Source organism: Streptomyces sp. NBRC 110035 (genome assembly GCF_000829695.1).
Classification (GTDB): Bacteria; Actinomycetota; Actinomycetes; order Streptomycetales; family Streptomycetaceae; genus Streptomyces.
On record NZ_BBNN01000052.1, the window covers coordinates 1 to 43,199 of the forward strand.

39 protein-coding genes, 1 tRNA gene and 2 pseudogenes are annotated in these 43,199 nt (G+C 72.0%); 17 read left to right on the plus strand and 25 right to left on the minus strand.

Features of this window, described 5'->3' with window-relative positions; genetic code table 11:
- Positions 1-31: 31 nt before the first annotated feature.
- Entirely contained in the window at positions 32-1,672 is a 1,641-nt protein-coding gene (locus tag TU30_RS30165) for an IS4 family transposase (protein WP_052479970.1), read from the minus strand.
- A gap of 162 nt (positions 1,673-1,834) precedes the next feature.
- Between TU30_RS30165 and TU30_RS30170 the strand changes: the two genes are divergently transcribed.
- Positions 1,835-3,652, plus strand: a complete 1,818-nt coding sequence (locus TU30_RS30170) for a hypothetical protein (protein WP_042176178.1) — start codon at positions 1,835-1,837, stop codon at positions 3,650-3,652.
- A gap of 230 nt (positions 3,653-3,882) precedes the next feature.
- Here the strand turns inward: TU30_RS30170 and TU30_RS30175 are convergent.
- From TU30_RS30175 to galU, 7 genes are all read right to left on the minus strand, one after another.
- A tRNA-Ala gene (locus TU30_RS30175) sits at positions 3,883-3,956 on the minus strand.
- 83 nt (positions 3,957-4,039) lie between these two features.
- Entirely contained in the window at positions 4,040-5,356 is a 1,317-nt protein-coding gene (glpR, locus tag TU30_RS30180) for a gephyrin-like molybdotransferase receptor GlpR (RefSeq protein ID WP_042176181.1), read from the minus strand.
- 180 nt (positions 5,357-5,536) lie between these two features.
- Positions 5,537-6,187 (minus strand): GNAT family N-acetyltransferase, encoded by a 651-nt coding sequence (locus tag TU30_RS30185; RefSeq protein WP_042176243.1) that lies wholly within the window; start codon positions 6,185-6,187, stop codon positions 5,537-5,539.
- A gap of 53 nt (positions 6,188-6,240) precedes the next feature.
- The gene (locus tag TU30_RS30190) at positions 6,241-6,816 is read right to left on the minus strand and encodes a molybdenum cofactor biosynthesis protein B (RefSeq protein ID WP_107068620.1); all 576 of its coding nucleotides are present in this window, start codon (positions 6,814-6,816) and stop codon (positions 6,241-6,243) included.
- Positions 6,813-7,379, minus strand: coding sequence for a cyclic pyranopterin monophosphate synthase MoaC (gene moaC, locus TU30_RS30195; protein WP_078878644.1), 567 nt, complete (start codon positions 7,377-7,379; stop codon positions 6,813-6,815). Before moaC ends, TU30_RS30190 begins: the two co-directional genes overlap by 4 nt.
- Positions 7,380-7,463: 84 nt before the next feature.
- Positions 7,464-8,786, minus strand: a complete 1,323-nt coding sequence (gene glp, locus TU30_RS30200) for a gephyrin-like molybdotransferase Glp (protein WP_042176183.1) — start codon at positions 8,784-8,786, stop codon at positions 7,464-7,466.
- Positions 8,783-9,694, minus strand: a complete 912-nt coding sequence (gene galU / locus TU30_RS30205; protein ID WP_042176248.1) for a UTP--glucose-1-phosphate uridylyltransferase GalU — start codon at positions 9,692-9,694, stop codon at positions 8,783-8,785. Before galU ends, glp begins: the two co-directional genes overlap by 4 nt.
- Positions 9,695-9,786: 92 nt before the next feature.
- On the opposite strand from galU, the gene TU30_RS30210 reads away from it, so the two are divergent.
- Positions 9,787-10,404, plus strand: a complete 618-nt coding sequence (locus tag TU30_RS30210; RefSeq protein ID WP_078878646.1) for a 5-formyltetrahydrofolate cyclo-ligase — start codon at positions 9,787-9,789, stop codon at positions 10,402-10,404.
- A 67-nt stretch (positions 10,405-10,471) separates the two neighbouring features.
- Here TU30_RS30210 and TU30_RS30215 read toward each other — a convergent pair whose 3' ends face one another.
- Positions 10,472-13,306 (minus strand): penicillin acylase family protein, encoded by a 2,835-nt coding sequence (locus TU30_RS30215; RefSeq protein WP_042176188.1) that lies wholly within the window; start codon positions 13,304-13,306, stop codon positions 10,472-10,474.
- 193 nt (positions 13,307-13,499) lie between these two features.
- On the opposite strand from TU30_RS30215, the gene TU30_RS30220 reads away from it, so the two are divergent.
- From TU30_RS30220 to mscL, 6 genes are all read left to right on the plus strand, one after another.
- Complete coding sequence (locus TU30_RS30220) at positions 13,500-15,077, plus strand: potassium/proton antiporter (RefSeq protein ID WP_176726306.1); 1,578 nt, start codon at positions 13,500-13,502, stop codon at positions 15,075-15,077.
- Between the two features lie 346 nt (positions 15,078-15,423).
- Entirely contained in the window at positions 15,424-16,716 is a 1,293-nt protein-coding gene (locus TU30_RS30225) for an MFS transporter (RefSeq protein ID WP_042176191.1), read from the plus strand.
- A 299-nt stretch (positions 16,717-17,015) separates the two neighbouring features.
- On the plus strand, positions 17,016-17,384 hold the full coding sequence (locus tag TU30_RS34910; RefSeq protein WP_042176193.1) for an FmdB family zinc ribbon protein: 369 nt from the start codon (positions 17,016-17,018) through the stop codon (positions 17,382-17,384).
- 105 nt (positions 17,385-17,489) lie between these two features.
- Complete coding sequence (locus TU30_RS30235; protein ID WP_042176194.1) at positions 17,490-18,332, plus strand: S-methyl-5'-thioadenosine phosphorylase; 843 nt, start codon at positions 17,490-17,492, stop codon at positions 18,330-18,332.
- 224 nt (positions 18,333-18,556) lie between these two features.
- Positions 18,557-19,195, plus strand: coding sequence for a hypothetical protein (locus tag TU30_RS30240; RefSeq protein WP_078878648.1), 639 nt, complete (start codon positions 18,557-18,559; stop codon positions 19,193-19,195).
- 141 nt (positions 19,196-19,336) lie between these two features.
- A complete protein-coding gene (gene mscL / locus TU30_RS30245; RefSeq protein WP_042176199.1) occupies positions 19,337-19,843 on the plus strand; it encodes a large conductance mechanosensitive channel protein MscL in 507 nt (168 codons plus the stop codon).
- A 51-nt stretch (positions 19,844-19,894) separates the two neighbouring features.
- On the opposite strand, the gene TU30_RS35805 is transcribed toward mscL, so the two are convergent.
- On the minus strand, positions 19,895-20,071 hold the full coding sequence (locus TU30_RS35805; RefSeq protein ID WP_107068621.1) for a hypothetical protein: 177 nt from the start codon (positions 20,069-20,071) through the stop codon (positions 19,895-19,897).
- 125 nt (positions 20,072-20,196) lie between these two features.
- On the opposite strand from TU30_RS35805, the gene TU30_RS30250 reads away from it, so the two are divergent.
- Positions 20,197-21,222, plus strand: coding sequence for a P1 family peptidase (locus TU30_RS30250; RefSeq protein WP_042176200.1), 1,026 nt, complete (start codon positions 20,197-20,199; stop codon positions 21,220-21,222).
- Positions 21,223-21,589: 367 nt separating this feature from the next.
- Positions 21,590-22,345, plus strand: coding sequence for a DUF6227 family protein (locus TU30_RS30255; RefSeq protein WP_042176202.1), 756 nt, complete (start codon positions 21,590-21,592; stop codon positions 22,343-22,345).
- Positions 22,346-22,433: 88 nt separating this feature from the next.
- Here TU30_RS30255 and TU30_RS30260 read toward each other — a convergent pair whose 3' ends face one another.
- The 6 genes from TU30_RS30260 to TU30_RS30285 all read right to left on the minus strand — a co-directional run bounded on the left by TU30_RS30260 (position 22,434) and on the right by TU30_RS30285 (position 29,489).
- Positions 22,434-22,775, minus strand: coding sequence for a hypothetical protein (locus TU30_RS30260; RefSeq protein ID WP_042176204.1), 342 nt, complete (start codon positions 22,773-22,775; stop codon positions 22,434-22,436).
- Positions 22,776-22,956: 181 nt separating this feature from the next.
- Complete coding sequence (locus TU30_RS30265) at positions 22,957-25,146, minus strand: fructose-specific PTS transporter subunit EIIC (RefSeq protein WP_042176207.1); 2,190 nt, start codon at positions 25,144-25,146, stop codon at positions 22,957-22,959.
- A 208-nt stretch (positions 25,147-25,354) separates the two neighbouring features.
- Positions 25,355-26,302: a 1-phosphofructokinase gene (gene pfkB / locus TU30_RS30270; RefSeq protein WP_042176209.1), complete on the minus strand. Its 948-nt coding sequence runs from the start codon at positions 26,300-26,302 to the stop codon at positions 25,355-25,357.
- Positions 26,299-27,060, minus strand: coding sequence for a DeoR/GlpR family DNA-binding transcription regulator (locus TU30_RS30275; protein WP_042176212.1), 762 nt, complete (start codon positions 27,058-27,060; stop codon positions 26,299-26,301). The genes pfkB and TU30_RS30275 overlap by 4 nt, the downstream gene beginning before the upstream one ends.
- A 341-nt stretch (positions 27,061-27,401) precedes the next feature.
- Entirely contained in the window at positions 27,402-28,112 is a 711-nt protein-coding gene (locus TU30_RS30280; protein WP_042176214.1) for a TetR/AcrR family transcriptional regulator, read from the minus strand.
- A gap of 378 nt (positions 28,113-28,490) precedes the next feature.
- On the minus strand, positions 28,491-29,489 hold the full coding sequence (locus TU30_RS30285; protein WP_042176216.1) for an RNA polymerase sigma factor RpoD/SigA: 999 nt from the start codon (positions 29,487-29,489) through the stop codon (positions 28,491-28,493).
- 204 nt (positions 29,490-29,693) lie between these two features.
- On the opposite strand from TU30_RS30285, the gene TU30_RS30290 reads away from it, so the two are divergent.
- Positions 29,694-30,260 (plus strand): GNAT family N-acetyltransferase, encoded by a 567-nt coding sequence (locus TU30_RS30290; protein ID WP_042176252.1) that lies wholly within the window; start codon positions 29,694-29,696, stop codon positions 30,258-30,260.
- A 55-nt stretch (positions 30,261-30,315) separates the two neighbouring features.
- Here TU30_RS30290 and TU30_RS30295 read toward each other — a convergent pair whose 3' ends face one another.
- Entirely contained in the window at positions 30,316-31,101 is a 786-nt protein-coding gene (locus tag TU30_RS30295) for a dioxygenase (RefSeq protein ID WP_199816920.1), read from the minus strand.
- Positions 31,102-31,240: 139 nt separating this feature from the next.
- Between TU30_RS30295 and TU30_RS30300 the strand changes: the two genes are divergently transcribed.
- Positions 31,241-31,786: a MarR family winged helix-turn-helix transcriptional regulator gene (locus TU30_RS30300; protein WP_042176219.1), complete on the plus strand. Its 546-nt coding sequence runs from the start codon at positions 31,241-31,243 to the stop codon at positions 31,784-31,786.
- Positions 31,787-31,876: 90 nt separating this feature from the next.
- On the opposite strand, the gene TU30_RS30305 is transcribed toward TU30_RS30300, so the two are convergent.
- Both TU30_RS30305 and TU30_RS30310 read right to left on the minus strand, forming a co-directional pair.
- On the minus strand, positions 31,877-33,442 hold the full coding sequence (locus tag TU30_RS30305) for an MFS transporter (protein WP_042176221.1): 1,566 nt from the start codon (positions 33,440-33,442) through the stop codon (positions 31,877-31,879).
- Between the two features lie 270 nt (positions 33,443-33,712).
- Positions 33,713-34,357: a TetR/AcrR family transcriptional regulator gene (locus TU30_RS30310; RefSeq protein WP_042176255.1), complete on the minus strand. Its 645-nt coding sequence runs from the start codon at positions 34,355-34,357 to the stop codon at positions 33,713-33,715.
- A gap of 318 nt (positions 34,358-34,675) precedes the next feature.
- Here TU30_RS30310 and TU30_RS30315 point away from each other — a divergent pair, with 318 nt between their 5' ends.
- Positions 34,676-36,034, plus strand: a complete 1,359-nt coding sequence (locus tag TU30_RS30315; protein WP_078878650.1) for a M6 family metalloprotease domain-containing protein — start codon at positions 34,676-34,678, stop codon at positions 36,032-36,034.
- 77 nt (positions 36,035-36,111) lie between these two features.
- Here the strand turns inward: TU30_RS30315 and TU30_RS30320 are convergent, their stop codons facing one another.
- The 3 genes from TU30_RS30320 to TU30_RS30325 form a co-directional block, all read right to left on the minus strand.
- Positions 36,112-37,026, minus strand: coding sequence for a universal stress protein (locus TU30_RS30320; RefSeq protein WP_042176224.1), 915 nt, complete (start codon positions 37,024-37,026; stop codon positions 36,112-36,114).
- A 5-nt stretch (positions 37,027-37,031) separates the two neighbouring features.
- Positions 37,032-37,157 (minus strand): hypothetical protein, encoded by a 126-nt coding sequence (locus TU30_RS38095; protein WP_256082803.1) that lies wholly within the window; start codon positions 37,155-37,157, stop codon positions 37,032-37,034.
- Between the two features lie 76 nt (positions 37,158-37,233).
- Positions 37,234-38,163 carry a universal stress protein gene (locus TU30_RS30325; protein WP_042176227.1) on the minus strand — a complete coding sequence of 310 codons (930 nt, stop codon included), beginning with the start codon at positions 38,161-38,163 and terminating at the stop codon, positions 37,234-37,236.
- 475 nt (positions 38,164-38,638) lie between these two features.
- On the opposite strand from TU30_RS30325, the pseudogene TU30_RS30330 reads away from it, so the two are divergent.
- Positions 38,639-39,321: pseudogene (locus TU30_RS30330) on the plus strand (CBS domain-containing protein).
- A 99-nt stretch (positions 39,322-39,420) separates the two neighbouring features.
- On the opposite strand, the gene TU30_RS30335 reads toward TU30_RS30330, so the two are convergent.
- Positions 39,421-39,786: a helix-turn-helix transcriptional regulator gene (locus TU30_RS30335; RefSeq protein WP_042176229.1), complete on the minus strand. Its 366-nt coding sequence runs from the start codon at positions 39,784-39,786 to the stop codon at positions 39,421-39,423.
- A 74-nt stretch (positions 39,787-39,860) separates the two neighbouring features.
- Here TU30_RS30335 and TU30_RS36650 point away from each other — a divergent pair, with 74 nt between their 5' ends.
- Entirely contained in the window at positions 39,861-40,031 is a 171-nt protein-coding gene (locus TU30_RS36650) for a hypothetical protein (protein WP_176726301.1), read from the plus strand.
- A gap of 31 nt (positions 40,032-40,062) precedes the next feature.
- A complete protein-coding gene (locus TU30_RS30340; protein ID WP_042176232.1) occupies positions 40,063-41,460 on the plus strand; it encodes an NAD(P)-binding domain-containing protein in 1,398 nt (465 codons plus the stop codon).
- 408 nt (positions 41,461-41,868) lie between these two features.
- Here the strand turns inward: TU30_RS30340 and TU30_RS30345 are convergent, their stop codons facing one another.
- A complete protein-coding gene (locus TU30_RS30345; RefSeq protein WP_052479971.1) occupies positions 41,869-42,150 on the minus strand; it encodes a hypothetical protein in 282 nt (93 codons plus the stop codon).
- A 119-nt stretch (positions 42,151-42,269) separates the two neighbouring features.
- Positions 42,270-42,647, minus strand: coding sequence for a hypothetical protein (locus TU30_RS30350; protein ID WP_234308036.1), 378 nt, complete (start codon positions 42,645-42,647; stop codon positions 42,270-42,272).
- A 183-nt stretch (positions 42,648-42,830) separates the two neighbouring features.
- Between TU30_RS30350 and TU30_RS30355 the strand changes: the two are divergent.
- Positions 42,831-43,199: pseudogene (locus TU30_RS30355) on the plus strand (IS5/IS1182 family transposase); the annotation flags it as partial.

Here is a 43,199-nt window from a genome sequence, read left to right on the forward strand (position 1 = left end):
CCCAAGGCCGGGTAGTTAACGTTTTCGCAGGTCATGCAAGGCTTGTTGGGGTCCAGGCAGTGGCGGCGTACAGGCCCGGGCCGAGTTTGTGGATGAGGCCACTCTCGGCCCATCTGGAGAGCTGTCGATACATGGTCTCCATGGTGATGTCGCCGAAGTGAGAAGCGATGTCACGGGGGCGCCAGAGGCGGGTGGGGTCTTCCTCGAGCAGGCCCAGGATCCGGTGACGGCGCCGGTCGGCGGGGGCGGTGTTCCGATCGTCGCGGGAGATGGCGGGGAGTTGAGGGTGCGGTTTGCGAGGCTCGAGGACGCTGATATCGAGACGGGTGATGGTGCGGCTGGTGTCGGGCCTGCCGTCGTCATGGCGAGTGCTGTAACGGGACATCGGTGACTTGACCTTGCGGGTGCTGACGCGCTGCCGCCGGGGCGGCAGGAGACGGGCCAGAATCCGGTGCCCGATCAGCCCGACGCGGCCGACATCGGCGGGGTCGGTGATGACGGCGGCGGCCTGGACGACCTGGTCGCGGGCGGTCTGGAGGGCGACGGTGAAACAGCAACGGTCCGGATCGGTGCCGGGCAGCGACTCGGCGGCCTCGACCATCATGGTTCGCAGAGCCTGGTAGAGGGTGAGCAGGGCCCACATCTCCTGTTCGACGCCGGCCGGGTCGCCCGAGCGCAGGACACGCCCGTTCATGATCGTGTGGCGGAGCGCGTAGTACGCAGATTCGTGTTCCCACCGCTGGTGGTAGAGGCCCACCAGTGCGGCCGCTGGGTAGCGGCCGGCGTCGGTCAAGGTGGTGACCAGCCGGTAGGAGCCGGTGAAGACGGTACCGTCCGCGCAGGTCACCGTGATGTTCGCGTCGATCACACGTACCTTCTCGGCGGCGGTCACCGACAGGTATGAGCCGTCGGCGAGACGTGTGAGAACGGGCGTACGCCGGTTGCTGCGGAGCCGGCCCAGGAACTGGGCGCGGGTCGCGGTGACGGAGGCGAGGAAGTCGTTGCCGTCGAAGCCCTTGTCCCACAGGACGAGCATGTCCGGCCGCAGCAGATGCAGCAGGCGCGAGGCATAGCTGGTCTCGCCCTCGGCGGTGGGCCCGAACACCGCGCCGAGCAGGGCCCGTGTGCCGGTCTCGACCAGCGTCATCAACTCCATTGTGGGATAGCCGTGATGGGAGGTTCGCCCCAGCCAGGCCCTGTTTCGCCCAGAGTCGGGGACCTTCTGGGAGCTGCAGCCGTCGAATGACACAGTCCGGTACGGCCCGAACCGCACTCCGGGTGTCGTCGGCCGGGCCACAGGCCCCGCGAGAACCTCGAATAACGCCCGCACCGGCGCGCTGCCCAGTCGTCGGCGCAGATCACGCAGGGCCTTCGGCGTCGGGGAGGCCACCGGCACTTCGGCCAGCCCGGCCGTCAGCTTGTCCCAGACCAGCCGGTAGCCGACTTCAGGGAACAGACACATCGCGAGCAGGAAGTAGATCCCCACCCGCGAAGGAAGATCACGCAGTCGTCTCTGTACCGAGCGGGTCTCCGCCAGGACCGCGTCGACCAACTCGAACGGCACGACGGCCGTCAGCTCGCCCAGATGCCCGGGCGCGAACCGGCCCGCAGCGACTGTGACCGTACGGGTGATGGCCATCACCGGGGCCGGCAGGACAGGATGAAACGGCAACGGAGCTCCTCAAGTACAAGCTGTCTTGGACGACTGCCTGTACCAACGAGCTCCGTTGTTCTGCGTCGGAAATCCTTCAACTGGCTTGCGTGACCTGCGAAAACGTTAACTACCCGGCCTTGGGGAAAGGCCCGTCATCCGGCTGCTGCACGGGCACCGCCGATGATGCCCCGCCCGGCGGCGGACGAAACAGCCGCACGAGCCCTGCGGCCCCGCATCCGCCCCGGCAAGATCACCAAGATCGAGGACTCCAAGGTCGGCCAGCTGCTCACCCTGCTCGATCATTCCGGTGTCCCTCAGCAGATGGAGGAACTCCTGGCGGGGCGGCCGGGCCCGGCAGGGGTGCGTCCGCGCACGGTGCTGGCCGGTCTGCTGCTGGCCGCCTACTTCACGGGCCGGGCCACCATCGCCGAAGCCTGGCGCATCCTCCACTTCCGCCTCGAACCCAGAGCCCGCACCTGGCTGGACATCCCGGCCGAAGCCCCGACAACGGCGCGGCAGTGCGTTGCCGCGAGCCGCCGCCTCTACCGGGGCTTCGACCGCATCACCACCGTCCTCGACCCCGCCCGCTGCGACCGCCGCTCCCGTCTGCCCCAGGACATCGCCGACGCCTACACGGACGCCTGGAACGTCCCCTCCGGCCGACAAGCCGCAGAACGGCTCCAACAGCTGGCCAACCAACTGGTCCGCTCCCCGGTCCGTCTCGCTCACAAGCGCGGTCACCTGCGCGGCTGGCGCGGAGACGTCGGCGTGGATGCCACCTCCATCCCCGTCCTGGCCCACCCTGCCAGCGACCGCACCCCGACCGCGCCGGTGGAGATCACCGCAGGCTGGCACTACAGCGGCGGCTCCGGAGAGGGCACCTTCGGCTACAGCGCCACCTTCGTCGTCGCGGCCCACCGCCGCCGCCCCGGCGAGAGCGCGGGCAAACCGACCGCCTACCCGCAAATGTGTGTCGGCCTGATCCTGGACACCCCCACCGTCCGCACCGGCCGCAACGCGGTCCTCGCCCTGGAAGAGCTGTCCGTACTCGGCGTGCCGGCGGGCACCTGCGCGGCCGACCGCGCCTACACCGGGTGTTCTCCCGAGAACTTCCAGATCCCCGTCCGCCGTCTCGGCTACCGACTCGCCCTCGACTACAAGGTCAACGACCGCGGTCAGCAGGGCAGCTGGCAGGGCGCCCTGCTCGTCGACGGCTCCCTCGCCTGCCCGCACATGCCTGCCGCACTCGTGCAGGTCACCCACGGGCTGGGCGACAAAGCCGTCCGCGAGATCCGCGACAACCAGCAGCTCACCGAACACATCACCGCCCGCGAGCCGCACTACCTCAAGACCAAGCAGGGGCCTGACGCACGCGGCGCCATCCGCCTCCAGTGCCCGGCCGCCGGACCGTCGCCGTCGGTGAACTGTGCGCGCCGCGACCGCCCCCGCACACCCCGCACGCCGGGCCCGCCCTCTGCAGTGGTCGACTTCAGCGACAGCCGCAAACGCGCTGCCCATCCCGCCGCCCGGCCCACCGTCCAACTCCCCCAGGACGAATGGCTCAGCCCACCGCCAGCGGACGAACTGCCCCGTGTCTGCAGCAAGTCCGACATCACCGTCCCCGCCGACGCCGCCGGCGACCTCAAGACCGCCAAGTTCCGACAGGACAGCCACTACCTGTCCGACGACTGGATCGCCGCCTACAAGCCCATCCGCTCCCACAACGAGGGCATCCACGGCCGCCTCAAGGGCGACGAGATCGACATCGGCAACCCGAAACACCGCCCGGCACCGGGCCAGGTCGCCCAGACGCTCCTCGTCGCCCTCATGGTCACCGCCGGAAACCTCGACATCCTCGAAACCTGGCTCTACCAGCGCACCGGCAGCCAACTCACCGACAGCGTCTTCGACAACACCGATCCCCAGCCGCCGACATGGCCCGAGACTGAACCACCCGCACAGGCCGGGCGGCCGCCGCCGCCCACCACAGGCCGCTGAACCACGAGAACCGAACACAACCACAGCCAGCCCCGGAACCCCGGGGCTGGCTGTGATGTCCGCGACACGGAATAGCGGGACAGCGACACAGTCACACTCGACGTCCGCCGCCATCCACCACCCCGAACAGGCTCGAACAGACCCCGGAAACGACGAAGATCCCGCCCGATCATGAAGATCAGCGGGATCTCGTCAACTACCCCTGAGCTAACTCAAGAACAGTCGTGCGGTGGACCTGTGGGGATTTGAACCCCAGACCCCCTCGATGCGAACGAGGTGCGCTACCAGACTGCGCCACAGGCCCTTGCAACGAGAGAAACCTTAGCACCCCGATCGGGGTGCTCGGAAATCCGTTGCCGGTGGGGGGTCACCTGCGGTTTCGGAAGGTCATTCGTTGGCGGCCCGGGGGCGGTCGCCGTCCTCGTACTGGTCGAACAGCGGAGTGCGGTCGCGCTCGCGGGCCCGGCGGGCCGAGGCCGCCGCGGGGGTCCCCTCGCGCGGGCGCCTCCGGGCGTGGGGGAGGGCGCCGGTGCGGCCGGGGTCGTCCGGGTGGCCGTCCTCGCCGGTCCCGGCACCCTCCGGGTCCGCGTCGTCGGACGCGGCGGTCTCCTCCGGGCCCGGGGCCATGGAGCTCGAGCGGGCCGAGCTCCAGGTGTCCGGGGCGCCGAGGTCCACGCCGCTGGTGGCGCGCGGGGCGACCGGGGCGGTCACGTACGTGGGCAGCGGAACCGGGACCGGGTCCCAGCTGTCGCCGCCCTGGCCGGGGCGCCGCCGGCGCTCGCGCTGCTGGTCGATCCACTCGGCGTGGTCGGTCTGCTCCACGAGGGCCCGCCGGTCGGCGGCCAGGGCGGAGAGGCCGGGGTCGGTGGCGGGGTCCACGTCCGTCTCGAAGCCCTGCTCCGGGCCCTCCGGTTCGTCGGTGTCCGTGTCGGCGACCGGCGGGCGGCGGCGCGGCCGGCGTTCGCGCTCACGCAGCCGCTGCGCCGCGGCCTCGGCCTGGCGGCGGTCCATCTGGTAAGCGAACCGGCGGCGCTCCTGGGAACGCAGGTACGCGATGTAGACGCTCAGCAGCACGGCCGGTACTCCGGGCGCCCACAGGAACGCGAGTCCGCCGACCGCCGCGACGACCGCGCCGAGTGTGAAGGCGAGGAAGAGCAGGGTGGTGGTGCGCCGGCGGCGTGCGAGCACCTTCGAGCGCCGGGCCCGTGCCGCGGCGGCCTGCGCTGCCGCGGACTGCTGGGCAAAGGCCCGGTCCGGTCCGGCGGGCCGCACCCTTCGGGTGCCGCGTTCGCGGCGGGCGGACGGGACGCGCCCGCGTGCGGCACGGGCTTCGGAGCCGGATTCGGAGCCGGGCTCGGGCTCGGGGCCGCGGTGGTCCGGCCGCTGCGCGGGCGGCTGCTCCCGTACGGGTGCCTGCGCCTGCGGGCGGGTCCGGGACACGGCGAAGGCCCGGACGTCCACCGAATCGGTGACCGCGTCCGGGTCGTGGACGCCCCGCTCCTCCTCGTCGGTGGAGCGCGCCCGCAGGTCCTTGGCGTACCGGCGCTCCATGCCCGCCCGTCCGGACAACAGACGGATGGCCGTGCTGAAGCGTTCCGTCGGACGGGCTTCGTTCAGCTCGTCCTGCCTACGGAGCCACATCGGCACCAAGTAGGCGGCCCAGGCCCCGACAATGACTGCGTAGATGAGGCCGCTGCTGCTCACGCCTCACACGGTAGAGGGGTTCAGGTGGGGCCATCCGCCAATTGAGCCGGTGTGTCGCACGATCCGGCTGATATCTCGAACTTTTTTGGATCGATGCGATCAGCAGACCGCCCGAAACGCGAAATCCCCCGCCCCCACCGGCTTCGGACGGTCACCGGGCGGCTGAATTCGAACGTTTATTCAATTACCGGGGCTGTGCGGTATTCCGGGATGACGCCATCCGCCCTCGGGCCGCCCCGACCGCTCCGGCCGGCCTTGCTCCTCCGCCTGTTCACGCCGGGATCGTGTCCTTTGCCAGCGGCCGAGCAGCCCCTCGGGCACTTCTTCCGCGGTGAGCGCGAAGACGAGGTGGTCGCGCCAGTCTCCGTCGATGTGCAGATAACGCGGGCGCAGCCCTTCCTCACGGAATCCGAGTTTCTCCACGACCCGCCGGCTGGGCCCGTTCTCGGGGCGGATGCACACCTCGACGCGGTGCAGCCCGACCGTACGGAAGCAGTGGTCCACGGCCATCGCCACGGCCGTCGGCATGACTCCGCGGCCGGCCACCGCCTCGTCCACCCAGTAGCCGACGTGGCCCGAGCACATCGAGCCCCAGGTGATCCCGGCGACCGTCAACTGGCCGACCAGAAGCCCCTGGTACTCGATGACGAACGGCAGCATCCGGCCCGCGTGCGCCTCGGCCCGCAGATGACGGACCATCTGGCGGTAGGTCGGCCGGTGCGCGACCGGGCCGGCGGGGGTGGGCGGCGGGATGGTCGCCTCCCAGGGCCGCAGCCAGTCACGGTTGCGGCGGTTGACCTCGCGCCAGGCCCGCTGGTCGCGCATCTTCATGGGCCTCAGGACGACGTCGCCGGCGGCCAGCTCCACGGGCCAGGCCGGGCCGTTCAGCTCGCACCCCCGCCACTGGCCCCCGGCCCGGGATGGTCACCGCCGCGCAGCTGGTCCACCGCGTGCTTCAGCAGCGGCTCCAGGACGGCGAGGCCGTCCTTCACCCCGCCGCGGGACCCCGGCAGGTTGACGATCAGGGTCCCGTTCTCCGTGACCCCCGCGACGCCCCGGGAGAGGGCGGCCGTCGGCACCTTGTCCCGGCCGTGGGCCCGGATGGCCTCCGCGATGCCGGGCACCTCGTGGCCGATCACCGCGCGGGTCGCCTCGGGAGTGCGGTCGGTGGGCGAGATGCCGGTGCCGCCGGTGGTCACGATGACGTCGTACCCGGCCTCGGTGCCGGCGCGCAGCGCGGCCTGGACCGGGTCGCCGTCCGGGACCACCTGGGGGCCGTCGACGGCGAAGCCGAAGCGCCGCAGGCCCTCGGCGACCAGCGGGCCGCCCGTGTCCTCGTAGACGCCGGCGGCGGCCCGGTTGGAGGCGGTGACCACCAGCGCGCTGTACGGCGCGAGCAGTGCGCCGCCGGCGGACGCGCCGGTGAGGGACGCGTCGCCGGCGGATGCGTCGCCTGTCATGTTCTGCTCCAGTCGCCCGACGTGCCGCCCGTCTTCTCCTCCACCCGCACGTCCGTGATGACCGCCTTCTTGTCGACCGCCTTGACCATGTCGATCACGGTGAGCGCGGCGACCGAGACCGCGGTGAGCGCCTCCATCTCGACGCCCGTGCGGTCCGTCGTCCTCACGGTGGCCGTGATCTCCACGGCGTCGTCCGCGACCGACAGGTCCAGTTTCACACCGGACACCGCCAAGGGGTGGCACAGCGGGATCAGGTCGGGGGTGCGTTTGGCGCCCATGATGCCCGCGATCCGCGCGGTGGCCAGGGCGTCTCCCTTGGGGACCCCCTCGCCGCGCAGCAGTTCGATCACGCGGGGGGAGACCAGGACCCGGCCGGTGGCGCGGGCGGTGCGCGCGGTCACGTCCTTGCCGGAGACATCGACCATGCGGGCGGCGCCCGCCTCGTCGATGTGCGTCAGACGACCCTGGTCGGTCGGACGACCCTGGTCGGTCGGGCGACTCGGGTCGCTCAGGCGGCGCTGGTCAGGGGGTCCGGGGGTGTCCCCCCGGGAAGGCACGGTCATGAGTGTGGCGCTCCCGGTCCGGGCCCGCCGCGGTGCGGCGCACGGGCCTGCTGTGCGCGACACGGTACCGCCCACCCGTGCGGGTCAGCCGAGCAGGATCACCTCGACGTCGGCGCCGGAGACGACGGACTCGGTCTCCTCGCCCACGACGATCAGCGCGTTCGCCCGGGCGAGGGCGGCCACCAGGTGGGATCCGGCGCCGCCGACCGGGGTGACCTCACCGTCGGCGTACCGGCCGCGCAGGAACTGGCGGCGGCCCTTCGGGGACCTCAGCGCCCCGTCCGCGGTGAGGGTGGCGCGCGTTCTCGGCCGGTGGACGTCGGTGAGACCCATCAGGGTGCGGATGGCGGGGCGGGCGAACAGTTCGAAGGAGACGTACGAGGAGACCGGGTTGCCGGGGAGGGCCAGCAGCGGGGTGTGGTCGGGGCCGATGGAGCCGAAGCCCTGGGGCTTGCCGGGCTGCATGGCGAGCTTGCGGAAGTCGATGCCGCTGCCCGGCTCGTCCTCGTCCCCGACGGACGACAGCGCCTCCCTGACGACGTCGTACGCCCCGACGCTCACACCGCCGGTGGTGACCATCAGGTCGGCGCGCACCAGCTGGTCCTCGATGGTGTCCCGCAGGGTGTCGGCGTCGTCGGCGACGGCACCCACGCGGTAGGCGATGGCGCCGGCGTCGCGGGCGCAGGCGGTGAGGGAGAAGCTGTTGGAGTCGTAGATCTGGCCGGCGCTCAGTTCCCTCTCGGGCTGGACGAGTTCGCTGCCGGTGGACATCACCACCACGCGCGGGCGCGGGCGCACGCGCACCGTGCCGCGGCCGATCGCGGCCAGGAGGGAGATCTGCGGCGGGCCGAGGACCGTGCCGGCCTCCAGCGCGCGGTCCCCGGCCCGTACGTCGCTGCCCTTGGCACGCACGTGCGCGCGTGCCTCGGCCGGGCGGTACACGAGCACCTGCCCGGTGGCCCCCTCGGGGGCCGGGCCGCGGGCCCGCATCGCGGCGACCGGGCCCTCGCCGAGCCCGCCGTCGGTCCACTCGACGGGGACGACGGTCTCGGCACCGGGTGGGAGCGGGGCGCCGGTCATGATGCGCGCGGCCTGGCCGGGGCCGACCCGGAGCAGGTCGGCCTGGCCGGCCGCGATGTCGCCGAGGACCTCGAGGGCCGCCGGGTACTGCTCGCTCGCGCCCGCGACATCCGCGACCCGCACCGCGTACCCGTCCATGGAGCTGTTGTCGAACGGCGGCAGGGACACCGGCACCGTGACGTCGTCGACCAGGACGCAGCCCTGGGCGTCGAGGAGGTTCAGCTCGATGGGTTCCAGGGGGCGGACGGTGGCGAGGATGTCGTCCAGGTGCTCGTCCACCGACCAGAGGTGGTCCGGGCCTGCGGTGCGGGGCGCGGCGGTGCTCAAGGCTGCTGCATCTCCTCGGTGACGTAACGGCGGAGCCAGGTCCGGAAGTCCGGTCCCAGGTCCTCACGTTCGCACGCGAGTCGCACGATGGCACGCAGGTAGTCGCCCCGGTCGCCGGTGTCATAGCGGCGGCCCTTGAAGACCACGCCGTGCACCGGGCCGCCGACGTTCTCGTCGTCCGCGAGCTGCTGGAGGGCGTCGGTCAGCTGGATCTCGCCGCCGCGGCCCGGCTCGGTCCTGCGGAGTATGCCGAAGACGTGCGGGTCGAGGACGTAGCGGCCGATGACGGCGTAGTTGGAGGGCGCGTCGGCCGGGTCGGGCTTCTCGACCAGGCCGCTGACCCGGACCACGTCGGAGTCGGCGGTGGTCTCGACGGCGGCGGAGCCGTAGAGGTGGATCTGCTCCGGGGCGACCTCCATGAGCGCGACGACGCTGCCGCCGTGCTGCTCCTGGACCTCGATCATGCGCTGGAGCAGGAGGTCGCGCGGGTCGATCAGGTCGTCACCCAGGAGGACGGCGAAGGGTTCGTCGCCGACGTGCGGGGCGGCGCACAGGACGGCGTGGCCGAGGCCCTTGGGGTCGCCCTGGCGGACGTAGTGCATCGTCGCGAGGTCACTGGATTCCTGGACCTTGGCGAGGCGGGCGGCGTCGCCCTTCCTGTTGAGGGCGGACTCCAGTTCGTAGTTGCGGTCGAAATGGTCCTCCAGGGGGCGCTTGTTGCGGCCCGTCACCATGAGGACGTCGTCGAGACCGGCGGCGGCGGCCTCTTCGACCACGTACTGGATCGCCGGCTTGTCGACGACCGGCAGCATCTCCTTGGGAGTGGCCTTGGTGGCCGGCAGGAACCGGGTGCCGAGGCCCGCCGCGGGGATGACAGCCTTGGTGATCCGAGGGTGCGACTGAATCATGCCCGCCACCATATCCGCTGCCTTCGCAGGGAATCTGGGGCTCCGCACATTTAAAGCTCATATGAGCATATTGGAACGGTACGGGGACAGAGTTGAGACAGAACGAACGTGCGAACGATCATGCCAAGCGTGCGTTGCGACGGGAAATCCTCCTGGCGAGGGGGAGGTTGACGGCGGATGACGTACGGGAGTCCGCGACCGCGTTGGCCGACCGGGCGCTCGGACTGCCCGAACTGGCGCACGCGCGCACGGTGGCGGCGTACGTCTCCGTGGGGAGTGAACCCGGCACGCCCGCGCTCCTCGACGCCCTGCGTGCGCGGGGCGTACGCGTGCTGCTGCCGGCCCTGCTCCCCGACAACGACCTGGACTGGGGCGTGTACACCGGCGGGGAGTCCCTCGCGCGCGTGCGGCACGGCGGCGGGCGGTTGACGCTGCTCGAACCGTCCGGGGAGCGCCTCGGTCCGGACGCCGTGACCGGGGCGGACGTGGTACTGCTGCCGGGCCTGGCCGTCGACGGGCGCGGGATGCGGCTGGGACGCGGCGGGGGCTCCTACGACCGGGTGCTGGCCCGGCTGGAACGCGCGGGCGCGCACCCGGCGCTGGTGGTGCTGCTGTACGGCACGGAGGTCGTCGAGCGGGTTCCCGAGGAGCCGCACGACCGTCCGGTGCACGCGGTGGTGACGCCTTCGGGGGTACGGCGGTTCGGCTGATCCGGTGCACGGGAAGCGGCCTCCACGCACGCGTGGAGGCCGCTTCCGTATCAGCGAAGGCCGCTGCTCACGGCTTGAGCAGCAGGGTGTTCTCGGTGTTCTTCCCGACCGCCTTCTCCGAGAAGGACCACTCGAGCAGTTCGCCCTCCGCCCACTTGTCCGTCTGGTCGACGTAGTGGGCGCTGTAGGCGTGTCCGGAGGCGCCGGTGAGGTTGATCCACCGCGACTTGTCGAGGTCGCCGAGGTTGACCACCATCCGCATCGACGGCACCCACACCACCCCGTAGCCGCCGGCGGCGTTCCAGCCGGTGGCGTTGACCGCGGCCTCGCCGCCGCCGAGCTTCCAGGGGCCCCGGTTGAGGGCGTACCGCGCGACGTCGGGCCCGGAGGTGCCCAGGGTCTGGTTCTTCAGGAACAGGCGGTGCAGCCTGCCCCAGCTCCAGGTGTCGATGTCCTTGCCGAGCTTGGCGGTGAGTTCCCACCGCGCGTCGATCAGGGCGCGCCGGAACAGCTCGTCGCGGTTCTCCGCGCCGGGGCGGGTGCCCGACTTCGGGGTCCTCCACCAGTCGCTGTCCTCGTCCTCCATCAGCGTGCGGACCACCTCGAACCAGCGGTCGCCGCCGTCGGGCTGGGCCTGGTCCGCCTCGCGCAGGCCGCACTCGCGGACCTTGACGCGTTCCTCGGCGGGCCCGGTCGGGTTGACCGGGTCGACCCACAGGCACTGGCCCTTGACCCGCAGTTCCTTGGGCAGCTTGTGGCCGAAGGCGAGCTTGAGGACGTTGCGCCAGACGGAGTTGAAGTAGGCCGCCGCCGCCGAGTCCGCGTTCTGGGTGTAGTCCCAGCCCTCCAGCAGCTTCTGCGCCTCGCGCACGTCCGGGTCGTCGACGTCGATCTTGAGCAGTTCGGGGACGAGCAGCTTGGCCATGCCGCTGCTGTTGTCGAGCTGCATCTGCCGCATGTCGTCGGTGGAGATCTTGCCCCCGTCCTTGATCTTCGACTGGATCAGATCGTTGATCCGCTGGCTGCGGGCGCCGTAGCCCCAGTCGGTGGTCAGGGTGTACGGGTACGCGTCCGGGTCGACGACGGCCTGGTTGGCGGTGACGATGTAGCCGCGGCCGGGGTCGAACTCGTAGGGCAGTTCGTCCTGCTCTATCCAGCCGGTCCATGCGTAGTCGGGGTTCCAGCCGGGGGCGGGGACGGAGCCGTCGTGGTCCTCTGCGCGGGTGGGGATCCTCCCGGGCAGGGTGTAGCCGATGTGGCCCTCGGTGTCCGCGTAGACGAGGTTCTGCGAGGGCACCTCGAACAGGGCGGCCGCCTCGCGGAAACCGTCCCAGTCCTTCGCGCGGTTGATCGCGAAGACGGAGTCCATGGTGCGGCCGGCGTCCAGCGCGGTCCAGCGCAGGGAGACGCCGTAGCCGTCGCCCCGGTCGGGTGCGGCGGAGTCGACGGTGGCCTTCTTCCCGGTCCGCACCAGGTCCTTGGACCGGTCGGAGAGCAGCGGGCCGTTGTTGGTCTCCCGGACGACGATCTTCTGCGCGTCGCCACCGGCGACCTCGATGGTCTCCTCGCGGGTCGTGAAGGGCACCACCTTGCCGTCGTACTGGTAGCCCTCGCCGGTGACCTTCTCCAGGTAGAGGTCGGTGACGTCGACCCCGGAGTTGGTCAGGCCCCAGGCGATGTCCTGGTTGTGGCCGATGATGACGCCGGGCAGGCCCGCGAAGGTGTAGCCGGAGACGTCGTACTGGCACTCGGCGGAGACGCTGCGGCAGTGCAGGCCCATCTGGTACCAGACGGACGGCAGTGCGGGCGACAGGTGCGGGTCGTTGGCCAGCAGCGGCTCACCGGTGATGGTGTGCTTCCCGGAGACGACCCAGGAGTTGGAGCCGATGCCGTCGCCGTTGACGCCGACGGCGGTCGGCAGGTCCTGCAGGACCTGCTGGAGGCCCGTCAGCTGGCTCTCCAGGCTGCTCCCGGTGCCGGCGGTGCCGCCTGCGGTGCCGTCCGTCCCGGCCGCCCCCTCCACACCGGTGCCGGGGTCCGTCGTGCCGGTGCCGGCGCCCGTGCCGGTGCCGTCTCCGGTGCCGATCCCCGTGCCGGTGCCGGTGCCGGTGCCGTCCGCCTCGTAGGTGCCGGTGAGCTCGTTGTACTGGCCCTCCTGCACCACCGGCTTGTTCCGGCTGTACGGGTAGGCCGGGTACAGGTCGGCGATCTGCTCCGGGCCGAGGCGGCTGGTCATCAGGGCGCGGTCGATCTCGTCCTGCATGTTGCCGCGCAGGTCCCAGGCCATCGCCTTCAGCCAGGCCAGGGAGTCCACCGGGGTCCAGGCGCCGGGCTTGTAGTCGTTGGTGAAGCCCAGGGCCGCGTACTCCAGGGAGATGGCGGCGCCGTCCTTGCCCTTCAGATAGGCGTTGACGCCCTTGGCGTAGGCGTCGAGGTACTTCTTCGTCGCCGGGGAGAGCGTCTTGTCGTACTCCTCCTGCGCGATCCGGTCCCAGCCCAGGGTGCGCAGGAACTCGTCGGTCTCGACCTGGCTCTCGCCGAACATCTCCGACAGGCGCCCGGAGGTCATGTGCCGGCGGACGTCCATCTCGTAGAACCGGTCCTGCGCCTGGACGTAGCCCTGCGCCATGAACAGGTCCTCGTCGGAGGAGGCGTAGATCTGCGGGATCCCGTGGTCGTCACGCTTCACGTCGACGGTGCCCGACAGGCCCTCGAGGGTGATCGAGCCCTTGGTCTGCGGGAAGGAGGCACGCACGGTGCTGACCGACCAGTAGGCCCCGTAGACGGCACCGCCGATCAGTGCCAGCACCAGGACGAACACGATCAGGCGGGCTTTGCGCCCCTTTTTCCTGCCGGACTTGCCGGGCTGCTGACCCGTGGAGGCGGTGGTATTGGGGGGCATCGCTGTCCTTGCTGTCCTTACGCGAGCGGCAGGGCGGGCTGTGCTTTTAACTGAGCGCTGGAGCAACGATAGGCGCAGGGCCCTGCGCCACTTGACGCGGAGTCGGGTACCACCCCGGACGGACGTTCGATGATGCCAGGGATGCGCGTCAAGAAAGCGTCAAGAGTTAGGTAAGGTAACGAATCGGTTCGCCGTGAACGCGCCGGCCACCGGGGCCCGGACAGGAGCCCGGTGCACCGCGCGGCTGCCAGGGAAGGGAGCGGCCACGACTGTCCACCACCTCAACCAGCTCCTGCTCGTCTGCTCGCTGGTCCTGCTCGTCGCCGTCGTGGCGGTCCGCATCTCCTCGCGCAGCGGGCTCCCCAGCCTGCTCGTGTACCTGGGCATCGGTATCGCCATGGGCCAGGACGGCGTCGGCGACATCCACTTCGACAACGCCGAGCTGACCCAGGTCCTCGGATACGCGGCCCTGGTCGTGATCCTGGCCGAGGGCGGTCTGGGCACCCAGTGGACGGAGATCAGACCCGCCCTGCCCGCTTCCGCCGTCCTCGCGACCGTCGGCGTCGCGGCGAGCGTCGGTGTCACCGCGTCGGCCGCGCACTTCCTGATCGGGCTGGAGTGGCGGCAGGCGCTGATCATCGGCGCGGTGGTGTCCTCGACCGACGCGGCGGCCGTCTTCTCCGTGCTGCGGCGCATCCCGCTCCCCGCACGGGTGACGGGCACGCTGGAGGCCGAGTCCGGCTTCAACGACGCCCCCGTGGTCATCCTGGTGCTCGCCTTCTCCACGGCCGGTCCGGTCGAGCACTGGTACGTCCTGCTCGGCGAGATCGCCCTGGAGCTGGTCATCGGCGCAGCCATCGGACTCGCGGTGGGCCGGCTGGGCTCCCTGGGGCTCAGACACGTGGCGCTGCCCGCCTCCGGTCTCTACCCGATCGCCGTCATGGCCATCGCCACCGCCGCCTACGCGGCGGGCGCCATGGCCCACGGCAGCGGCTTCCTCGCCGTCTACCTCGCCTCGATGGTGCTGGGCAACGCCAGGCTGCCGCACTGGCCCGCCACGCGCGGGTTCGCCGAAGGGCTCGGCTGGCTCGCCCAGATCGGCATGTTCGTCCTGCTCGGCCTGCTGGTCTCCCCGCACGAGCTGGGTGACGACATCGTGCCCGCGCTGATCATCGGGCTGGTGCTGACCGTGGTGGCCCGCCCGCTGAGCGTCGTGCTGTGCCTGGTGCCGTTCCGGGTGCCCTGGCAGGAGCAGGCGCTGATGTCCTGGGCGGGGCTGCGCGGCGCCGTGCCCATCGTCCTGGCGACGATTCCGATGGTCCAGGGCGTTCCCGGCAGCCGGCCGATCTTCAACATCGTCTTCATCCTGGTCGTCGTCTACACCCTCGTCCAGGGACCGACACTGCCGTGGCTGGCCCGCGCACTGCGGCTCGGCGAGGGCACGGAGGCCGCCGACCTGGGCATCGAGTCGGCGCCCCTGGAGCGGCTGCGCGGACACCTGCTGTCGGTCGGCATCCCGAAGGGGTCGAGGATGCACGGCGTGGAGGTCGGCGAGCTGCGGCTGCCGAAGGGGGCGGCCGTCACGCTCGTGGTGCGCGGGAGCACCTCGTTCGTTCCGGGGCCGACGACGATCCTGCGGCGCGGTGACGAACTGCTCGTCGTCGCCACCGACCCGGTCCGCGACGCCGCCGAACGCCGCCTCCGCGCGGTGGGCCGCGGCGGCAAACTGGCCGGCTGGCTGGGGGCGGACGGGGGCGGGGCCCGGGGGTGACCGGACGGGCGAAGGCGGGGGCCGAGAGGCCACTTCCGACGCCGTTCGCGCGGATCGGGCGCGGCCCGTCACGCGACCCGCCATTCGCAGGGCCACAGCTCCCCCGTGCCCACTTTCACAGGATCACGAGCGCCTGGCGCCTGTGTATACCTGGAACCGTCTGTATCATGCAAGCGAGACCAGATCGAACCAACTCTGCCTGACGCAGAGCTGGCGCGACCGTATGGCGGCCGGCACGCCCTGAGCTGTGGCACCGGCATCTACCGCAGTCAGCGCAAGAGGACAGCTCTCGGCGTGCCCGACACCAGGGGCCCACACGCCACCAGGCGGCAGAAAGGCACGGGCCGTGGCATCCACGGTCACCACGTCGAAGGACCCTGCGGCCACCTCCCGTCCGGGATACGGCCGCCTGCTGCGCACCCGCGGCGCCTGGACGTTCCTGCTCCCCGGCTTCGCGGCACGTCAGCCGTTCGCGATGCTCACCCTCTCCATCGTGCTGCTGGTGCAGCACACCACCGGTTCGTACGGCGCGGCCGGCGCCGTCGCGGCGGTCACCGGCGTCGCCATGGCCGTGTTCGCGCCCTACAGCGGCCGGCTCGCCGACCGCCACGGACAGCGCGCCGTCCTCGTCCCCGGTGTCCTGCTGCACGCCCTGGCCGGGCTGACCCTGACCACGCTGGCACTGAACGGCGCCCCGCTGTGGGCGCTGTTCGCCGCCGCCGTGCCCACCGGCGCCTCGGTGCCCCAGGTCGGTCCCATGGTGCGCGCCCGCTGGGGCGTGAAGCTCAAGGACTCACCGCTGATGACCACGGCGGCGGCCTTCGAGTCCGTCACCGACGAGCTGACCTTCGTCGTCGGACCGCTGCTGGCCACCGCCCTGTGCACGGCCGTGGACCCGGCGGCGGGCCTGGTGGCCGAGGCCGCGCTGACCCTGGTCGGCGGCCTGCTGTTCGCCGCGCAGAAGGGCACGCAGCCCGAGGTCGCCGCCCGCGGGCACGCGCGCGTGCAGCACGCTTCCGCGCTGCGCGCCCCCGGGGTGCGCGTCCTGATCGTCGTCTTCCTCGGCATCGGATCCGTCTTCGGCGGCATGCAGGTGTCGCTGGCCGCGTACACCGAGTCGATCGGCGAACCCGGGCTGAACGGCATCCTGTACGGCGTCTTCGCCGCGGGAAACATGCTCTCCGGCATCGCCTGCGGCGCCGTCGCCTGGAAGGCCGCCCCCCAGCGGCGCCTGGTCATCGGGTACGCGGCGCTCGCGGTGACCGCCTCCGCCCTGTGGACCGCCCACTCGGCACTGCTCCTCGCCGGTCTCGGTCTCCTGGTCGGCATGTGCATCGCGCCCGCCCTGATCACCGGATACACGCTGGTCGACGACCTGGTCCCGGCCGGTGCCCGCACCGAGGCCTTCACCTGGCTGACCGGCGCGGTGGCCCTCGGCCAGGCGACCGCCGTCACGGTCTCCGGGCAGTTGGAGGACAACCTCCGGGCCGGCGCCGGGTTCCTGGTGCCGATGGGCGGCACGGTGCTCGCCCTGGTGACGCTGCTGGCCCTGCGGTCACGGCTGGTGCCGCCCAGGACGACCCGCGAGGTCACGCGCGGCATGGTCCGGCGCAACCCCGTCGGGGTCAGTGAGATGTGACGCATCGGCGGGCCGTCCCGCAGGGCCCCGGACAGACCCCCCGTCGGGCCCGCCGACGCGCACGCGCGGGCGGTGGCGGGCCCTCGGGGCGTGCCTTCCCGCCTGGGAAGGCACGCCCCGAGGACGCGTCCGGAGCCCACTCGGGGCACGGGCGGGCCCGCGCACGGGCCCGCCCTCATGACGGTCGCGTTCCGGCCGCCGCCGGGGCGGGGTGACGTGCGTTACGCCGATCACTTGCGGCACGGGTTACCATTGACGATCGTTAGCACTCATCGAGTGAGAGTGCCAGGAGGAAGACAGTGCCCACCTATCAGTACCAGTGCACCGAGTGCGGCGAGGGCCTCGAGGCGGTGCAGAAGTTCACCGATGACGCTCTTACCGAGTGCCCGAACTGCCAGGGTCGCCTGAAGAAGGTGTTCTCGGCAGTCGGCATTGTCTTCAAGGGCTCCGGCTTCTACCGCAACGACAGCCGCGGCTCCTCGTCGAGCAGCGCCCCGGCGTCGAAGACGGCCGGTTCGTCGACGGGCTCGCCCTCGTCTTCGTCCTCCGCGTCTTCCTCGTCCTCTTCCGCTTCGTCCTCCTCGGGCTCCGGTTCGGACTCGGGCTCCGGCTCGTCGTCCGGATCCGGCAGCGCCAAGAGCAGCACCGCCGGCAGCACCGCCGCCTGAGGCCGGATCCCTGCGCGCCGCCTGAGGCCGGATTCCCTTACAGGACCCTGTCGTCTTCCGACGACGGGGTCCTCGGCGGCTCCGGGGCCGGTTAGGGTGCGGAGCATGGCGAACAAGGCGAACGCCGAGATCGGCGTGATCGGCGGCTCCGGTTTCTACTCCTTCCTCGACGACGTGACCGAGGTCCAGGTGGACACACCGTACGGGGCGCCCAGCGACTCCCTCTTCCTCGGTGAACTGGCCGGCCGGCGGGTCGCCTTCCTCCCCCGGCACGGGCGCGGCCACCATCTGCCGCCCCACCGGATCAACTACCGGGCCAACCTGTGGGCGCTCAGGTCGGTCGGCGCGCGCCAGGTGCTCGGGCCGTGCGCGGTGGGCGGGCTGCGGCCCGAGTACGGACCGGGGACGCTGCTGGTCCCGGACCAGCTCGTGGACCGTACGAAGTCCCGGGTGAACACCTACTTCGACGGGCTGCCCCGGCCCGACGGCACTGTCCCGAACGTCGTGCACGTGTCGTTGGCCGATCCCTACTGCCCCGCCGGCCGGGCGGTCGCCCTGAAGTCGGCGCGCGGGCGGGACTGGGAGCCGGTGGACGGCGGCACGCTGGTCGTGGTCGAGGGGCCGCGGTTCTCCACCCGCGCCGAGTCGTTGTGGCACCGGGCGCAGGGCTGGTCGGTGGTGGGCATGACCGGCCACCCCGAGACGGCGCTCGCCCGTGAAATGGAGCTCTGCTACACGTCCCTGGCCCTGGTCACCGACCTCGACGCCGGCGCCGAGACCGGCGAGGGCGTCTCGCACGACGAGGTGCTGCGGGTGTTCGCGGACAACGTGGACCGGCTGCGGAACGTGCTCTTCGACACGGTGTCGGCGCTGCCGACGACGGAGGAGCGGGACTGCCCGTGTGCCTCGGCGCTGGGCGGGATGGATCCGGGCTTCGCACTGCCGTAGGGCCACCGGCGGGGGCTCGCGGTGTGCGGGCCACCGGCGGGGGCTCGCGGTGCCGTAGGGAGACTGCCTGCGCGGGCCGCCGGTGCGCGGCTCGCGCCGGCGGTGCACGTCCGGGTGAGGGAGTTTTCCACAGGCCGTGGTCTGTCCACAGGCTCCGGCGGAGAACGGCGGGAAGCCTCATCGTGGGGTCCGCAAGCCGTTCCCTCGTGGCAGGTGGTGGTCCCGTGCAGTTCCCTCCGTCCTTCCCTTCCGTTTCTTCGTCTCCCTCCCCCTCCCTCCCGCCTTCTCCCTCCCGCCCCGCCGTCGTCCCGCACCCGCCCGGGGCCGGTGTCCCACCGCGTTGCGAGGTGCCGCACTTCGCGCCGGTGCGGGTGCGTGGCGGGCCGCTTCGGTCGGCTCGGCTGGTCCGGCACCGGCGGCGGGCGGCGGCGGTCGGGCTCGCTGTCACGGCGGTGGCGCTGGTGGCGGCGGGCCCCCGGGACGCGGACCGGCCGCGCGGGCATCCCGAGGGCGCTTCGAGCGCCCACGCCGGGCCGGCGTCCCCGGGCGACCGTGCCGTACGGGCGCGGCGCGCGGAACCACGGGTCACGGCGCCGGTGCGGATCGCCGACGCCGCCACCGTGCGGCTGCTGAGGCCGGGCGACCGGGTCGATGTCATCGCCGCCGGGGAGCGGGTGACGGACGGTGGGGCCCGCGTGGTCGCCCGTGGGGCGCGGGTCACCGAGGTACCCAAACCGCTGGAGGACACGGGCATGGGCCCGGGCACGGGCGGGGCCCTGGTGGTGCTGTCGGTTCCGCGCGCCGTCGCGGCCGGCCTCGCCGGCGCGGGCGCCACCTCGCGGCTGGCGGTGACCCTGTGGTGAGCCGGTCCTCCCGGGCCGGTGGCGCGGGAGCCGTGTCGAGCACCTCGTTCGAGGGACCCGACCGCTCTGTCCGGCGGAGCGCTGACGTAGGTTGCGGAGCGTTTGATTCCCAGCGTCACACCTACGAAAGGAAGCCCCGGGGTGAGCGAGAAGAACGAGACCAGTGTCTGGCAGGGCTTCAAGGCCTTCCTGATGCGGGGGAACGTCGTCGACCTGGCCGTGGCCGTGGTCATCGGCGCCGCCTTCACCAACATCGTCAACGCGGTGGTGAAGGGGATGATCAATCCGCTGGTCGGCGCTTTCGGCACGCAGAACCTGGACACCTACAGCTCGTGCCTGAAGGGCCCCTGCACGGGCACCGGCGATGCCGCGACGGGCGTCAGGATCCTGTGGGGCTCGGTCCTCGGCGCGACACTCCAGTTCGTGATCACGGCCGCGGTCGTCTACTTCCTGATGGTGATGCCCATGGCCCGGTACCTGGCCCGGGTCGAGGCCCGCAGGAAGGCGAGGGAGGGCACGCAGGAGATCGTCGAGATCTCCGAGCTCGAGGTGCTCAAGGAGATCCGCGACGAACTGGTGGCGCAGCGCCGCCCGCAGCACGACGGGGTCCCGGCACGTGGCGACGGCGCGGGGTACGGCGAGCGATAGCCGACCCCGGTCCGCCCGGCCCCCGGGCCGGATGTGGCGGGGCGATCCGGGTCAGATGTGGTGGGGCGGCTTCTCGTCGAGGAAGCGCTTCAGGTCCGACGCGCTGTCACCGGACGGGCGGTCGCCCCACCCCCGGTCGGTGTCGTCCGCGGACGGCTGGTCCAGCGGGTCGTCGAAGACCAGCGCGGGTTTCGGCTCGCGCGGCCCGGGATCGGGAGCAGTGCTCATGCGCCCAGAATACGGGCCCGGTGGAACCTTCTCCGGGCGGCGGCTCCTCCCTCGGCTCCTCGCCGGTGGCTGCGCTCGCGGGCCGCTGCTCCCCGGTCCGACGGTGACCGCGCGAGACTGGCGCCATGACTGTTGACGCTCTGACCGATGTGGCCGGTGTGCGGGTGGGCCACGCGACCCGTGCCGGCGACGGCCTGCTCACCGGCACCACGGTGGTGCTCGCACCCGAGGGCGGGGCCGTGGCCGCCGTGGACGTGCGCGGTGGCGGTCCCGGTACGAAGGAGACCGACGCGCTCGATCCCCGCAACCTCGTGCAGCGGGTCGAGGCGATCGTCCTGACCGGTGGCAGTGCCTACGGACTGGACGCGGCGTCAGGGGTGATGGCCTGGCTGGAGGAGCAGGGGCGCGGGGTGCGGGTCGGCCCGGATCCCGCGCACGTGGTGCCGGTGGTGCCGGCCGCGTGCGTCTTCGACCTGGGCCGGGGCGGGGACTTCGGGGCCCGGCCGGACGCGGCCACCGGGCGCGCGGCCGTCGAGTCGGCCGCGGCGACCTCGCCGGGGGCGCGGGTGCCGGAGGGGTGCGTGGGCGCCGGTACGGGGGCCGTGGTCGGAGCGGTGAAGGGCGGGATCGGCACCGCGAGCACGGTGCTGGACTCGGGTATCACGGTGGCCGCGCTGGTGGTGGCCAATGCGGCGGGGTCGGCGCTGGACCCGGAAACCGGGGCCCTGTACGGAGAGTTCTTCCAGGGCGGCCGGGTGCGCCATCCGGACGCGGAGGTGCACGCGACGGCGGTCCGGCGGCTCACCGGCATCGCGGAGCAGAACGGGCCGCAGCCGCTCAACACCACGCTCGCGGTGGTCGCCACCGACGCGGACCTGTCCAAGGCGCAGGCGCAGAAGCTGGCCGGCACCGCGCACGACGGCATCGCGCGGGCGGTGCGGCCGGTGCACCTGCTCAACGACGGGGACACGGTGTTCGCCCTCGCCACAGGCGCCCGCCCGCTCGACGCCGCGAACCCGCTCGCCCTGAACGGGATCCTCGCGGCGGGCGCCGACCTGGTGACCCGCGCGATCGTACGGGCCCTGCGCGCGGCCGGGTCGGTGGACGGGCCGGGCGGAGTCTGGCCGTCGTACGAGGAGTTGTACGGATAGGTGACGGAAGGCGGTACGGGTGGCCGTTCGGACAGACGTACGGAAAGTTGTCCGACGAACCGGGCAGGGAGGCGTGGGGCGCGCCGGACGGGGAAGCGTAGATCGGGCGGGGCGGCGGGGATGTCCGGTGAGCGGAGGGAGCCGTCCGCTGAGCGGAGTGCGTGACCGGTGGCCGACGGGTCGGCGGCGAGCGGCAGGAGTGGCGTCTGAACAGGGGTTACGGGTGCCCGGCGGGAACGGACGGGAATTCCTCGCACGGTCCGTTCGTTGTCATGCCGCACGTTTTCTCAGTTCCCGGACATGATGTCCGACCGAGGGGCTACGGTATGCACCCGCAAGGTGACATGCAGCGACGCCGGGAGAAGCCTTGAGCGTTCCGTACGAGACGGCAGCGTACGAACCAGCCGACTCGCCCGAGTCTCCTGAGGAGCATCTCGCGCGACTGCTCGGCCGCGCCCTGAACTCCTTCGAACTGCCCGACGAGGCAGTACACCTGCTCGACTGCGCGCTGGCCCACAGCAGTTCACTGCACTCCGCGCACCACAGCGCCGGCCTGCACCGCGAGACGTACCGGCACACCTGGCTGCTCGCCGACGGCTCGGCGCTCATGCTCTGGGAGCTGGTCCACAACACGACCCCGGGCAGCGAGCCGCAGCACGAGGTGTACGTGGACGAGGAGGAGCTGGGCCTCGCCACCGCCCGCCTGCCGCTGCCGCAGGAGACCCCGGACTTCGAACTGCCGGTGCTGGTGCAGCTGTCCCGGATCCCCGAGCCCCGGCCCGTCTACGTCCCCGACGGTTCGGCGGACCACGCGCGCCGCTTACTGCGCCGGGCGGAGAACACGGACCGTCCGGGTCCCGGGACGGCCGCCCTGCTGACCACCGCGTCCGCCCACCAGATCACGCAGGCCTTCGGCCGCCCGTCCACCGTGGGCGGCCCCGGCCGCCCGGGACTGTCCTTCTCGCTGTACGAGCACGCGTTCCTGCTGCGTGACGGTGCGGAGATCTCTCTCTGGGAGGTGGAGCACACGGCCACTCCCGACGGACGGCACATGTGCGAGGTGTACATCACCGAGGACGCCGCCCGTGAGGCGATGGAGCGTCGCGCGGCGCAGGTGCCCTGACCACCAGGACCGGGCCGTCCGACCCGTGACCCGCGCCCCGTGACCCGCGACCTGCGCCCCGTGATCCGTGATCCGTGATCCGCTGTCATCATGCTTCCCGGCCGCCGGTGAAGCGCCGGACCAGGGTGGCGAACGCCTCGCGTTCGGCCTGGGTGAGCAGCACCTGCTCCACCGACGGGCCCGTCCGCCGCTGATGCGGAATCGTCCGGAGCACCCACACCTCCTGCGGCCCCGGAACGTCGCGCACCGGCTCCGACTCCGGGCGCGGCTCCCGACGCGGCTTCCGCTGCGAACGGGGGGCGACGCCACTGCCCCGGACCAGCCTGCGGTCCCGCCGCAGGACACCGGCCAGGCCCACCGTGCAGGCCGCGGCCACCAGGGTGAGGACGGCGGCGCCCGTCACCCTCAAGATCGAGTCGCGCTCAGGCATGCGCCCAGTACACATCACGGTCCGGGACTTTGATCCCGGACCGTGATGAACGTGATCTATATCGCAGTTGAGTCATTTACCTGCGAAAGTCTCACATGTACCTATTGGGGCTTTTCGATGCCCTTGCCGCCCGCGCCGCTGTCTGCGGCCGTTACCCGCTTGCGTGCGGTCCGCTCCCGTGTCACGCGGCGACCGGCTGCTTCGATGCCGCCGCCGAGGCCGCCGCACCCTCGCTGCCGGGCGCGCCGCCCGCTCCCGGAACCGGCTTGCGCAGTCCCTTCAGGACGATCACCAGAGCCGCCGTGACACAGACACCCGCCGCGATGGCGACCAGATAGAGCAGCGGGTTGCCGATCAGCGGGACCACGAAGATGCCGCCGTGCGGGGCGCGCAGGGTGGCGCCGAAGGCCATCGACAGGGCACCGGTGACGGCGCCGCCCGCCATCGAGGCGGGGATCACGCGCAGCGGGTCGGCCGCCGCGAACGGGATCGCGCCCTCGGAGATGAAGGAGGCTCCCAGGACCCAGGCGGCCTTGCCGTTCTCCCGCTCGGTCCGGTTGAAGAGCTTGCCGCGGACCGTGGTGGCCAGGGCCATCGCCAGCGGCGGAACCATGCCGGCCGCCATCACCGCGGCCATGATCTTCATCGCGGAGTCGCTGGGGCTCGCGACCGCGATACCGGCCGTGGCGAAGGTGTACGCGACCTTGTTGACGGGGCCGCCGAGGTCGAAGCACATCATCAGGCCGAGCAGGGTGCCGAGCAGGATGGCGTTGGTGCCGGTGAGGCCGTTCAGCCAGTCCGTCATGGCCTTCTGTGCCTCGGCGATCGGCTTTCCGATCACCACGAACATCAGGAAGCCGACCACCGCCGAGGAGATCAGCGGGATCACCACCACCGGCATGATGCCGCGCAGCGCCACCGGGATGTGCACCCGCTGGATCGCCAGTACCACCGCACCGGCGATCAGACCGGACACGAGGCCGCCGAGGAAACCGGCGTTGATGGTGAGGGAGATCGAACCGCCGACGAAGCCGGGCACGAGTCCGGGCCGGTCGGCCATGCCGTACGCGATGTAGCCGGCCAGGACCGGGACGAGGAACCCGAAGGCGACGCCGCCGATCTGGAAGAGCAGGGCGCCCCAACTGTCGGTCTGGGTCCACACGAAGCGTTCCATCACCGACGGCGCCTCGTTGATCTCGTAGCCGCCGATCGCGAAGCCGAGGGCGATGAGGAGACCGCCCGCCGCGACGAACGGGACCATGTAACTGACGCCGGACATGAGCCACTTGCGCAGCTTGGTGCCGTAGCCCTCACCGGGTTCGCCGGCGCGGTCCACGGGGTTGTCGCCGGGTGCGGCAGCCGCGGTGGCCTCGCCGCGCGCGGCCTTGCCGCGGACTTCGTCGATCAGCTCGGCGGGGCGGTTGATGCCCGCCTTGACGCCGGTGTCGACGGTCGGCTTGCCCGCGAAGCGCTCCTTCTCCCGGACGGGCACGTCGTGGGCGAAGATCACACCGTCCGCCGCCGCGATCACGGCCGGGTCGAGCCGGGTGAAGCCCGCCGAGCCCTGCGGCTCGACCGCGATCTCGACGCCCGCTTCCCGGCCGGCGTTCTCCAGCGACTCCGCCGCCATGTACGTATGGGCGATGCCGGTGGGGCAGGAGGTGACGGCGACGATCCGGAAGGGGCGCGCGCTCCCGCCGGACGCATCCGCGTCGGAGGTTCCCGCGTCCCGGGTGCCGGCACCGGTGGAGCCGTCGTCGGCAGTGCCCGTGGCGGTGCCGGTGGAGGCCGCCACCGGCACCGCCACGGAGTCCGTGGAGCCCGTGGGGACTGTGGATCCTGCGGGGCTGTCGGAGGCCTCCGGGCCGGGCGCGTCCGCCGCGTCAACCGTGGCGGCCGTCTCGGCCGGGGTTCCGGCGGGGGCCGGCCGGTCGTCCCCGCGGATGAGCGCCGCGGCTCCCTCGGTGTCGCCGACCGCGCGGAGCCCGTCGGTGAACTCGGCGTTCATCAGCTTCCGGGCCAGCGAGGAGAGGATCGTCAGATGTGCGTCGTCCGCACCCGCCGGAGCGGCGATCAGGAAGATCAGGTCGGCGGGCCCGTCCGCCGCACCGAAGTCGATCCCGGCGGCGCTGCGCCCGAAGCCCAGCGTCGGCTCGGTGACGTGCTCACTGCGGCAGTGCGGGATGCCGATGCCGCCGTCGAGGCCGGTGGGCATCTGGGCCTCACGGGCGGCCACGTCGGCGAGGAAGCCCTCCAGGTCGGTCACCCGGCCCAGGGCCACCATCCGCTCGGCGAGGGCTCGCGCCGCCGCCTCCTTGGTGTCTGCGGACAGGTCGAGGTCGACCAGATCCGCGGTGATCATCTCGCTCATCGCGGGCTCCTTCGCACGCGTATCGCCCTTGACGTGAAATGGGCGGAAGGGTGAACGGGGGTGGTGGTTCGGTGGGGGGCTGTGAGGACGGTGGCGGCGGTCATGGGGGTGCTGGGGGTAGCGGGGGTGCTGGGGGTAGCGGGGGCATGGGGAGCGGTGGTGACCGAGAGGGCTGTGAGGGCTGACGGGGCCTCATGAACATCGGTGTTCATGTCACCGGCTCCTTCAACGCGCGGTCCACCGGCACCGTCGCCGTGACCGTGACCGCGGCCGGGTCCAGGTCGCCCGGCGTGGGCATCACGCTGCCGGGGGTCTGGACGGCAGCCGCTCCGTGGGCGAGCGCCGAGGCGAGCGCCTCCGGTCCGTGCCCGCCGGCGATGAGGAAGCCGGCGAGCGAGGAGTCGCCCGCGCCGACGTTGCTGCGGACGACGTCCACCCGGGCGGAGCCGAACCAGGCGCCGTGCTCGTCGACGAGTACCTGCCCGTCGGCGCCCAGGCTGGCGAGCACGGCACGGGCGCCCATCCCGCGCAGTTCCTCGGCCGCCTTCACCGCGTCGCCCACGGTGGTCAGCCGGCATCCGACGGCCTCGGCGAGTTCCTCGGCGTTGGGTTTCACCACGTCGGGCCGCTCGCGCAGCGCCGCGGCCAGCGCCGGCCCGGAGGTGTCCAGGGCGATACGTGCGCCCGCGGAATGCGCCCGCGCGACCAGATCGGCGTACCAGGAGGGTGCGAGGCCCCGCGGCAGACTTCCGCAGCAGGCGATCCAGTCGGCGCCCCGCGACTGTCTGCGGACCGTCTCCAGGAGCAGTTCCTGCTCGGCCGCGGTCAGCTCCGGGCCGGGCGCGTTGATCTTCGTCAGGACGCCGTCCGCCTCGGCGAGCGCGATGTTGGAACGGGTGGCCCCGGCCACCGGCACCGGAGCGACCTCGATGCCCTGCGCGTCCAGCAGTCCGGCGACCACGGCGCCCGGCGCGCCGCCCAGCGGCAGCACGGCGACGGTGCGCCGGCCGGCCGCGGCGACGGCACGGGAGACGTTGACGCCCTTGCCGCCCGGGTCCACGCGCTCACCGGTGGCCCGGTTGACCTCGCCGCGCTCCAGCGCGGGGATCTCGTACGTACGGTCCAGGGACGGGTTGGGAGTGACGGTGAGGATCATGCACGCACTACTTCCGTGCCGCCGCGCTCGATCGCGAGGGCGTCTTCAGGGCTCAGCCCGGTGTCGGTGATCAGCAGGTCCACGTCGTTCAGGGCGCCGAAGCGGGCGAAGTGCTCCTGGCCGTGCTTGGAGGAATCGGCGAGCAGCACCACACGGCGGGCGGCCGCCATGGCCGCGCGCTTCACCGCCGCCTCGGCGAGGTCGGGAGTGGTCAGACCGTGTTCGACGGAGAAGCCGTTGGCCGCGACGAACAGCACGTCCGCGCGGATCTCTCCGTACGCGCGCAGCGCCCAGGCGTCCACGGCGGCCCGGGTGCGGTGCCGTACGCGACCGCCGACCAGGTGCAGCTGGACACCGGGATGGTCCGCGAGCCGGGCCGCGATGGGCAGGCTGTGGGTGACGACGGTGAGCGAGGACTTCGCCGGCAGGGCGGCGGCGAGCAGAGCCACCGTCGAACCGGCGTCGACGATCATCGTGCCGTCGTGGGGAAGTTCCGCGAGGGCGGCCCTGGCGATGCGGTCCTTCTCGCCGGCGGCCGTGGTCTCGCGCTCGGCGAGGTCGGGCTCGAAGTCGAGGCGCCCGACCGGGATCGCCCCGCCGTGCACCCTGCGGACGACACCCGCTCGATCGAGGGACTTCAGATCCCGGCGGATCGTCTCCGCCGTCACCTGGAACTGCTCGGCCAGCGAGACCACGTCCACCCGGCCACTGTCCCGGGCCAGCCGCAGGATCTCCTGCTGCCGCTCTGGTGCATACATGCCGACTCACCTCCGAACCATGCCCGAACGTGTGGTTTCGCCTCGAAGATTACGCCGGGTTACACAAGAAGTAAACGAGAACGGACCCAACCAGGCATGAACGGGCATGCGGTGCGCCGTCCCCCTCTTCCGCTCTTCCGTTCTCCCCCCCCCCTCTTCCGCTCTTCGGCCAGGACGGCCGGAGTCCGGGCAGGGCGTGGGTGCGGATCCCCCCTCCCCACCATCGGCGAGTCCGCCCTCTCCGGCGACTCGGGCAGCGCGAACGACCGGAAGGGCAGGAGAGGGTGAGGTCAGGCACGGCCCCGGACCGGACGCCAGGCGGCAGCCGCCAGCAGGGGCCGTCAGGAGGCCGCCAGGTCGTCCCACGGGAAGTGCCGCAGGGTCGCGAGGTTGGCCACGGCCAGCTCCGCCGGCCCCTGCGGACCGTCGCTCGGACCGTCACCCGCCGCCCAGCTCTCCACGGCCGCGCGGACGGCGGCACTCGCGACGGCGGCGGCGAAACGCAGCCGCGCGTCCGCGGCAGCGCCGGGGACACCGACGGCGCGCCCGGCACGCCCGGCATCGTTGTCGGCCGCCGGGCCGGCCGGCACCCGCGACGCCAGCACCTCCGCCAGTGCGCGCTCCGATGTCTGGCAGACCTCCGCCCACACCCTGCGCAGGGAGGGATGCGCGTGGGCCAGGCGGACCAGGGTGCGCACCCACGCCCAGGAATCCGACGAGACTCCCGCGCCCGGACTCAGCATGGAGCGCGCGGCGTCCTCCAGGGCCTGCGGTACGGACGTCCCGGGCGGCGCCGTACGCACCGCCTCCACCCACCGCCGGGCGCCGGCCTCGTAGAGCGGGGCGACGGCTTCTTCCTTGGCGGCGAAGTACCGGTAGAAGGTGCGCGGGGCGACGCCCGCCGCCTGTGCGACGTCCTCGGCACGGGTGGCCTTCAGGCCCTGGCGGACGAAGAGGTCGGCCGCCGCACGGGCGATCTCCATACGGGTCTCGGCTTTGCGCCGCTCGATCAGCGGGACCGGGGGAGACGGCGGAACGGTGTTGCTGCTCATGCCCGGCAGGCTATGCCCATGTGACACAATCTGCCATCTGGCGGGCCGCCCCGGGGTTCAGGTTCGGGGTGGCCCGCTTTCCCGTCCGCACAGGGAGAGACCGGGTCCGGCACCCGGGGGGAGGGCGCCGGACCCGGCTTGGGAAGTCCCGGCGCCGGGGGGTGGTGCGACGGGACGTGGCTCGGGAGAGTCGTCCGGGAGGAGGGGGCCGGGATCTCCGGACTTCCGGATCCTCTGGCCCCGCAACTCCCGGGCTCTGCATTCTTGTTCCCTGGTCCAGCGGATTGAAGCAGTGTCAGGACGTCGTGTTTGCGCCGTATTTCACCACCTGGCGCCCTCAAGGGCCCGCACCTGGCCCGCACCGGTTCCGTGTCGGTTCTACGCCGCCGCGTCGAACCCGGTGTCGCGGGCCAGCTTCTTCAGTTCCATCAGCGCGTGCTTCTCTATCTGGCGGATCCGCTCGCGGGTCAGGCCGTGCTGCTTGCCCACCTCCGTCAGGGTGCGCTCCCTGCCGTCCTCGATGCCGTAGCGCATCTTGATGATCGAGGCCGTGCGCTGGTCGAGGCGGCCGATGAGGTCGTCCAGTTCCTCGCTGCGCAGCAGCGTCAGCACCGACTGCTCCGGTGACACCGCGGAGGTGTCCTCGAGGAGGTCGCCGAACTGGGTCTCGCCCTCGTCGTCCACCGACATGTTCAGCGAGACCGGGTCACGGGCCCAGTCGAGCACGTCCGTCACCCGCTCCGGTGTGGAGCCGAGCTCGGCGGCGATCTCCCCGGGTTCCGGGTCCCGCCCGTGCTCACGGTTGAACTCGCGCTGCACGCGCCGGATCCGGCCCAGCTCCTCCACCAGGTGGACGGGCAGGCGGATGGTGCGGGACTGGTCGGCTATCGACCGTGTGATGGCCTGACGGATCCACCAGGTGGCGTAGGTCGAGAACTTGAAGCCCTTGCGGTAGTCGAACTTCTCGACCGCACGCACCAGGCCCGCGTTGCCCTCCTGGATGAGGTCGAGCAGGGGCAGACCGCTGCGCGGGTAGCGGCGGGCCACCGCGACGACCAGGCGGAGGTTGGAACGGATGAAGACGTCCTTGGCCCGCTCGCTCGCGTCGTACAGCGCCTGGAGTTCCTCGGTGGTGGCGCCCACCTTGTTCCCCTCGGTGCCGTCGAGGATCTGCCGCGCGAACACACCCGCTTCGATGATCTGGGACAGCTCGACCTCCTTGGCGGCGTCGAGCAGCGGCGTGCGCGCGATCTCGTCGAGGTACATGCCGACCAGGTCACGGTCGGCGATCTCGCCACGATGGGCGCGAACACTGCTTGCCGAGTCGGCCGTCTCGCCGGAGGCGGACTTACGACGGGCGACGGCACGGGTTGCCATGCTTGCTCCCTTACGATGATGAGGTCAGCGGGCGGTTCTGCGCATGCCTGGCACACACGTCAGAGTCTCGATGTCTCTTGTCTCGGACTCTGCTCGGGTGCCCGGCATCTGTTGGAAACAACGACTGGAATCCGGACAGAATTCCCCACCCGACCCCCGAATTTTCTGATCATGCAGTACCCTGTCCGGTCACAGGGGGTCAAGATGTCGTCGGACTACGCGAAGGCCCAGGTCAGGCCAGGGGCCGAGGGCGATCTGCCGGCGCTCACCGATCTGTACAACCAGTACGTGCGCGAGACGCCCATCACCTTCGACACCGCGGTCCTCACCCCCGACGACCGCCGCCCGTGGCTGCTCTCCCACCCTGTAGACGGCCCGTACCGCCTGATGGTTGCCACGACCGCGCCCACACCCGCGCCCGAAGCAGAAGCCGCGACGGCGACCACCGCCGCGGACACCGGGCGGATCCTCGGCTACGCCACCTCCAGCCCCTTCCGGGCGAAGCCCGCCTACGCGACGTCGGTGGAGACGACGGTCTACGTCGCCCCGGACGCCGGGGGCCGCGGAATCGGCAGCCTGCTCTACACGGCCCTGTTCGAGGCCCTGGCGGGCGAGGACCTGCACCGCGCCTACGCGGGCATCGCCCAGCCGAACGAGGCCTCCACGCGGCTGCACCGGCGCTTCGGCTTCCGGCACACGGGCACGTTTCGTGAGGTGGGCCGCAAGTTCGACCGTTACTGGGACGTGGCCTGGTACGAGAAGGAGCTGTAGTCGCCGGCTCCGGGCACCGGGCATGGGGCCGGGAGCCGGCCGCCCCTCGGAGAGCTCAGCCGAACTGCACCGACCGTTTGGCCAGCCCCAGCCAGAACCCGTCGATCACCGACCGCTGCGCGTCCAGGTCGCCGGCGGCGTCGGCCGCGCCCATGGTGACGAAGAGCGGTGCGAAGTGTTCGGTGCGCGGGTGGGCGAGCATGCCCGCCGGGGACGTGCGGGCGAAGTCGAGCAGCCCGTCCACGTCACCGGCGTTCAGCGCGCGGTGTCCCCAGTCGTCGAACTCGGCCGACCACCTGGGGATGCCGTCCTGCCGCAGCGCGGCCAGGTTGTGGGTGAAGAACCCGGATCCGATGATCAGCACGCCCTCGTCGCGCAGCGGTGCGAGCCTGCGCCCGATGTCCATCAGCTTCACCGGGTCCAGGGTCGGCATGGAGACCTGGAGCACCGGGATGTCGGCCCCGGAGAACATCTCGACCAGCGGGACGTAGGCGCCGTGGTCCAGCCCCCGGTCGGGAACGTCCTGCACCGGGACGCCGGGGGCACGCAGCAGCTTGCGTACGGAGTCGGCGAGCGCGGGGGCGCCGGGGGCGCCGTACTTCACCTGGTAGTAGTGCTCGGGGAAGCCCCAGAAGTCGTAGACGAGCGGAACCGTCTCGGTGGCGCCGAGGGCGAGCGGGGCCTCCTCCCAGTGGGCGGAGACGACGAGGATCGCCTTCGGGCGGGGCAGTCCGGCGGACCAGGCGGCCAGTTCGCCGGGCCAGACGGGGTCGTCGGCCAGGGGCGGGGCGCCATGGCTGAGGTACAGCGCGGGCATGCGTTCCTGAGTGGCGGCGGTCATGGCTGCGACTCCTTCCGGCGATCGGTGCGGGCCCGGCCGGCGGGGCGGGCTGATCCTTTACTTGAAACCTCAATTTCCCCTCCGGACGCTACCGCGATTTTGTTTAACATTCAAGAAGAAGGGTCGTAGAGTGGACCGTATGACGACGGCACCCACTTCCGCAGCGGCACCGGGCTCGGAACCCGGCCCGGCAGGCACCGACGAGCCCCGTTGGCTCAGCGCCGAGGAGCAGCGCGTCTGGCGCTCGTACATCGAGGCCAGCACCCTCCTGGAGGACCACCTCGACCGCCAGCTCCAGCGGGACGCGGGCATGCCGCACCTCTACTACGGCCTGCTGGTCAAGCTCGCCGAGGCACCGGAGCAGCGGCTGCGGATGACCGAGCTCGCGATGCTGGCGAAGATCACCCGCTCCCGGCTCTCGCACGCCGTGGCCCGCCTGGAGAGGAACGGCTGGGTGCGCCGCGAGGAGTGTCCGTCCGACAAGCGGGGCCAGTTCGCCGTCCTGACGGACGACGGTTTCGAGGTGCTGCGCCGTAACGCACCGGGTCACGTGGAGGCCGTACGGCAGGCGCTCCTCGACCGGCTCACCCCCGAACAGCAGAAGTCCCTCGGCGAGATCATGCGGATCGTCGCCGAGGGACTCCAGCCCAGCGAAGCGGGTGCGGACCTGCCCTGGCTCCGCTGAGCGCGGAACCGGGGCAGGTCCTGGAAGCCGTACGGACGAGGCGTCCCCTCCCCCTCCGTACGGGTGGCCGGTGGCCCGGAGGGGTGACGGTCAGTGGGCGATGACCGGCACCGCCATGTCCTGGCCGGCGGCCCCGGCGCCCTCGCCGGAGGACCCGGTGACCGTGGTCCCCGGGCGGCCGGCGTTGACGAAGGTCAGGGCGATGGCCGCGGCCACGACGAGGATCCCGACGGCGAACCAGATCGCGCTGGTGTAGCCCTGGACCATGCCCTCGAGCTGCACCAGCTGCTGCTGGGACCGGCTCGCGGCGCCGCCGATGTGGTCGGCGATGTAGGACGTGGTGGCCGAGGCCGCGATCGTGTTCAGCAGGGCCGTACCGATCGCGCCGCCCACCTGCTGCGAGGTGTTGACCATCGCGGAGGCGACACCGGAGTCCCGGGGCTCGACGCCCTGGGTGGCCAGCGACATGGCCGGCATGAACGCCGTGCCCATGCCGAGGCCGAGCAGCAGCATGCCGGGCAGCAGCACGGAGGCGTAGGAGGTGCCGACCTCCAGCCGGGTCAGCGTCAGCATGCCGAGCGCGGCGACCAGGAACCCGGGGCCCATCAGCAGCCGGGGCGCGACCCGGGTCATGAGCCGGGCCCCGATCTGGGTGGAACCCGTGATCATGCCCACGATCATGGGCAGGAACGCGAACCCGGTCTTCACCGGAGAGTAGTTCTGCACGATCTGCAGGTAGTACGTGAGGAAGAGGAACAGGCCGAACATCGCGATGATCGCCAGCCCCAGCGAGAGGTAGACCCCGCCGCGGTTGCGTTCGGTGACCACGCGCAGCGGCAGCAGCGGCGCCTCGACCCTGGACTCGACCACGACGAACGCCAGGAGCAGGACGGCCGACGCGACGAACATGCCGATCGTCAGCGAGTCGCTCCAGCCCTCGGACTCGGCGCGGGTGAAGCCGTAGACGAGCGCGACCAGACCGAGGGTGGACAGCACCACGCCGGGGATGTCCAGCGGCGAACGGTTGCGGCTGCCCCGCGGCTCACGGATGACGAAGTACGCGCCGATCGCGGCGACGACGGCGAACGGGATGTTCACGAAGAACGTCCAGCGCCAGTTCAGGTACTCGGTGAGGAAGCCGCCGAGGATCAGGCCGACGGCGCCACCGCCACCGGCGATCGCACCGTAGATGCCGAACGCCTTGGCGCGCTCCTTGCCGTCGGTGAACATCACCGCGAGCAGGGACAGCGCGGCCGGCGCGAGCAGCGCGCCGAACACGCCCTGCAGGGCACGGGCGCCGAACATCATGGCCTCGTTGGTGGCGGCGCCGCCCAGCGCGGAGGCCGCCGCGAAGCCGCCCAGACCGAGCACGAAGGCCCGCTTGCGGCCCCACAGGTCGGCTATCCGCCCGCCGAAGAGCAGCAGTCCGCCGAAGGCGAGGGCGTAGGCGGTGACGACCCACTGCCGGTTGCCGTCGGAGATGCCCAGGTCCTGCTGGGCGGAGGGCAGGGCGATGTTCACGATGGTGGCGTCCAGGACGACCATCAGCTGGGCGAGCGCGATGAAGACGAGCGCCTTCCAGCGGTTGGCGTCCGGTACGCCGTCGGCATCCGGTATACCCGGTGCGCCGGGAGCCTTTGAGGCTGTTTCAGACATGGGGGTACCCACTTCGGGACTTCGGGACTTCATGACGGAAGAGTTCGGGGTTCGTGACGAAAAAGCGGTGTCGTCGGGGAACGACTCGTCCACGGGACGGCCGCTGAGCTGAGATGCCTGTCGAGGTGGTCAGATCGTGGTCAGGGATCGGTCGGATCGTTCAGAATGTTCGGATCGCCTTGATCATCCGGATGATCAAGGCGGTCCGGGTGGCCCGGACGGTCCGGGTGGCCCGGACGGCTCGGATGGCTCGGATGGTCAACGGATCGTTCAGTTCGCGCGCAGGTCCTCCACGGTGACGGCCGCGCCCGGCAGGGAACCGCGGGCCGGGGCCCGCATCCCGTCCAGGAACAGCTGAAGATGGCGGCGGACGAACCGGTCGACGTTCACGCATCCCGTGCCGGCCGGCGGCCGGCTGAGCTGGGCGATGCCGATCAGCAGATCCCCGAGGTCCACGTCGTCACGGAGCTGACCGGCCGCCTTGGCGCGGCCCATCATCCGCGCGACGAGCGCCTCGAGACGTACCCGCGCGGCCTCCAGGTCGGGGTGGTGCTGGTCGAAGGCGGTGGAGAGCATCGGGCACAGTGCACCGAGCCGCTGCTCGGCGGCGGTGTGCGCGAATCGCTCCAGCGCCTCGAAGGCGTCCCCGGCCCCGGCGAGCAGTTCCTCGGCCGCCTCCGACGTACGGTCCATCACGGAGCACACGACCTCACGCACCAGCGCTTCGCGGTCGGGGAAGTTGCGGTACACCGTGGCATTGCCCACGCCGGCCCGGCGGGCGACCTCGTCGAACGGCACGTCGGCGCCGCACTCGACGAACATCTCACGGGCGGCGGTGACGATCCGTTCCCGGTTGCGCAGGGCGTCGGCGCGGGGCCGGGAGACCTTGTGCGGCACGGAAGCGGCGGTCTGCACGATGCACTCCTTGGTCACTGTCGTTGCTACCGGTCCTACTGCTGGTCCTACTGCTGGTTCTGCTGCGGGCACCGCCGTCGCGATCCGGGGAGGAAGTCCCCGTTTCACGCGAACACAGATCCAAACGGGGAAGCAGTCCCCGGTTATTTCCCCCCAACGGCAGCTTTCGCGGTGACCTGAGTCACATTCCCCGCGTGCCCGTCGGAGCCCTCGCACGATCGGCCTCTTCAGCGCGCGCCCGCGCACCCCTCGACGGAAGGTGATCAAGAGGGTGCAGCCGGAGACCGGGGGCTGCCGTGTGGAGCGGAGGTTCCCCGCATGCAGCCGCAGTCGACCAGCAGCCGGATATCCCCGCGCCGACTGGCCGCCCTGGCGTCCGTGACCGCCCTGACCCTCGCCGTCGCCCCCTCGTCCGGCAACGGCCACCTCTCCCCGTACCTCTCGGCCCCCGGTGCCGGACCGGGCGCCCTGTCCCGCTCCTCCGCGCACGGTCCCTGCATGATCAGCAGCGTCCGCGAGGTCCAGATGTCGGAGGGCATCCCCACGATCGTCGGGTACGCCCGCTCCACCGGCACCGTCCGGGCCCTCACCCTCATGGTCGACTTCTCGGACGCCCCAGGCGAAGGCAGGGCCCTCGACCGTTACCGGGAGTTCTTCCCGCAGACCCAGCAGTGGTTCCGCACCAGCTCGTACGGCCGCCTCGACTACCGCCCCGAGGTCCCGGTCCCGGACTGGCTGCGGATGCCGAAGGCGTTCCAGGAGTACGGCATAGAGCGCGGCGCCCCCTTCGACCCCGGCTACCGCGAGCTGGTCGACGACATCGTGGCCGCAGCGGACCCGAAGGTGGACTTCCGTGCGTACGACCTGGTGAACGTACTGGTGACCCCGAACGCGGGCCCCTCCGCCCTGGACACGGTCCTGTCCGTCACCTTCGCCGGCAACGCGGAAGCCCCGACCGCGGACGGCGTCCCCGTCTCCAACGCGTCGTTCGTCTACTCCCGCCAGGACGACGGCTCCGGCTCCCTGGACCGCACCGGCTACCGCGTCCTCCCGCACGAGAACGGCCACGTCTTCGGCCTGCCCGACCTCTACACCGCCGAGGGCGGCGGGGCCGTGGGCCACTGGGACATCATGAGCGAGGACTGGGGCGCCAACAACGACCTGCTCGGCTGGCACAAGTGGAAACTGGGCTGGCTGGACGCCCCCCAGGTGCACTGCGCGGCGGGCACGGGCACACAGGAGTACGCCCTGACGCCGCTGGCCGAACGGGGCGGCCCCAAGCTCGTCTTCCTCCCGCTGGACGGGCGCTCCGGGTACGCCGTCGAGTTCCGCACCCGCGCCGGCAACGACGAGGCGGTGTGCCGGCCCGGCATCCTCGTCTACAAGGTCGACGCGGACGTCGACACCGGCATGGGCCCGATCACGGTCTTCGACTCCCGCCAGGAGAGCGGCGGTTGCACCCGCAGCCCCAACGTCCACGCGGAACTCTCCGACGCCCCCTTCGCCCCCGGCGAGACCTTCGTCGACCGCGAGGCGGGAATCCGGGTGACGGTACTGGAGACGAAGGACCCAAACCCGGACCCGGACTCCGGTGCGGACACGGCACTGGCCGCGGAGCCGGCTCCGGCCTCGGGCTCGGACGTGCCGGTGTACCGGGTGCGGATCACCCGGACCTGAGCCGGAACCTCTCTGCCGGCAGAGCCCGACCGGCAGAGCCCCCTGCGGAGTCCGGCCGGTCAGGGGCTGCGGGTCGGTCAGGCGGCTGCGGTGCGCGTCGGCTCGGGCACGATGACGACCGGGCAGACGGAGTGGTGCAGTACCCCGTGGGCCACCCGGCCGAGCTGGAGCCCGAAGCGCCGCCGGCCACGCCGGGCGCCGATGACGAGGAGATCCGCGTCGTGCGAGGCGGCCACGAGGACGGCCCGGGGGCGGCCCTCGACCGTACGGCCGTGCACGTCCACCCCGGCGGGGACGTCCCCGAGCGCCTCGGCCGGGGTCTCCACCGCCTGCCGCTCGTGCAGCCGGGCAGGCTCACCGGCGAGCAGCGGATGGTCGGTGGTCTCGTGCGCGGGGCTCCGCCAGGCACGTACCGCTTCCACCGGCACCGCGCGGTGCCGCGCCTCCTCGAAGGCGAAGCGCATCGCCGCCGACGCGGCCGGCTCCTCACCGACCCCGACGACGACCCGGCCGTGCGTCCCGGACATGGCCCGGTTGTCGTGGCTGCCGCGCACGACGGCCATCGGGCAGTGCGCGTGCCCGGCGACGGCCAGGCTCACGGAACCCAGCAGTGTCTCGGCGATGCCGCTGCGGCCCCGCGTGCCGGTCACCAGGAGAGAGGCGTTCCGGCTCTCCCGTACCAGCGTGTACTCGGGTTCCTCGGGCAGTACGTCGGTGGAGAGCTCCACGCCGGCCCGACGCCGGCAGACCCGCCGCGCGGCGGCCTCGACGATGTCCGCGGCCCGCACCTGCTCGGGTGGCCGCCCGTTCAACTCCTCGGCGAGCTGGGCGCCTTCGTACCGCTCCCAGAGCGAGGCGTACACGAGCCGCAGCGGCACCCCGCGCAGCGCGGCCTCGTCGGCCGCCCAGTCGGCGGCCCGCAGACTCGACTCGGAGCCGTCGACACCCACGACCACGGGGAGGCCCGTACGGCCCTCGTCGGTACGGTCCACCGCTCTCACCGTCCCACGACGAGGTCGAACGTGACGGGCCGGTCGCCGTGGGCGGCGTGCACGCCGGTGCGGCACAGCCCGGAGGCCCCGACGCGGACACCGTCGAAGGCTCGTACGACCGCTGCCTTCATGATGCTGCTCCTCTTCGACGGATGGGACGACGCGTAAGGACGGGGACGGGACGGGGGCAGGTGTCCGGACGGCGGGTCAGCCGTGTGGGACGACGGCGACGGGAGCGACGGAGTGGTACAGGACGGCGTGCGTGACCGGCCCGATGCGCGCCCCGAACGGGCTGCGCCGGATCCGGCGCCCCACGACGACGAGGGAGGCCTCACGGGAGGCGTCGGCGAGGTGGCTGCCGGGGGTGCCGCAGGGGGACTCCTCGGTCACCTCGACGTCCGGGAACTTCGCGCGCCACGGGCGCAGCACCTCGGTCAGGGCGCCGGTCTCCTGCCGGGCCAGGGCCCGGTCCACGGCGAGGCCGTACGCGTAGGAGGGCGGCGGGGTCCAGCCGTGGACGACCCGGAGGGACGTGGCACGGCGGGCGGCCGCGGCGAACGCGAACCCGATCACCTCGTCGTCGGGCTTCTCGACGTCGAGGCCGAGCACGACGGGCTTCAGCGGTGTCGCGGCGGACGGAACACCGGCCGGGTGCGTCTCGTGCTCGTCGGCGGCCTGTTCACCGGCGCGGACCAAAACGACGGGCCGCTCGGCGTACGCCACGACGGAGAGCCCGACCGAACCGACCAGGAACCCGCCGATGCCGCTCAGCCCGCGGGAGCCGAGCACCAGCAGTTCGGTGTCCTCCGCCGCGCGCGCCGGCGCCTCGGCGGGCCGGCCGGACAGCTGCTCGGTGATGACGTCGAGACCGGGGTGACGCGCCCGCACGCCCTCGGCCGCCTCGCGGGGAATCCGCTCGGTCCAGTGCCGCTGGGTCTCGCCGCCGAGCAGCGGTGCCTGCACCAGAGGCTCCGGTACCGGCTCCCAGACGTGCACCAGCCGGAGCGGCAGGCCGAGCAGCCGCGCCTCGCGCGCCGCCCACTCGGCGGCGGCACGGCTCTCGGGGGAGCCGTCGAGACCGGCGGTGACGGTGACAGTGCCATCGACGCTGCGGGGACGGGCGTCCGTGCCGGGCATGACTGATCTCCACCTCCTGGACCGGGATCCGGACCGATCCGAAGTCCCGGTTCCCGATTCCCGATTCGAGCCTCGTCCTCGGGCCGGATCCACGGCAGGGGCCACAGGTCCCTGCCCTGGGCCGACCGGCCCGTTTCCCGCCACCGCCACCGGCACCGGCACCGGCACCGGCACCGGCACCGGCACCGAGCATCTGCCACTGGCACTGGCACTGGCACTGGCACTGGCACTGGCACTGCCGAACGCGTCGCGCACCGCTCTCGGCACGAACCCGGCCGCCGACCGGCCCGCGCCGGGGGCCGGACGGCCCATGGGCCCCCGGCGGGCGAAGGCAGCATGCTGGTCGTGAACGTTCCCGCACTTCCCGCACTTCCCCACACGCTCCGTCCCTGGAGAGCGCCACCGCCCGCCGGGCCGGTGACCGGCAGCCCGACCTGACCTGACCTGACCTGGCCTGAACGGAAAAGGAGTCATCATGCACAGCACTCCACACACCGTCAGCGACGTCATGACCCACACGGTCATGGCCATCGGACACAAGGCCACCTTCGGGGAGATCGTGCGGCTGATGCAGGACGGAAAGGTCAGCGCCCTGCCGGTCCTCGAAGGCGAGGGCCGGGTCGTCGGCGTCGTCTCCGAGGCCGACCTGCTGCACAAGGAGGAGTTCCGCGACAGCGACCCCGACCGTCACACACAGCTGCGCCGTCTGTCCGACCTGGCGAAGGCGGGCGCGGTCACCGCGGCGGAGCTGATGACCTCCCCGGCGCTCACCATCCACCCCGGCGCGACACTCGCCCAGGCAGCCCGCACCAGGCGCACGCCAAGGTCAGACGGCTGCCGGTGGTCGACGGGCTGGGCATGCTGGAGGGCATCGTCAGCAGGGCCGACCTGCTCAAGGTGTTCCTGCGCGGCGACGACGAGATCGCCGAGGAGGTACGCCGTGAGGTCGTGGCCCACCTGTTCCCCCTGTCGGACACGACGCTCGAGGTCCAGGTGCACGACGGAAGGGTGACGCTCGCCGGCCGCGTCCGGGACACGTCCCTGATCCCCGTGGCCGCACGCCTGATCCGCGCCGTGGAGGGCGTGGTGGACGTCGACTTCGACCTGGAACGCATCACGGGCGCGACACCCGCTGCCACACCCCCGCCCAGTCTGTGAGCCCCCCGGGGACGACGAGCTCCAAGGCTGCACGCGCGGACGGGTCCCTGCGTGACGCCCGGCTGCGGTGACCGACCGCCGCCGTCTCGGCGACGGTGGTCAGCCGCGCAGATCGAGCATGGCGGACATGGCCGCCACCACGGACGGGGCGACCTGGTAGTAGACCCCGGTGCCACGCCGCCCGGAGGTCAGCAGAACGGCCTCGCGCAGCTTCTTCAGGTGGTGGGAGACGGTCGGCCGGGAGACGCCGACGTCAAAGATGTCGCACACGCACGCCTCCCCGCCCGGGTGGGAGGCGATCCTGGAGAACAGCCGCAGACGCACCGGATCCGACGGGGCCTTGAACACGGCGGCCGTCTTCTCCGCGTCCGTCGGGGACAGCTCCCCGGCCGTGACCGGCGGGCAGCACGGCACCGCACCGCCCTCCCGGAGGACGGGCAGCTCCACCACCCATGACTTCGACATGCATCTATGTTGACACTCGCCGATATGGGTGGCAAGCTCCGATGCATTGACAGGTGTCGAAGCAAGGACTCGTCATGACTGCCGCCCTCCGTACCGTGCTCACCGCAGCCCGCGCCCGCCGCACCGCCCGCCATCTGACCGGTGTCAGGTTCTGTGACACCTGTGCCCAGGTCAGCGACAGCGCCGCCCGAGCGGAAGAATTTCGGCAGCACGTCCAACTGACCGCCTTCACCCACGCGCGCTGAACCCCTTCGCCCCTCGAGGAGACCGAGCATCATGAGCACCCAGCAGCTCCCCGTCGTCGTCATCGGAGCCGGCCCCGCCGGACTCGCCGCCGCCGCCCACCTCGTCGAGCGCGGCATCGAGCCCCTCGTTCTGGAAGCGGGCGACCGTGCCGGCGCGGCCGTCCGCGAGTGGAGCCATGTACGCCTGTTCTCCACCTGGGGCGAGGTCGTCGACCCGGCCGCCGAGAAGCTCCTCGCCCCGACCGGCTGGACCAGGCCCGACCCGGCGACGTACCCGTCCGGCGGCGACTGGGCGGAGCGGTACCTGCAGCCGCTCGCCGATGTCCTCGGCGAGCGGGTCCGCACCGGCGTCACGGTCACCGGTGTCTCCCGGGCCGGCCGTGACCGGATCGTCGACGCCGACCGCGGGACCCAGCCCTTCGTCGTGCACGTCGCCCGCGCCGACGGCCGCGAGGAGCGGATCCTCGCCCGCGCGGTGCTCGACGCCTCCGGCACCTGGACCACGCCGTCCCCGGCCGGAGGCAGCGGACTGCCCGCGCTCGGCGAGAAGGCGGCGGCCGACCGGATCACCTACCGCGTCCCGGACCTGAAGGACCCCGCCGTCCGCGCCCGCTACGCGGGCAGGCGCACCGCCGTGATCGGCTCCGGCGCCTCCGCCTTCACCGCGCTGGCCTACCTCGCCGACCTGGCCGAGTCCGAGGACGGCACGGGCACGCACGCGGTGTGGATCCTGCGCCGGGGCATCTCCGGCTCCACCTTCGGCGGCGGCACCTCCGACCAGCTGCCCGCCCGCGGCGCGCTGGGCCTGGCGGCGAAGGCCGCCGTCGACGACGGCCACGCGGACGCGGTCACGGGCTTCCGCACCGAGGCGTTCGAGCGTGACGGTGACGGTCGTCCGGTGCTGGTGGGCGAGGACGGGCGGCGGCTGGAGCCGGTGGACGAGGTGATCGTGCTGACCGGGTTCCGCCCCGACCTGTCCTTCCTCTCCGAGGTCCGCCTGAACCTGGACGAGCGACTCCAGGCCCCGACCGAACTGGCCCCGCTGATCGACCCCAACCAGCACTCCTGCGGCACCGTCTACCCGCACGGCCACCGCGAGCTGTCCCACCCCGAGCAGGGCGTCTACCTGGTCGGCATGAAGTCCTACGGCCGCGCCCCGACCTTCCTCGCCATGACCGGCTACGAGCAGGTCCGCTCCGTCGCCGCGGCCATCGCCGGCGACCTCGACGCCGCCGACCGCGTCGAACTCACCCTCCCCGAGACCGGAGTCTGCGGCGGCGCGGGCCTGTTCGACGCCCCCGACACCCAGCAGGCCGACGGCGGCGGCTGCTGCGCCGCGCCGGAACCCCAGCTCGTCCGGCTCGGCACGCCTGCGGCAGCAGCGGTGGCCGTCGAGGAGGCTCCGGCGGGCGGCTGCTGCGGCTCGTGACCGACCTCAACACTTGCGGCAGCGGGGCCGCGACCGGAACAGGGGACCGGTCGCGGCCCCGCGCCGCCCTCGCCCGCCGCCCTCGCCCGAGACCGCCCGCACGACCGCCCTGATCGCACTCGGCGGTCCCACCACAGCCGCCCTGGCGTTCGCCCCCCGGCCCTTACCACTGCCGGGGCGTGACCGCCCTCGGCGACGGCGCCCACATCAGTACCGGCCTGACCGTCCCGCACCGCAAACGTCCCGGACGGCCCCTGTTGAAGGGCGAGGAGGAGGACGCACAGCACCGCGAGGTCCACGCCTGCGTCGGGCACGCCTTCTCCTGCAGGAAGAACTACAGGATCCACGCAACCAGTCGGGCGAGATCCGCGGTCGACATGCCCGTCGCTCCGTCCGGGACACCGCGGTTCACGCTGTCGCAGTCTTCTCGCGGTCGTGAGCGTGGCGCACTGCACAGGTGGCGGCAACCACCGCGGAGCGAGCCGAGCCGAGGGCCGCGCGGGCGGCATCGAGGTCCGGATCCTCGGCCAGCAGGTTCGAGACATCGACGACGCAGTCGATCAAGTGCACGGCGACACGCCCGATCTGGTCGGCCCGAGCGCTCTCCTCGTCGAGGATCTCGCGAGCCCGGCTCAGCAGTCCGAGCACTTCCTGCAACGGCAGCGTGGGATCAGCTTCCGAATCGTTCAATGTCGCCTCCCTGAACCCTTCGCTCCCTTGTCGATTCGAGTCACCGATATCCCACTGCGCCGCTGTGGCCGAGTACGCTCCCGCGCTCCTGCCCCGGACGGCATTCCGATCCGCCTGGCCTACGGCAGGCTTCCGAGGGACGTCCGGATCTCCTCGTCGCTGGGCTCGGAGTCGACCATCTCTCCGGAGAGGAACTGTTCGTATTGCAACTGCAGCAGGGCCTCTTCACCGAGGACCGTCTGGTGGAGCAGAACGTGGTTCTCGCCGCTGCCGATGGAGAAGCGCGCGGCGGACCGGGTGGCGGCGTACTCGATGGCCTCGGCATTGGCGATCCCGAGGCTGCCTGGCGCGTCGGGGTTCTCCCGCAGCGCCGCCCGGCCCACTTCGGTCAGCGTGCTCGGGCTCTTGATGACCCGGGCTCCGTTGAGCCGCATGAGTGTGCCGCGGTAGGGCTTCTGCTCGTAGCTGCACCGCACCATGAAGACGGTGCATTCCATTCCGTACGGGTGGCAGGCCATGGCCAGAGCGGTGCCCCACTGAGCTGTTCCCAGTAACCGTCGGCCACCGTCCGTGAGCGGGAGGCGCGTCGCGCGGTCCGCGGTATCCCCCAAGTCCGGGCAGGCGTAAGGCCCCTGGTAGGAACGATCTTGCGACAGAAAGATCCGACCGAGGGGCCTCACGTGCCGACCAGTGTCACATACACCGCCGTGCCCGATGTGAGGCGGTCCACCGCCGAGCACCCGGCCGGTCTCCTGCGCGACCACCGAATCGTGGCCAGGACCCGCAAGGGGCGACGCGCGCTGGGCTGCTTCAAGCAGGCCGTGCTCGTGCTGCGCTGGTTCCTCGACGGCACCCGACTGGCCCAACTCGCCCGCGACAACGGCCTGTCGGTCTCCACCTCCTACCGCTACCTCCACGAAGGACTGGCCGTCCTGGCCGCCGGCGCACCGGACCTGTCCACCGCGCTGGAGCGTGCGAAGGCAGCCGGGCTGACGCATCTGAACCTCGACGGTACGGTCATCCGCACGGACCGCGCCGCCGCCCCGGGC

Coding starts and splice junctions, on each gene's coding strand:
- TU30_RS30170 (WP_042176178.1), top strand. CDS start 1,835: ATGATGCCCCGCCCGGCGGCGGACGAAACAGCCGCACGAGCCCTGCGG.
- TU30_RS30185 (WP_042176243.1), bottom strand. CDS start 6,187: ATGAAGATGCGCGACCAGCGGGCCTGGCGCGAGGTCAACCGCCGCAAC.
- TU30_RS30190 (WP_107068620.1), bottom strand. CDS start 6,816: ATGACAGGCGACGCATCCGCCGGCGACGCGTCCCTCACCGGCGCGTCC.
- moaC (WP_078878644.1), bottom strand. CDS start 7,379: ATGACCGTGCCTTCCCGGGGGGACACCCCCGGACCCCCTGACCAGCGC.
- galU (WP_042176248.1), bottom strand. CDS start 9,694: ATGATTCAGTCGCACCCTCGGATCACCAAGGCTGTCATCCCCGCGGCG.
- TU30_RS30215 (WP_042176188.1), bottom strand. CDS start 13,306: ATGCCCCCCAATACCACCGCCTCCACGGGTCAGCAGCCCGGCAAGTCC.
- TU30_RS30235 (WP_042176194.1), top strand. CDS start 17,490: ATGGCGAACAAGGCGAACGCCGAGATCGGCGTGATCGGCGGCTCCGGT.
- TU30_RS35805 (WP_107068621.1), bottom strand. CDS start 20,071: ATGAGCACTGCTCCCGATCCCGGGCCGCGCGAGCCGAAACCCGCGCTG.
- TU30_RS30250 (WP_042176200.1), top strand. CDS start 20,197: ATGACTGTTGACGCTCTGACCGATGTGGCCGGTGTGCGGGTGGGCCAC.
- TU30_RS30260 (WP_042176204.1), bottom strand. CDS start 22,775: ATGCCTGAGCGCGACTCGATCTTGAGGGTGACGGGCGCCGCCGTCCTC.
- TU30_RS30265 (WP_042176207.1), bottom strand. CDS start 25,146: ATGAGCGAGATGATCACCGCGGATCTGGTCGACCTCGACCTGTCCGCA.
- pfkB (WP_042176209.1), bottom strand. CDS start 26,302: ATGATCCTCACCGTCACTCCCAACCCGTCCCTGGACCGTACGTACGAG.
- TU30_RS30275 (WP_042176212.1), bottom strand. CDS start 27,060: ATGTATGCACCAGAGCGGCAGCAGGAGATCCTGCGGCTGGCCCGGGAC.
- TU30_RS30280 (WP_042176214.1), bottom strand. CDS start 28,112: ATGAGCAGCAACACCGTTCCGCCGTCTCCCCCGGTCCCGCTGATCGAG.
- TU30_RS30285 (WP_042176216.1), bottom strand. CDS start 29,489: ATGGCAACCCGTGCCGTCGCCCGTCGTAAGTCCGCCTCCGGCGAGACG.
- TU30_RS30290 (WP_042176252.1), top strand. CDS start 29,694: ATGTCGTCGGACTACGCGAAGGCCCAGGTCAGGCCAGGGGCCGAGGGC.
- TU30_RS30295 (WP_199816920.1), bottom strand. CDS start 31,101: ATGACCGCCGCCACTCAGGAACGCATGCCCGCGCTGTACCTCAGCCAT.
- TU30_RS30300 (WP_042176219.1), top strand. CDS start 31,241: ATGACGACGGCACCCACTTCCGCAGCGGCACCGGGCTCGGAACCCGGC.
- TU30_RS30305 (WP_042176221.1), bottom strand. CDS start 33,442: ATGTCTGAAACAGCCTCAAAGGCTCCCGGCGCACCGGGTATACCGGAT.
- TU30_RS30315 (WP_078878650.1), top strand. CDS start 34,676: ATGCAGCCGCAGTCGACCAGCAGCCGGATATCCCCGCGCCGACTGGCC.
- TU30_RS38095 (WP_256082803.1), bottom strand. CDS start 37,157: ATGAAGGCAGCGGTCGTACGAGCCTTCGACGGTGTCCGCGTCGGGGCC.
- TU30_RS30325 (WP_042176227.1), bottom strand. CDS start 38,163: ATGCCCGGCACGGACGCCCGTCCCCGCAGCGTCGATGGCACTGTCACC.
- TU30_RS30335 (WP_042176229.1), bottom strand. CDS start 39,786: ATGTCGAAGTCATGGGTGGTGGAGCTGCCCGTCCTCCGGGAGGGCGGT.
- TU30_RS36650 (WP_176726301.1), top strand. CDS start 39,861: ATGACTGCCGCCCTCCGTACCGTGCTCACCGCAGCCCGCGCCCGCCGC.
- TU30_RS30340 (WP_042176232.1), top strand. CDS start 40,063: ATGAGCACCCAGCAGCTCCCCGTCGTCGTCATCGGAGCCGGCCCCGCC.
- TU30_RS30350 (WP_234308036.1), bottom strand. CDS start 42,647: ATGGAATGCACCGTCTTCATGGTGCGGTGCAGCTACGAGCAGAAGCCC.